The following is a 57671-nucleotide window of genomic DNA, read 5'->3' as shown; positions in this document are numbered from 1 at the left end:
ATATTCCGGCCGGTCAGCGGGTAAGTACCAATCGCGCATTCTACACTTTTGTGGCTGTTGATCAGAACGGCCGCCCTATCGAAGTGCCGCCTCTGGATCCTGAAACGGCCGAGGAAAAAGAACTGTATCTGAGCGCCCTTCGTCGTCGTCAGCTGCGGCTTGTGCTGGCCGGGCGTTTGAATGCGGCCGAAGCGACGGAACTGAAAGCGCTTTTTAACGTCGGATAAGTCGGTAGGCACGGCATTATTTGGTAATTTTGCGGCATTAACTCTTGTCACTTATGCCCAAACAAATCATATTTTCGGATAAAGCACCGGCCCCCATTGGCCCTTACAGCCAGGCTGTTAAAATAAATGGTACTGTTTATGTTTCGGGTCAGATCGCCGCAGAACTGGCGAAGTCCGGGGATATTAAGGCCGAGGCGGGAATGGTTATGCAAAATATCGGGCATATTCTGGGAGCGGCCGGACTGGGTTTCCAGCACGTGGTAAAAGCCAGCATTTTCCTCCGCGATATGAACGACTTCACGGCGGTGAATGAAATCTATGGCAGCTTTTTTACGAAAGAACCTCCCGCCCGCGAGACCGTACAGGTGGCGCGCCTGCCGAAAGATGTGAACGTCGAAATTTCCGTGATTGCGGTTGAGTGACGGCGGTTATGGTCATGTGTAGTCAGGTATGGTCATGTGTAGTCAGCAGGTCAAGTGCTGAATGGAGAGAGAATTTGATGAGAATACCAAACAACAAGTGACAATCCATGACAACACCTGACAATCCATGACAACACCTGACAATGCATGACCGCGATGACAGTACCGAACCATTGAACTTAATTTTTTGAATAATGAATAATAGACCTGTCAGGGTACGATTTGCGCCTAGTCCCACCGGTCCGCTCCATGCGGGCGGTGTGCGTACGGCCCTGTATAATTACCTGTTTGCACGCCAGCAAGGTGGCCAGATGCTGCTGCGCATTGAGGATACCGACCAGAACCGCTACGTTCCGGGCGCGGAAGCATATATTCTGGAAGCACTCGAATGGCTGGGCATCGGTATCGACGAAGGCCCGCACCAAGGCGGCCCGCATGCCCCTTACCGGCAATCGGAGAGGAAAGAAATGTACCGCGAATATGCGGAAAGGCTCGTTCAGGAAGGGAAGGCGTATTACGCTTTTGATACCCCCGAGCAGTTGGACGATATGCGTAAGCGCCTGGAAGCGGCAAAAGTTGCGGCTGTTCAGTATAATGCGATTACCCGTATGGAAATGACCAACTCGTTGACATTGTCGGCAGAAGAAACAAAGTCGCGGCTAAAAAGCGGAGATCCTTATGTGATCCGGATGAAGATTCAGCCCAAAGAAGACATTCGTTTCAATGACCTGATACGCGGGTGGGTAGTAGTACATTCGTCGCAGATCGACGATAAGGTGCTTTTGAAATCCGATGGAATGCCTACTTACCATTTGGCGAATATCGTAGACGACCACCTGATGGGCATTACCCACGTGATCCGCGGGGAGGAGTGGCTGCCCTCGGCGCCATTGCATGTGCTGCTGTACCGCTATTTCGGCTGGGAAAGCACTATGCCGCAGTTCGCACATTTGCCGCTGCTGCTCAAACCCGACGGCAACGGCAAGCTCTCGAAACGCGACGCCGACCTGGGCGGCTTCCCGATCTTTCCGTTGGAATGGACCGACCCGAACACCGGCGAGAAGGCCCGCGGCTTCCGCGAAGAAGGCTATTTGCCCGGAGCCACCGCCAACTTCCTGGCATTGCTCGGCTGGAATGCAGGCACCGAGCAGGAGATTTTCAGTATGGACGAACTCATCGCCGCATTCAGCTTCGACCGCGTGCACAAGGCGGGTGCGAGGTTCGATATCCAGAAAGCGAACTGGTTCAACCAGCAATATCTGAAACAGCTGGACGACGCGGCGATGATTGGGGAACTGAAACCGCTGTATGCGGCGAAGGGTATCGATGTAAATCATGATCAGCTCGTGCAAATCGTACATTTGCTGAAAGACCGTGTACATTTTATCAAGGAAATCGTATCCGAGTCGCTGTTTTTATTCGAATCGCCGGAGGTTTACGACCCGGAAGTCGTATTAAAGAAATGGAGCGAGGAAGCGGTGAATGCGATCGGTGCCTTTAAAGATGCATTGACCGGCTTCGAGGGTAATTTCGTGGCACACGACATCAAGGAAGTGCTTTCGGCGTCGATGGATGCTGCCGGGATCAAGATGGGTAAAATCATGCAGGCGTTGCGCCTGGCGGTGACCGGTGCGGGCGCTGGTCCGGATTTAATGGTCATCATGGAAATACTCGGAAAAGACGAGGTTGTGAGGAGGCTTGAAACTGCGCTGAGCCGTTTGTCAGCGCAAATAAGGCTGGCTTAGACCGGGCCGACCGCAGGATCAAAAACAATTGGCACCCCGGGGATCATTGCATATTTTCGTAATAAGTGAATAACGGGCCGCGTAGCGGACCATTGGCATCAAACACATGGCTAAGAAAAAACAGTCGGAAACATCCAGGCCGGCCCCTGAAAAACCACGCGTGCACAAGGACCTGGAAGGATTTGATATCCAGATCAACTCGTTCGGTGAAATCACAACGAGCTTCGATATGGACCGTATCAATGAATTTTTGAATAAAAATGTGGATGATAAAAAGCTCCGCGACCGGGAAGATATCCCCGGCCGTAAAACCCGGAAATCGAAAAGGAAGGCTTCCGAGGAGGAAGAAGAAGAGGAGGAATAGCGGGGCCGACCACGCAGTTTGTTTTTGATCAACCTTTAAAACCTTTTACGAAAAAATGATCTCACACGAAATCGATTACAAAATCATCGGCGACGATATCCAGGTGGTGGAAATCGAGCTGGACCCGAACGAAACCGTGATTGCGGAGGCTGGGGCCATGCTTTTCATGGAAGACGGCATTCAGTTCGAAACCAAGATGGGCGACGGCTCGGAAGCGAACCAGAGCATTATGGGCAAGATTTTCCAGGCAGGAAGCCGCTTGCTTACCGGCGAGTCGCTGTTTATGACGCATTTTACCAATCGTGGCGTTGGAAAAAAGAAAGTGGCATTCTCGGCACCTTACCCCGGCACGATCATGCCGATCGACCTTTCCAAAATTTACAGCAACGAGCTGATCGTACAGAAAGATGGTTTCCTTTGCGCGGCAATGGGTACCAGCATGAAAATCCATTTCAACCAGCGCTTCGGGTCCGGCTTGTTTGGCGGAGAAGGCTTCATCCTCCAAAAGCTGAAAGGCGACGGGATGGCATTCGTGCACGCGGGCGGCGTGGTAATGGAGAGGCAGCTGAACAACGAAACCCTAAGGATCGATACCGGCTGCGTGGTGGCATTCGAGCAATCGCTGAGTTTCGATATCCAACGCTCGGGCGGCCTGAAATCGATGGTATTCGGTGGGGAAGGAATGTTCCTGGCTACTTTGCGCGGAACAGGCCGTTGCTGGATCCAGTCGATGCCGATTTCCAAACTGATCCAGCGGCTTTCGGTTTACGGGCCCAATGCCCGCAAAGAAAGCGGTTCGGTAATCGGAGGGTTGGGTAGTTTGTTTGAAGATTAATCTCAACCGGCATATCAATGGAAAGGCGAGCTTTAACCGGCCCGCCTTTCGTTTTTTATTTCAAAATATAAATGCCCTTGCCCGTTCCCAGCCATATTTCCCCGGCAGGACTTTGCCCGAAGGCGAATATGCCGTCGCTTTCGTCGAGGTCTTTGAGTTCCCATTTCCCGTTTTGGAACACACCGTATTCCCTGTCATTTGAAAATGATGCCCAAATGCGGTTGTCGCGGTCAACGAAAATGCGGCGGGTCATATATATTACCTTGTCTTCCTCGGGGAGGTTAATTACACTGGCCGATTGTCCGTTGAACCGGAACATTTGCGGCCGCCCGGTGACCATCGTGCTCGAAAGGCCGTAATTGATCGAGGCCAGCAATTGGTTTTGTTTGTCGGTAACGATATTTCCAAAATAATAGGGCGTAAAACCGAATTCCTTTGCCCCGAAAATATCCCATTTGCCATTCCTGATCCGGGCTATCGACGTGGTGGAGACGCCGTCGTTAAATGCGGCCCAAACCGTATTTTCCCGATCGATCGCGATACCGGCGATGAGGTTGCCCGGCAACGCCGAGTTTTCGGGCGTAAACGTGCTGAAATGCTGCCCATCGTATTTCACGAGCCCGCCTTGGCGGAATGCCCCGGCCGAAAACCAGATATAACCGGCCCCGTCGATAGCTACCGACTGGACTGGATTTCGCGGCAGGTTGTATTGCCCCGAGCCGTACCGGGTAAATCTCGAACCGTCATATTTTACAAGATCGTCGGTGCCGAGCCAGATATTTCCTTTTTGATCGACTTCGATATCCCAGATCGCCGCCTTATTTAAAATGGAGTTGGTGGAATCAAAAACGGTGATACTTGTACCGCTGTATCGGATCAATCCTTGACCGAGGGTTCCCAGCCAGGCTGTGCCGGAAGCGTCAAAAGCGATGGAGATAATATGATAATCTTGCAACCGGGCATCCGAAACTTCGAGTGGAACGGGGCTATCGGTGTCTTTTTTGCATGCATTCAGCAATGTCAGGAAGAACAGAAAGAGTAGCAATCTTTTCATAGGACCGGGGTTTGCGGTTTGGAACGGAGTATCGACCTGATGACACATTCGTTGTGGCAATAGTTGGAACGGGTTGATTATTAAGAAAGTAGATTTATTTTCAATGAAATATGACGCTTTGCGCACGGCTCCGCCCGGCGGTAATCACCCGGACAACATACTTTCCTGCGGGTAATGCGTAACGCGGGCGCACGGATAAAAGGCCTACCGCATCATGGGTTGAAATGTAGATGGGATGTTCCCGGCCGGCGGCGTCGAAAAGCCGGCAGATAACGGTCGTTTGGGAAGTTGCCGGGCTACCGGGCGCGTCGGCTGGCATAATGAAAAACTGCTGCTGTGTTACCGGGTTCGGAAAGACGGTCAACGGCGCCGGGGCACCGTTACGGAACAGGGCTATGATGGTTGAATAACCGACGGAGCCATTGGTATACACCATCCTGATCCTGTAAAAAATTGTCCCGCTGCCCGCGTTGCTGTCGGTATATCCAAATACCCCCGACTCATTGGACGCCGGAGCCGGGAAACTTTCGAGGTCATTGTAATGGATTCCGTCGGTCGTTTTCTGGACGATCATCGAGGCCAGGCCCGGTACGGGCGCGATGACCCACGTTATCCTGACGTCGTCGTTCAAGGCGCGGGCGCCGATGGTATTCACATATTCGATCGTGCGGGATGTACTTTCGACAGAAAATGGTTGCGAAACGCTTCCGGGGATGATGGGGCTAAGGCCGGTGAGCCGGATACGGTAAATGCCGTCGGTGAGATCGGCGGGTAGATGAATGCGCAACGGGCTGCCGTCACCTGCGCCGACAAAGGTTATAAACTGGCCGGCGCCATCGAGCAACTCCGCATTTATTTGGAATGGCGAAGGCGCATTGCCCGTGATTGCGAATGGAAGGTCAAAAGTCGCATTCGGATACGCGCGGGCGGGCGTTACGCCTGTATGTAGCGCATATGCCGGCTGTAAAGGAATGGTCCTGGCGATGGTGGTGTCGGCCAGGCTCCGGTTCCAGGCCGTGGCTGTCAATGTAAGCCCCTGAATGCCGCCGGGGACATTTTCAAAATGCGCCGAAGCCGGACGGGGAATTTGGATGGTGTCGAGGTCGGGGCCGGGAAAGGCATTGAAACCGGACAGGGCTATCAACCGGTTTTGCGCGTTTAGCACCGGCGGGTAACCGTCCTGCAATTGGTTGCTGGCCGAATTGCGGGCAATGTACCAGGCCACGTTATAACCGGTGTCCCTGCGGCTGTTCTGAATCAGTGTCCTGATCCCTTCGAAATATAGGTCTTCCCTGACACCCTGCTGTGCGTCATTCTCCCCGTGCGACCATAGCACCGCTCTCACGCCCGTGAGCGAGGTCATGTAATGCATTGTATTGACGATATTACTGTAAGGCTGCCGGTTAGGCCAGAATTTGCCTACATATAAATTGTAAGCATCCTTGCCCGAAGCGGCGTCGCGGTAGTTTTCGGCATTGGCGGCTGCCCAGGCTGTATTGAAAAACAGCACCGGCGTTTTCCACCTTTGGAACAACATCTCCCCTAATTCGCCCCAATACCAGGAAGTTTCGCCATTTGGAAAGATATTGTTGCTGCTTTTCAATATTTCGAACGACGGCGCGGGCATAGGGCCATCCGGTGCGACGGTGATATTTTCGGTGTTGAGCGATTTATTCAGTGCATTAAAGGAAATTACATTGGCCGAAGCGTCTTTGGCTCCGAGGTCGGGCAGACCCATCGCGTTGGAATTGCCGGCTACGAGGAATACTTCGCCTACACCCACGCGGTCGACAATCGCGGAGTCGGATATGCCGTTGGCCGCAGTGGCGGTCAGTTTGAGGCGGTACCAGCCGGTAGGAGCGGTGAACGAGGTGTGTAAAAATCCCTGGGTCAGCCGGGTTTGATCAAACTCCTGCTCGTACATGCCGTTGGGATTGCCCCCGACCGGTTGCAATGTGGCGACGATGCGGGAATAGGGATAATGTGCGTAGGCGGTGATGTAAATGGAAGCAGTGCCCGAAGGATCGCGCTGCATAACCTGGTTTGTGACAGGACTTGTAATAACCAGTTGCGCATACACTCGCACCGGCCCCGCCACCAGGCAAAGCAGGGCTAACTTACAAACGACAAGCCGGCTGACCGGAACGTAAATCCTTTCCAACATCGCAGTTGATTGTTAAAGCTCGGACCGTGAATATAAAAGAAAATGACTTTCGGGGCTGGGCTTTGGCATAAGAACGAAAAAAGCCAGCCTCCAAGTGAAGGCCGGCTTTTATAAAGCAGATAAGAAAATACTAGTTATACCCTGGATTCTGAGGTTTCAGGTTCGGGTTGTTCTTCATTTCCTGGATACCCAGCGGGAACAGCAGGTGTTTTTCCTGCAATGCCGCACCGCCGCTCACGTTCATGTTTTTGTGTCCAACGAAGTTGTCGAAACCTTTGGTTTGCTCGTTGAACACTTTACGCAGCCGTACCATATCGAACCAGGTAATGCCTTCATAGGCGAATTCGTACCAGCGTTCGCGCCATACCGCCTCTTTGAAAGTAGCAGGAGTAAATGTACCGATTGCAGGTGTTTTCAGCTTCGCACGATCGCGGATAGCCTTGTAAGCTTCGTAAGCCTCCGTATTAACCGTACCTAATTCGGCCTGCGCTTCTGCATACATCAACAGCACGTCCGCATAGCGCATCTGGTTTACGTTCAGGTTATTCAGGCGGGTAGGGGTAATACCTGGGCCACCCAATGCAGCGATGTTGAAGTATTTGAACACGTATGGAGCGCCCAGGTCAAATTTCTCGCCGGTACCATTGGTATAATAGGTGGTGTAGAACCAGCCTTCCTGGTCTTTCGTACGAAGGTCACCCGTTTCATACGATTCGTAGAACGACCGTGTAGGCACTGTGCTACCGGTTCCGCTGGGCCCTGCATAAGTTACCGCCTTGAAGTTCGGGAAGAAGTCGTTCAACGGGAAACCGGCTACCACGGTGTTGTACTGGATCTGGAACAGGTGTTCCAGGCGGTTTTTCAGTTTTTCGTCGTGTAACTCCTTGTAAGTCGGGAACAGCCCCAGCGTAGAAGGGTTAGCTTTGGCATAATTGATCACTTCGAGGGCTTTGTCTGCCGCTAGTTTGTAATGCGACTGTCCTTTTTGCAACGGGTAGCCGGCCATTGTCAGGTACACTTTCGCCAGATAAGCTTTCACCGCCATTTTAGATACACGTCCGTTGGTAGTAAAATCGGCGAAACCGGCAGCCTCCGCAGCCAGGAGGTCTTCTACGATCAGCTTGTACACTTCCTCCTGTGGTGCTCTCGAAGGGAAGAAATCCTCGGACTCCACAGTCTGCGGCTTGGTGATCAGCGGCACATCGCCCCACAATCTAACCGCGTAGAAATAGGCCCAGGCGCGAAGAAAACGTGCTTCGCCGAGCAGCTTCACTTTCTGCGACTCATTGGCGGCAGGGAATTGGATGCCGGGGATTTTTTCGATCGCCAGGTTGGCGTTCGCGATTACGCGGTACAAGCCGTTCCACCAGTTGCTGATGTGGCCTGTGTTGCCGTCGTAGATGAGGGCGTACAGGTTGTTCAGGTCGGAGTTTTGGCCTGTTTCGGTAGTAGCGGTGCCGGTAGGGGCTTCCAGCATCTGCCAGTTGGCCGAAAAGATACCCGCGCCATCGCCAAAGAAACGCATTTCCGCATAAGTCGCAGCGATAGCGGCTTCGGCGTGGTCAGGAATGGTGTAGAATACGTCCGGTTGAAGGTTAGACGGGTCCTGCTCGTCGAGGAAGTCGGAGCAGGCTGTCGGCCCCAGCAGGATCGCCCCGCAGAGCATTAGCTTATAAAGGTTCTTATTATTTAGTTTCATGCTGAAATTCATTTTTGATGGTACAACGGTTCCGGTTGTTAGAATGCGATCTGCAGACCTCCCAGGTAAGTGGTTGGTTTAGGATAGCTGTGCCAGATCATCCCCTGTGAGAATACGTTGTCGGCGTCGCCACCGCGGATAGGGGTTTGCTCCGGATCTCCGAACGGATATTTGCTGATAATGAAGAAGTTCTGAGCCGATACGTAAAGTCTCAGCTTGCTCAGTTTCAGCTTGCTGGCGATTTCGGACGGGAAGTTGTAGCCGAGCAACAGGTTGCGTCCACGAATGAATGAGCCGTCGAAAATCCAGCGGGTATCCACGTTGGTAACATAGCCAGCCTTCGTATCACGGATCTGTGCGATCATTGTGTTCTGGTGGTCAGGTCTCCATGCATCCAGCACGGTCGTGTAGCTGTTGGCCAATGCCTGGCGGTCTTCGCTGGCGTGCAGGTTCATGTCCATCAGGTCGTTTCCGTAGGAGAATTGCAGGTCGAGTGTCAGGTCGAAGTTCCCGAAACGCAGGTTGTTCGAAAGTGACCCCCATCCTTTGGGTGAACCGTTACCGATAATGCCCCGGTCCGCGTCGGTGATCGCGTTGTCGCCATTCACGTCTTTGTACTTGATGTCGCCCGGCAGCATTTTCAGGTTACCACGGTAGCTGGTGAATTTAGCAGCCTCATCCCTTTCCGCTTCGCTCCATGTTCCAAGGCGTGTGAGTCCCCAGAATGCGCCCACGGGTTCGCCGATGCGGATCACGCTGGTCTGGTTGGTGATCGAAGGCCCGCCCACGCCGAAGATATCCGCAGGCGTTGCCAGTGTCAATACCTTGTTCCTGTTGAACGAGATGTTGAAGCTGGTATTCCACGAGAAGTTTTCCTTTTCGATATTGACGGTGTTCAAGCCAAACTCGAAACCTTTGTTTTCCATCGAACCAATGTTCTTTCTGATCGTCGCATAGCCGCTGGTGCGTGGTACGGGGGCATCGAGAAGCATGTCGGTAGTTTTACGATAGTAGTAGTCCGCTTCGAGGGAGATCCTTCCTTTGAAGAAGCTGATCTCCAGACCGCCGTCTGTCTGAGCGGTTTTTTCCCAGCGCAAATCGTTGTTGGCAAGCCTGTTGATGCCGGTTCCTCCGACACGCGTATCGCCGTAAACCGCCGCGTAGTTGGATCTCAGCAAGCCGAGTGACGAATACGGAGGAATCTCCGAGTTACCGGTCAAACCGTAGCTTGTACGAAGTTTCAGGCTTGAAATGACAGGATTACCTTTGAGAAACTCTTCGTCAGATACTTTCCACGCAAGGGCGGCCGATGGAAAGAATGCAAACCTGTTGTCCTTTCCGAATTTGGAAGATCCATCCGCGCGACCGGTTACTGTCAAAAGGTATTTGTCGAGTAACGTATAGTTCAAACGACCGAAGTACGAGTTAAATGCGAAACGCGACGCACCTGACACGTAAGGGTTGGACGACGGCGCTACCGATCCGGCAGCGAGGTTATCGAATCCGTAATAGTCGGTAGAGAAGTTCTGGGCACCTACGCCGGTTGTGGTGACATTGGTTTCCTGCCATGAAATACCGGCGAGGGCATTGATCGAGTGGATACCAAATGTTTTGTTGTAGGTCAACAAGTTTTCCCACGACCAGAATGTCTCTTTTCTCGTTTCTTTTCTGGCGGTGCCGAGCTCGTTAGGCGTCAATGTACGGGTCTGCGACTGGTTAACCTCCTGGTTGATCACGTTAACACCCAATACCGAACGGAATTCAAGTCCTTTTGCAAGGGTAATGTTTCCGTAAAGGCTACCCAGGGTAGTTTGCGTATTCAGGTTGTATTTACGTCCCATTAAGCGGTGTACCGAGCTGAACGAACCTTCCGCACCCGGATAATCGCGGTTGTTGGCGTAGGAGCCATCCGGCCATTTAACAGGCAGGAAAGGGAAGTCTTCCACCATCTGGCGAGGTACCGCGTCGTTGATGTCGACCAGGTTTTCGGCCTGGTTGTTGTAGCTCAAAGTACCCCCTAAGCGCAACCATTTTTTCACCTGGTCGTCGATGCTGAAACGGGTAGCATAACGTTTCAGGTAGGACGTTTTGATCAGACCCTGGTCGTCGCGGTAGTTTAGCGACAACGAATAGGTCGTTCTCTCATTACCGCCGCTGAAACCCAACTGGTGGTTTTGGGAAACACGGTTCTGAGTCGACTCGCGGAACCAGTCGGTGTCGTAGTTAGGCGAGAATGTACCGTCGGCATTCTTGGTGAATACGTCCGGATGAGCCGCTGCCAGTTGGGCGCGACGCACAAGCGGATCGTGGCTCTTGTATTTGCCTGCGTTCCAACCTTCCGGATCGAATTTCTCCATGTTCTTGTAGGCGAGATCTTCCACCTCCATATATTGCTTGGCGTTCAGCACTTTCGCTCTTTTGGGGCCTGCGGTAGGTACGCTCAGGTCAAGACCGTAAGTGATCTGGCTTTCGCCGGATTTACCTCTTTTGGTGGTAATCATGATCACACCGTTGGCACCACGGGCACCATAAATCGCGGTCGACGACGCATCTTTCAACACCTCCACCGACACGATGTCGTTCGGGTTAATGAAGTCGATCGCCTGGCTCTGCTGGTTCTGGTTACCTTGCGGAAGCATTACACCGTCCACCACGTACAACGGGTTGTTTGACGAGTTGATGGAGCTGAAACCACGGATACGCACGTTGGCGCGACCACCCGGGCGGCCCGAGTTCACGTTCACCTGCACACCGGAGATTTTACCCTGCAAAGCCTGGTTCAACGAAGGCGCCGGGCGTTCCCTCAGTTGTTCTTCTTTCACGGAACCTACCGATCCGGTAAGATCGGATTTCTTCGCGGTACCGTACCCGATCACGACCACTTCGCTAAGCGCCTTGGAATCGGAAGCCAGCGAAACGTCGAGTGTTGTGCGGTTACCGACGGGAAGTTCCTGGCTGATATAACCTACAAAGCTGAAAACCAGCGTCGCATTGTCGGGGACAGAAAGCGTATAGTTACCTTCTCCGTCGGTGGTGGTACCACTGCTGGTGCCTTTTACAACAACGTTTACCCCCGGAAGACCGTCGCCGGTTTCTTTGTCGGTTACTTTTCCTTTGAGGGTTTTATCGATACGGGCAGTAACAGTGATTCCGGAGTTGGCGAGGGCTGCGTTCACAATCACAGGGCTTGCGAGCGCGGGCAGGAGCAATAGAGAGTTACGGATGCCCCTCATTCGGAGCAACCATTGATTGGTATCGGTATTTTTCATGTAGTAAGGCTTGTTAAACGTTTCTCATGCAGTCTTGGAAAACACGAATTTTAGTCATAGATCTCTGTTCGTTAGGTGTTTGCTTTCTTTGTTTAATCATAGTTTGCGGTTTACAGTTAACAATGGTTTCGGTGAATAGTGAAATAATTATAGCTGGTATTTAATAAATTACATTTCGTCAGAGCCGCATTAATCCCTGCCGAGTTTTGAAATCAAATCATGATCACAGACCCTGACAGCACTATGTCAAAAAAGGCATTGATACGGTACGTTTTCTCTGACGGAGGATGGATTGGATGGCGGATGCTCGGGACTGCAACCGATTATCTGCCGGATAAATGCTTCAAATAGTGGCGTCAGTTGGCATTAATAAAAGTCTTTAAGAAAACGCGTTGCAATATTATAATATTTAACAATAGATTTCGAATAACCGGGCAGGAAAATACATAATAATTTGTGCAAACGTTTGCATTAATCCTGTAAAAAATTACCCCGAAAAGCCACTGGATCAACCCGTTATATGCTAATTTTTAATAAAAAAGCCGCCTCCGGCTGTACGCTTCGGAGGACGGCTTTGTGCAAAAATGCTACAACTATCAGGCAATATCAGCTTGATTTATGCTAAAATCCTACATTCTGAACAAGCGCCTTGTTGTTGTCCGTTTCGCGCTGCGGGATGGGTAGGAGCAGGTTCTTTTCGGTGAAGGTCTTGCTGTAAACAGTTTTATGGCCCACGAAATTGTCCCATTGTCGGGTGAGATCGTTCCGAACCTTGCGCGTGCGAAGTATGTCGAACCACATCTTGCCTTCATAACAAAGCTCGAAGTACCGCTCGGCCCAAACGGCTTTCTCGAATTCGTCCACATTGGTCGTCGTCACGGCCGGTGCCGCCCCAGCCACCGCCGCCGTTGTTGAACGTCACGATCTGCGAATAGGCCCCGTCTACGAATGCGCGGGCGATTTCGGGACTCGAAACCGACGAAGAGGTCGTAAGCTGGCCGGTCGGGTTGTCGGTCAGGAAGTCGTTGCAGGAAGCGATGCCCAGCGCCAGGCAAGTATATAGAATATGCTTTTTCATTGTGAGAGTCAGTTTAGGATCACTTTAAAAAACAATGTTCAAACCAAGGTTGTAGGTGCGCGGACGCGGATATTGAAAGAACTCCATATTCGCATTCAACTGCCCGCCGAAGCCGGTCAACGCTTCCGGGTCATAGCCCGAATAGTCGTCGATGAGGAAGAAGTTCTGCGCGCTCGCGTAGATGCGCAGGCGCTGGAAATTGACCTTCCCGAACCTGGTCGGCAGCGAGTAGCCCAGCACGATATTCTGGCCGCGGATAAACGAGCCGTCTTCCACCCACCAGTCGTCCATATGGGTATCGTAACCGGCATTGTAATGGCGGATCTGCGCGATATGCGTATTCTGGTTCTCGGGCGTCCAGGCATTCAGCACGGTGCGCGAGCTGCTGGCGATTGCCTGGCGGTCTTCTACGGAGTGCTTGGTGGCATTTACGGTATTCACGCCCATCACAATGCGGATATCGAACGAGAGGTCGAACTTGCCGAGCTGGAATGTGTTGGCAATATTCATGTTCCATTTGGGATAGGAGCGACCGATAATGGTTTCGTCTTTACCATCGATTTTGCCGTCCTTGTTGATATCCTCCCATTTCAGATCGCCGGGCAGGCGGTTATACTTGGCAGCTTCGTCGGCTTCGGCGGTTCCCCACGTTCCGAGGCGGCGGTAACCCCACAGCGTACCGATCGGCTGACCTATCCGGAGAATATTGGTATTGCCCAAAAAGTTGGGTCCGGGGAAAATGTCGTCGCCGTTCCTGCCGAGGCTTAAGCACTTTGTTCTTGTTGGCCCCGAACTTCGAAGCTCCGTCGTAACGGCTTGTGAAGGTAATGAGGTAGCGGTCAGCAATGCCGAGACGTTGTGGTCTGCCCAATGGTTTTGTTGTAATTGAAATAATTCTCGAATTGCCAGTAAAACTCGTTATTGGCCGAAATACTGGCTGAACCTTTCTGGTCGGCCGACAATGCATTCAGGTCGCGGCCGGAATAGAAATTGTTCTTATCGAACCGAAGCTCATAGCTGTAATTGGTGCGGAGGCTGAGGCCCGGCGTGAATTTGATATGGGAATACAGTTGCCCCAGGATTTAATCTGCCCTGATCGGTGTAACCCACCGAAATGCTGTAAGCGCTTTTTTCGCCGCCACCGCGTACCGCCAGCTCGTGGTTCCGGGCCCAGGTCGGCTTGTAAATTTCCTTTTCCCAATCGGTATTGTATTTGGGTTTGCCGTTGGCGTCGAAGAGATTAGGGAAATTGGCGGGCAAATTGCGCACATACTTGCCATCTTTGAAGCCTTGCTCGTCGAACTTCTCGGCGTTGTCGTATGCCGTGTTGTAGACCTTCATGAACTCGTCGGCTGTAAGCGTTCCGAGCCGGCTTGCAGGTGTAATGTAGGAGCCCCAGATGTCGTAAGAAATCTGCGTCGTGCCCGATTTGCCACGTTTGGTCGTGATAATGATCACCCCGTTGGCACCGCGGGTGCTTGTAGAAGTATGGCTAAATAAAAAGCCCTGTTACGGATATACCGCAACAGGGCTTGAATATGAAACTCCTTATACTCAGGCGAGATCCACCGTCCGTCCGGTTTTCACCGACTCGTCACAAGCGAATGCGATCTGCAAGCTGGTAACGGCGTCCGACAGGTGGTCGGTCAGGTCGAGGTCTTCCTTGATCGCGCGCAGGAAGTAGCGCTGCTCGCGGTTGCAAAGTTCCTGGTGGTCGGGCTCGTCTTCGAGGTTAATCCACGTGTCTTCCTTCGCAAATTCGTCGGAACCGTTCAGGTCGGCGTGGTGTACACGGATCGATTCGGTTTTCGTATGTGCCTCTACGGAAGATGATTTTCCGGTACCGCCCGCGTCTTTCGCGACAATCGACGCCGAGCCTTTCGGTCCGATCACGTCTTTCACGAAGAATGCCGTTTCGCTGATCATCGGCCCCCAGCCGGCTTCGTACCAGCCCACCGAACCATCTTCGAACCAGATTTGCAACTGGCCGTAGTTGTAGTTTCCTGCCGGAATATCGTCGGTCAGGCGTGCGCCGATCGCATTCACACGGAGCGGCTTCGAGCGGGTCATCTGGCACATCACGTCGATGTAATGCACGCCGCAATCCACGATCGGGCTGAGGCTCTTCATGAGGTTGCGGTGAACGCCCCACATGTAGCCGTGGCTTTGCTGGTTGAGGTTCATCCGCATGACCAGCGGCTTGCCCAGGCCCTGCGCTTCGGTCACGAAACGCTCCCACGATGGGTGTACGCGCAGGATGTAGCCAACTACCACTTTTTTATTCGCCTTTTTGGCAGCTTCCACTACCCGCTTTGCGCCTTCGACGGTATCGGCAAGCGGCTTTTCGATGAACACGTGCGCACCGGCTTCGAGCGCCTTGATCGCGAAATCCTCGTGCGTATCGGGATAAGTTGAAATACAGACGGCATCGGGTTTGGTTTCTTTCAATGCCGTTTCATAATCATTGAAAAGGGCATAACCGCCGCCGAGTTTTTCGTTGAGGACCTCCTTGCTTTTTCCGGTCGAAACGATTCCGCAGATCTCGAAACCATCCAGGAGCTGGTAGGCAAAAGCGTGGGAAGCACCCATGTTCCCGCAACCGACTACCAGTACGCGGATGGGGCTTTCGTTTTCAAAAGATGACATAGTTTAAAGATAAATGTTAAGATTATGGGTTAGCAGGAACAAGCGGCATGCAATAGCGCAGCCTTGTTTGTGTGTCAAAATTAGACATTAAAATCCGTATTCGGCCAGTTTTGGTTCAAGTGAAAAAAAATCCGGTTTCGGTGATAAAATTCCCTTTGAAAATCGAAATAACTGTGCGATAATGCATGAATTTTTGTTACTCCTCATCTACTTGTTCATGACTAACTTTTTACTTTCCATCAGGCCGTCCGGTCTGTTCCGCAGGAATGTTTTGTCCATCCAATTCCTGTTGTTTTGCCTCTCTTTCCATGCTTTCGCACAGGATGATTTCAAACCCAAGCTGGGACTGATCGACCGCGCTTCGCTCGAAATGACCGCCTATCCGGGCGACAGTACCGCCGATGCCGTTTACCTGTACGATTATGGCAAAGTCACATTCTCCTACGACAACCTCAAAGGCCTCCTCATGACGTCTAATATCTGGGTTCGGGTCAAGATATTGAAAGAGTCGGCGCTCGACAGGGCCTCGGTTGCCATTCCGCATTATATGGGTTCCAGCTATAAGGAACAGGAATGGATCGAGGACCTGAAAGGCTACACCTACAATCTCGACAATAACCAGATCGTCCGCACAGAGCTGGAAAAGAAAGCCATACGTCGTGAGAAGACTTCCGACACCCGGACTACTGTTAAGTTTAACCTTCCCAATGCTAAAAAAGGTTCGATCATAGAATACTCGTATTCGCTCGTTTCGCCGATGAGCGTAAGACATGAGCCGGATATGTGGGCTTTTCAGGGGTCGATACCACGCAAATGGAGTGAATACAACATTACTATACCGGGTTTCCTGGATTACAAAATGACAATGGGCGGCTACCTGACGCTCGATATTCACGAGCAGGAGCCGGAAAACGTGTCCGTCGGCCACTCGACTTATGACGGGCCCGGATTATCCTACCGGTTTGTTATCAAGGACGTTCCTGCGTTTGTGAATGAGCCTTACATTACGACGGCTTCGGACTACATATCCAAAATCAACTTCGAGCTGGCGAGCATCACGATACCCGGTGAGATGAAAAAGAACTTTTCGCAAACCTGGGACAATGTGGAGCGGACGCTCGACGAAGCCGCCTGGTTCGGAGGCGAGCTGCGGAAAAGTGGTTTCCTGAAAGAAATCCGTGATGAAATCGCCGCGAAAACGACCGATCCGACTGAACGTATGAATCTGGCTTACAAGCACATTCAGAACCATATGAAATGGGACGGCTACTCGGGCTTGTTTTCCGATACGGGTATCAGAAAGGCCTACGACAACCGAAAAGGTAATGCGTGCGATATCAACCTGATGCTCACCGTGCTCCTCCGCGAGCTGGATCTGGAATGTAACCCTTTTCTGTTAAGCACGCGCTCGCATGGGTACCTGCACCAGGAGATCCCGATGCTCGAAAGCTTCAATTATGTGGTGGCGCATGTTAAGATAGGCGAGAAAACGTATTTCCTGGACGCGTCCGAATCCTATTCCAAGCCGGGTATGCTTCCTGAAAGAGCATTAAATGGTTTTGGAAGGCTGATTCCGAAAAAGGGAGCCGGCAGGTTTCTGGAAATCATTCCAGCCGATTCACAAAGCAAACTGGAAATGATCACCGCTACCGTCTCGCCGGAAGACGGGACGATGAAGGGTACTTATAGCATTTCTTACGGCGGTTACGAGGCACTCGACTGGCGTTCCGAATATGCAGCCGGGGCCGATAATGTAGTGCACGAGGCATTGAAAAAAGAAGTTCCGGAATGGAAAATCCAGAATGTGAGTATCAAAAATAAAACGGAAGACCTGAAGGGTACCGTCAACGTCAGCTGCGATTTTGAGGCGGAGGATGAAAACGCATCGCCCGGCGTGTTGTACTTTAACCCTATCATGGCCGGCCGGTGGACGAAGAACCCATTCAAATCCAAGGAGCGCATTTACCCGATCGATCTCGGAACCGGTATCTCAGCCTCATTCATCGGTAATTTCACACTGCCTGAGGGGTATGCTTTGGAAGAAATGCCCAAGGCGGAGATCGTGGTGCTGCCCGATAAAGGAGGTAAATTCTCTTACCAGGTACGGCAGGTGGGCAATGTGATTCAGGTCAATACCATGATCCAGGTCAGCCGGACCCGTTTCCTGCCCGAAGAATATCCGGATTTGAAGGAGTTTTTCGAGCGCGTTGTGCAGAAGCACGCGCAGCAATTGGTGATCAAGAAAAAGAACATTTAATATCCTCCTGTTTTCATGCAAAAATTAAAAATATCAGTCAGAAATATAATATCCGTGTGCCTGCTGTTCCCCCTAAGTGTTTCCGGACAGTCGGATTTCAATGTGGATAAAATCAATCCTGCATTAATAAAGGATGCGAATGCTGTCGTGCGGGTCGATGAACTGGTTTGGGAAATCAAATCCCAGGGCGAGGCCATTCAGAAAAACAGGACGGTGGTCACCATCCTCAACGAAAGCGGGGAGGAGGAGCACGGGGTGCTGTATGTGCGGTACGACAAGTTCACGAAGATCTCCGATATCAGCGGGACCCTGTACGATGCCAGCGGTAAGCAGGTCAAGAAACTGCGTAATTCGGATATCGAGGATTTTGGCTACGGTTCGGGCGGAGACGACATCAGCGATGCACGCATGAAACTGGCCAGTTTTGGGAAAAAGAGCTATGCTTACCCTTATACGATCGAGTACGTGTATGAGGCGCGCAAGCGCAACATGATGATGTACCCATGGTGGACGCCTGTGTCGGACGAGAAATCGGCCGTGGAGCTTTCAACGTACAAAATCAAAGCTCCTGCCGGTTTTAAGTTCAGATATAAAGAATACAACGCGGCCCCGGCTGTCGTAAAATCTGCCGACGCCGATGGCAGCGACTTGTATCAATGGACCCTAAAAGACTATGCAGCAAAAAAATCCGACGATTTCTATCCGCTTCCCGAAGAAGACCGGGTTCCGCATGTCATAGTAGCCCCTTCGGAGTTCGAGGTTCAGGATTACAAGGGAAACTTCAATACCTGGGCGGATTTCGGGAAGTTTTATCATACGCTGAATGCCGGCAGGGACGTGCTGCCGGCTAATACGCTCGCCGAGATAAAAAACGTGATCAAACCGGCGAAATCTGATCGCGAAAAAGCGGAGCTAATCTACAAATGGATGCAGTCGCGTTCCCGCTACGTGAGCATTCAGCTCGGTATCGGCGGCTGGCAGACCATCGACGCCACAACGGTGGCCAATACCGGCTACGGCGACTGCAAGGCGCTTACCAATTTCACCCTTGCGGCATTGCGGTCGGTTGGTATCCAATGCTATCCCGCATTGATCGCCGCCGGAAAAGAACAACGGATGAAGCCCGATTTCCCTAGCAACCAGTTCAATCATGCCATCGCATGCGCATTGGTGGACAAGGACACACTCTGGCTCGAGTGTACCAGCCAGACTACGCGTCCCAATTACATGGGTTCCTCCACAGGCAGCAGGTACGCGCTGCTTGTGACGCCCGACGGCGGCAAGCTCGTGTCTACATTAAATTACAAACCAGACCAGAATGTGCGGAACAGTCGTGTGCTGGTGAAACTGGGCGAGACCGGAGATGGCGAAGTGGATGTGAAGGTTTTGTACACGGGCTTGCAGCATGAGAGCCGTGCGGGTGTGATCAACAGCGGATCGAAGGAAGAACAAAAGAAGTGGCTTTTAAACCATATTAACCTTCCCAGCCTCGACTTACAGCGCTTCGAACTGACGCAAGGGCAGGAAAAGGACCCGTCGGTTACGGAAAAGCTGACGCTGAACGTTCGCAACTGTGCTACCAAAACAGGTACCCGGCTATTCGTTAAACCGAGCCTGCTGAGCCGGCCGTTCGAACTTCCCGCGACGGGCGAGCGCACAACGGATTTCTACCTTCCCATTTCCGACTACAACTTTACCGATCTTGATACAGTGTTATACGAAGTTCCGGCCAGCTATAAATTGGAAACGACCTTGCCCGCCTTTCTGATCGCTTCCGCATTCGGCAGTTATGAACTGAAAACAACGTACGAGAACAACAAGCTCATTTGCGCGAGGAAAGTGGTAATGAACGGCGGGCGCTACGGATCGAAGGATTTTGCGGCCTGGGTCGATTTCCTGAAAAAGATCCGGAAGGCCGACAGGTCGCAGGTGGTGTTCGTCGAAAACAAGCTTTGAGAGGATTTTGGGGAGTATGTTAAAATATGTAAGGAATTGATTAAAACATGTGAATATCCGCATGGGAGCATGGATTAATTTTGGACTAAAATTTTAACATAAGCAGGATATGAACAAAGAAGCATGGTCTGGCATTTTCCCAGCGTTGGTGACGCCATTCAAATCAGATGATACAATTGATTTTGAGCTGTTCGGCAAGAACCTCGAAGCGCAGGTTGAGGCAGGTATAACAGGGGCGATCGTAGGCGGTTCGCTCGGGGAGGCCAGTACACTCACCCGCGCCGAGAAAATGGAACTGGTGAAATATGCTAAGAAGGTACTTCCTGCCGGCCTGCCCGTGGTGCTTGGTATCGCCGAACAATCGACAGCCGAGGCGGTAAGCATCGCGAAAGAAGCTGAAAGCGTAGGCGCCGACGGCCTGATGATTCTTCCGCCGATGCGCTACAAAGCCGACGACGATGAGACTGTGACCTGGTTCAAGACCATCGCCGGAAGCGTATCGCTTTCGATCATGATCTACAACAACCCTTACGATTACAAAATCGAAGTGACCCTGCCGATGTTCGAAGAGCTGGCGAAAGTTCCGAACATCCACGCCATCAAAGAATCGACCCGTGACGTGAGCAATGTAACGCGCCTGTTCAATAAGTTCGGCGACCGTTTCCGTGTGTTCTGTGGCGTCGATACATTAATTATGGAGGAAGTAATGCTGGGTGCCGATGGTGTCATCGGTGGTTTGGTGGACGCATTCCCGAAAGAAACCGTAGCGATTTTTAATCTTGTGAAAGCGGGTCAATACAAAGAAGCGCTGGCGATTTACCGCTGGTACCTGCCATTGCTCGAACTGGACATTCATCCCAAACTGGTACAAAATATCAAACTCGCCGCTGCCAAAATGGGTATCGGTTCGGAATACGTACGCGCACCGCGCCTGCCGCTTCACGGCGCAGAGCGCGAAAAAGTACTCGCGATCATCGACCAGGCCATCGCTACACAGCCCGAATTGCCGGATTATCTGAATTTGACGGTCGACGTGGCATAATACAGGACAGGAAGCTCCTCCGGAGTCGTGATGTTCTTCCGGTGCGCTGCACCTGACGAATAATGACGGTAATCCATATTCACGCACATCGGGCTACAAATCTTGCGGCGCTCTGCGCCTTGGCATACGCAGGAGGTGCAGCGCATCGCAAGATTTGTAGAATGTGTTGTGCATCAAAGGAGCCCAGGTGCAGCGCACCGTAAGATTTGTAGAAACGGTGTCACGAAACAACGAAACGCCAAGGTGCAGCGCACCGCAAGAATTGTAGAACAGCGTTGTGAAACAACAATTGCCAAGGTGCAGCGCACCGCAATATTTGTAGAAGGTGTCGATGTTCGAATGCGGTTTTGACATACCGGAATATTGCCGATTGCGGAGCAATCTCCTATTTGTAGCAAACCCGATCATAACAAATATTTCGGACCCCAGAAGGGGTTTCCTGCGTGGCGCAATGGTCGCAACCCGGCTAAATGCTGTAATATTGACAAAAAAGCCTCCGGTGATCGTTAGATTTCGAAGGCGGGATTGTTACCATTTTGTCAAAAACATTAAATTATGAAATTGTCCGATTTAGACCTTATTCTCGAAAAAGCCCGGCAGGCATTTGTTGCAATGAATGCTTATTCGCTGCGCCGCAGGGTTGCGTTGATGACCGCTATCGCCGATGAGATCGAAGCGCTCGGCCCCGAACTGATCCAGACGGCTATGGCGGAGTCCAACCTGCCCGAAGCCCGTTTAACCGGCGAAAAAGCCCGGACGGTATTCCAATGGAGAAGCTATGCCGAAGCGGTGGAGAAAGGATATTCGCTCGATGCGAGCATCGATACCGCCAACCCGCAACGTGCCGTGCCCAAGCCTGACATCCGAAAAACGAATGTGGGATTAGGACCCGTAGCGGTTTTCGGGGCCAGTAACTTTCCGTTCGCATTTTCGACTGCAGGCGGAGATACGGCCAGCGCTATCGCGGCGGGTTGCCCGGTGGTGGTGAAAGCGCATCCCGGCCATCCGAAGACTTCGCAGATCATGGCCGATGCCATTAGCCGCGGGGTTGCCAAAAGCGGTTTTCCGGAAGGGACATTTGCGCACATTTTCACGGATACCATCGAGGAAGCGCAGGCATTGGTGGCTCATCCGGTGATCAAGGCCGTCGGTTTTACCGGTTCAAATCGTGCGGGACTGGCATTGGTGGAAGTAGCCAATAAGCGTAAGGAGCCTATTCCGGTTTTTGCGGAAATGGGAAGCATTAATCCGGTGTTCCTGCTACCCGGGAAGCTGGCTACGGCGGGAATAGAATTAGCCAAACAATATGCGGGCTCGCTGACGTTGGGTGTGGGACAATTTTGTACGAACCCAGGCCTGTTGATCACGGAAGATAACCCTGCATTAGACAGCTTCATCGAAGCCTTGAACCAGGAAATTGTGAATATCCTTCCCGCACCGATGCTGAATGCGGGCATTGCGATCGCATACCGCGGGAATCGCGAGAAAGTAATAGGCCAAACCGGCGTGGAACTGGTGGCCGTAGCTGCTACCGAGGCGGCCGACGGACAGGGAGCTGCTACCGTGGCAACCGTTCGCGGGGTCGACTTTTTGATTAACGATGAGTTGCAAACCGAAGTTTTCGGTCCCTTTGCGTTGATCGTGAAATGCCGGAACGCGGAGGAGGTGCTGGCGGTGACCCAAAAGCTGCACGGCCAACTGACGGCTACATTGCTGGCGACAAGCGAAGACCTGGCATCGCACCGGGAGTTGGTGGCGGCTATTCAGAACAAATGTGGCCGCATTATTTTCAACAATTTTCCGACAGGCGTCGAGGTGTGTAAATCCATGCACCACGGCGGACCATTCCCGTCGTCGAGCAATAGCCAGTTTACCTCGGTAGGCCCGGATGCGATCAAGCGGTTCACCCGCCCATTGAGCTTCCAGAACTGGCCCGACGAATTTTTACCCGACGAATTGAAAAACGCCAATCCACTGGGAATATGGCGGATGGTGGATAATGAGGTGACGCGGGAAGCTGTGAGGACTTAGGCCTCGGGCTTTAAGCTTTAAGCTATAAGTTACAGTTGGATGAAGAAAATAAATTAATTAATAAGCTTAAGGCTTAAAGCTTATAGCCTAAAGCTCCAATCAAAACCTGGCCTAAAGCAGACAGCTTAAAGCCTTAAGCCCCTTTATGCGCAAAACTTTTTTCTGTATCGATGCCCACACCTGCGGGAACCCTGTACGTGTAGTCGCAGGGGGCGGGCCGCTCCTTGAGGGCAACAGTATGATGGAGCGCAGGCTCCATTTTTTGAGAGAATTCGACTGGATCCGCAAAGGCCTGATGTTCGAGCCACGCGGCCACGACATGATGAGCGGTAGCATTCTTTATCCGCCCATCGATCCGGCGAACGACATCGGCGTACTCTATATCGAAACCAGCGGCTGCCTGCCGATGTGCGGGCACGGAACGATCGGTACTGTTACCATCGCCATTGAAGAAGGGCTGGTAACGCCGAAAGTACCGGGAAAGCTACGGCTCGAAACACCCGCCGGTTTGGTACTGGTAGAATATGTACAGGAAGGCCGAAAGGTGAAATCTGTCAAACTGGTCAATATCAAATCATTCCTAGCGGCGGAGAAACTGACGGTCGAATGCCCCGATCTGGGCACACTGACAGTGGATGTTTCTTACGGCGGTAACTTCTACGCCATTGTGGATCCGCAGGAGAATTTCAAAGGCATTGAGAACTACACCGCCGACCAGCTCATCAGTTGGAGCCGGGTGTGCCGCCAGCGGATGAACGAACAATATACATTCGTTCATCCCGAAAACGAGCATATCAACGGTCTCAGCCATTTCCTCTGGACCGGTGCCCCGCTGGACCCCACTTCCACGGCACGTAATGCGGTATTCTACGGCGACAAGGCTATCGACCGCTCCCCGTGCGGTACAGGCACGTCCGCGCGTATGGCGCAATGGCACGCGAAGGGTAAGCTTAAAAAGGGCGACCGTTTCGTGCACGAAAGCATTATCGGTTCCAAATTCATCGGTACCGTGGAAGAAGAAACAGCCATCGGCGACAAGCCGGCCATTATTCCCGGCATCGAAGGCTGGGCCGTCATCACCGGGCACAACACCATCTTCATCGACGACGAAGAGGACCCTTATGCGTTTGGGTTTCAGGTGTTGTGAGGCTGTAAGCGTTAGGCTATAAGCTGTAAGCTTCAAGCGGGAACATTGATTTGAGGTGCTTGTAATTAGATAAATGTCAATAAAATAGCTGTAAACTTTCGGCCTAAGGCTTATAGCTTACAGCTTATAGCATACAATGAACACCAAAAAAGGCAGCTCCCTCATCATCGGTGGCGGGATTTCGGGTTTGGCTTCGGCCTATTATTTGCTGAAAAGCGGGTGGAAAGTGACTTTGCTCGATAAGGGCGATTTGTTCGATAATTGTTCTATCGGCAATGCGGGCATGATTGTGCCGAGCCATTTTATTCCGCTCGCCGCCCCGGGGATGGTTTCTAAGGGAATAAAATGGATGTTCAATAGCCGCAGCCCTTTTTATGTGAAGCCTTCGCTCGACTTTTCACTGATTTCATGGGGCTTGAAATTCATGAAAGCCGCCACAGAAGCCAATGTGGAGCGCGCCGCGCCGCATTTGAGGGATTATCATTTATTAAGTAAAAAACTCTACGAAGACCTTGTTCGCGACGAAAACCTGGATTTCGGGCTGGAAGAAAAGGGCATACTGATGCTCTATAAATCCGACAAAACCGGAGAAGAGGAAATCCACGTCGGTAAACAGGGGCAGCAGCTCGGCCTGGACATCGATATGCTCAGCCGCGAGGAAGTTCAGGCATTGGAGCCGGGCATCAAGCTCGATGTGGCCGGGGCCGTGCATTACCGTTGCGATGCGCATTTGTATCCGACGGCATTGGTGAACGGGCTTATCCATAGCATTACCGCGCTCGGCGCAGAAATTGTGAAGAACACCGAAGTGACCGGTTTCGACATTCAGAATGGCGGGATAAAGAGGGTCAAAACGGCTGCCAGAACTTATGAGGGCGACCTGGTAGTGATGACCGGCGGCTCGTGGCTTCCGCAGCTCGCCAAACAGGCTGGCCTTTCCATTCCGGTTATGCCGGGCAAAGGTTATTCCTTTATGGAGTCCAATTCCGAACATCCCATTGTTCATCCCGCGTTGCTCCTCGAAGCCCGTGTAGCTGTAACGCCTATGAACGGACAGGTGCGTTTTGGCGGCACTATGGAACTGGCCCCATTGAACAATCAGATCAACATGAACCGGGTGGAGGGCATTGTCCATTCGATTCCCCGCTATTACCCTGAGCTGAACGTGGCCGTGCCTCAAAAGGACCGCATCTGGTATGGTTTCCGGCCTTGCTCCCCCGACGGCTTGCCTTATCTGGGTTATTCCAAAAAACTGAACAACCTGATCGTCGCCGGAGGGCATGGCATGATGGGGGTCAGTCTGGGACCAGGCACGGGTAAGATTGTAGCTGAATTGGCCGATCGGGTGAAATCGTCGGTGGATGTGACGCCCTACGATCCGGAGCGGTATCAATAAATGCAGGCGGAGCGGTATTGCAACGCTATTTTGGCAAGAGGCAGGATGGGATATTGTGAGTAGTTCAAATACTTCGTAGTTTACACAGTTTAAAACCTGACTTGATAACCTATTACCCTTTATGCCACAAGAAAACACCTCTTTCAAGCCCTCGTTAGGTCTTGTTGACGCCACTATGCTCGTTGCCGGCAGTATGATCGGGTCGGGCATTTTTATTGTAAGCGCCGACATCGTGCGGAATACCGGAAGCGTGGGTTGGCTGATGTTCGTGTGGCTTATCACCGGTTTTATGACGCTTACGGCCGCATTGAGTTACGGCGAACTCAGCGCCATGTTCCCCAAGGCGGGTGGTCAGTATATTTATCTCAAAGAAGCTTATAACCCGTTGATCGGCTTTCTGTACGGTTGGAGCTTTTTCACTGTCATCCAAACGGCCACTATCGCCGCGGTAGCTGTGGCATTTGCGAAATTCACCGCCTATCTCGTTCCACAATTCAGTGAAGATCTGGTCGCGTTGGACCTTGGATTTCTTAAGATAAGTCCGGCGCAGCTACTGTCTATTGTGGTCATCGTGTTGCTGACGTTTACGAATACACGCGGCGTCAATAGCGGCAAAATCATCCAGACCACATTTACATTAACGAAGCTTCTGAGCTTGCTCGGTCTCATTGTTTTCGGGTTATTTTTCATGAAACCGGAAGTGTGGGCCGCCAACTGGGGCGAGGGTATGTGGGATTTGCATAAGCTCGACCCTGACGGAAGTGTTGCCTCCTATACTACCATCGCCGCGTTCGGGGCTATTGCCGCTTCGATGGTAGGGTCTATTTTTAGTTCTGACTCGTGGAATAATGTAACATTCATTGCCGGTGAAATCAAAAATCCGCAGCGCAATATCGGCCTTAGTCTCGCATTAGGGACCATCATTGTGACGGTCATTTACGTGCTCACCAACGTGATGTACACCGGCGTGCTCTCTTTGCAGGAGATCGCCTCCTCCGACAAGGACCGCGTGGCCGTAACTGCTTCCCACGTCATTTTTGGCAATGCCGGAACGATTGTGATCGCCGTAATGATCATGATTTCGACTTTTGGTTGTGACAACGGACTGATCATGTCCGGCGCACGGGTGTACTATTCAATGGCGAAAGATGGGCTGTTTTTCAAAAAAGTGGGACAACTGAATAAGAACGCGGTACCGGAAATCGGTCTTTGGCTGCAATGCGTGATCGCGTCGTTATGGGCGCTGAGTGGAAAATATGGCAACTTGCTGGATATGATTTCCTTTGTAGTGGTGGTATTCTATATGCTTACGATTATTGGCATATTCATTCTCCGCAAAAAACGTCCCGACGCACCGCGGCCTTATAAGGCATTCGGCTACCCGTTTTTGCCGATCATTTACATTATTATGGGCGTTGCATTCTGCCTGCTGCTGATCATCTACAAGCCTGAATACACCTGGCCAGGGCTGATCATCGTGCTCCTTGGAATACCGGTTTATTATATGGTGGCACGTGATAAGGGCTTGGCGTGATTAGTTGGACCTAGTGATCAAATTGAACGTAGTCAGAGACGACGCGACCGATCACTAGGTTCAATCCAGCGTATTTGTTTGTTGATGAAATGCGTTGCCTACTTTTCCAGCAACTCGTCCAAATTGCCAAGCGCCATCGTAAACCCTTCCTGGAAGCCCATCTGCATCATCTGCTCGATGTCTTCATATTTGTCATACTGAATCGCCACGGAAACGGTAGTAGTACCATTGGCTTCGGTGAAATTGTTGGTCCAAAGTGCTTGTGCGAACTCCGTGTTGATCGTTCCGTTCTCGTCACAAAACGCGTCGTTGGCCGAGAAGCTTTTCTGTGGGTCGATCGTTTTGTATTCGACTTTCGCCCAATGCTCTTCGCCTTCGGGGCCCACCATGGCATAAAGCCAGCTTCCGCCTACACGGAAATCCATGGATTTGGTGCGTGCTTTCCACGGCCGCGGCGCCCACCATTGGTCGAGCAGCTCGCTTTGCGTCCATGCGGCCCAGACTTTCGCCACCGAGGCAGCAAATTCACGCGTTACATTGACGCGGTTATTCTCTTTGTCTACCGAAAAATTCATTAACAGGTTACTTTTCATTGGAATCTGAATTTAGGTTGGTTAATAGTTGATCTAATAGATTGAAACGGTCTTCCCAGTGTTTTTTGAACTGCGTCAACCAGTGGTCGAACTCTTTCATTTTGACTGGATTGAAATAATAATGGATCTCCCTCCCGACCTTGTTCTGCTTCAACAGCTCGCAATCGGCGAGTACCTTGATGTGCTTCGAAACCGCCTGCCTGGAAGTCTCGAAATGTTCCGCCAGCGCATTCGGCGTCATGGATTGCGTCGCAATCAGTACGAGAATGGCCCTTCTCGTTGGATCCGCAATAGCCTGAAAAATATCTCCTTTCATACAAGATCGAAATATGCAACTTGATGGTTGTAAATATATATGCAACTTTTTAGTTGCGCAAATTTTTTTTGTAATTTATTTCAAACCGGTTGTGCGGAGGACTTTACGCATCCAGGAGCGTCCGTTGCGCAAATCGCAACGCCATGCCGCCAGGCGTCGTACCTGCGGCATAATTGATTGGGAAGACGGCGGGAGGTTGGATGTGAATGCGGCTTGAATAGGTAGCTTTTTAATGTTCGGAGAAGGGGGGGAAAACGGCGCCGGGCTGTTTTAAATACTTTGGAGGAGCTTCCTGATGATTGTTAGCTATTCGCCACCACCACCGTCACCATCCCCCGCGCCGGAATTTTCAATCCTTTCTTTAAGTTCTTAACTTTCGTATGCTTCATATCAACCCCTTTGTCCCCGGTAGTCAAATAAACCTCCGCATTCTTCACCTTCAATCCTGCGATCTCCGGCCGCAAAACGCGCTCTTCATTGCCATAGTTAATAGCCACCAACACCACTTGCTTCTCGTTCGCAAAGGCCGAAACCATCAGATCCTGGGCAATTTGCTCCTTGCTGAGTTTATCGCCGCGCTCCACACTCAGTCGGTGCATTCCCGGCCGGACGAAGCGGCTGTAATGGCCCAGCGCCCAGAGGTTTTTGGTGGCGGTGATGCTGCCATCTACATACCCGGGTGAAGAAGGTTTGAGGGCGATGAGGTAGTAGCGGGTGTCGAAATCGGGGTTGCCGGGTTCCCAGCTGTTCCAGAGCTTGCCAGGCGGCGGCGTTGCCGTATACGAGGTCGTCGTGGATGACTTTGGAGAGGAACAATGCGCAGTCGATGGCGGGGATGCGGCCGGTTTTGCCTTCGCGGTAGCCGTCGGCGAGCATAGAGTATTCGGTTTGCCAGAAGGTGACGCCGTATTTGGCAGTAGTGTCGGCCACGTGGCGGCGGACGGCGATTCGGGCGCTGTCGCCTTTGTCGGTGAAGTAACTGTGGCCGCCGATGATGCGTGGGAGGTGTTTCAGGTCGGTTAATGCAAGCCTGCTTTTTGGGTTGAAAAATGCCTGCGTTTGTTGGTTAGCGTTACCGGTTTTGGCATAGAGGTAATCGAGCTGGGCGGCTTCGGTAAGGAGAATTCGGGCGGTCGAGCCGGTGGTGGTCAATGCGCTGTCGAGGGCCCGGGCCACGTACGCGATCTCGTCGTTGTGCCATGGGCTGCCTTCCTGCTTGGCACCCTGGCCCGGCGGGTGCGACCAGTCCCATTGCGGCTCGTTCACGGGACTAATGTATTTGAAATGCAAACCTTCGTCATCGAAATGCTTCAAAACCGTCGCCAGAAAGCGGGCATAGTCGCCATAATGCTCCGGTTTGAGATTCGAGATGTAGTCTTTCGTGGTTTTATAACCCCGACCATTCTTTGTAAACTGCACTGGTGGTGTGTTGGAGAACGCAATCATGTTTTCGACGCCGTATTCCCTCGCTTTTTTGGTAAACCATACATAACCAGCCTGTTTCGACCAATCGTAAGTACCATCAGGACGCAGGAAGCATTCCACGCGTTTGCGGAAATCGGTAATGCCGCTGCTGTCGCCCTGCTCGGCTGTGCCGCCGCCAATGTTGAAGCGCCAGGCCGAGAGTCCGATGCCTTTGGGGTTGCCATTTGCATCGAAATCCTTGCTGAACAGCCATTCGGCCATTTGTTCTCGGTTTTGTGCGGGCCAGTTTTTGGCAATGCCCTCGGTGAACCAGGCTCCGGCGGCACCGAAGTTATCCATTTGCTGGGCTTTGTTTCGGGTATCGATTTTAACGACCAGCTCTTTCGGCTTTTGCGCATGTGCAAGCACTGTGGTAAGTATAGAAAGGATGGTAAGGAGCAGTTTTTTCACGATGATTAATTTAAAATACATTAAAAGCCATAGCAAGAAGGATCAGTACCACTGCCCAGCCAGCAAGTTGGAGCAACACCGGGTGTTTGTAGCTGCCCATCAACCGGCTTTTCCGGCTTGCTACGAGCAGAATGGCGAGGGCAATGGGGAGTACAAAGCCATTCAATGTGCCCACAAAGACCAGCACTTTCACCGGTCGGCCGACGAGCAGGAAAATGAGGGTGGAAATAAGGATAAAGACAATAATAATGCGCGACTGATGCTTTTCTATCAGCGGGTGGAACGACCTCAGAAAGGAAATGGAAGTGTAAGCCGCGCCAACCACCGATGTAATGGCGGCCGCCCAGATCATGAGTCCAAACAACTGCTTTCCAAAGCCGCCAACGGCGTTTTCAAAAACCGAAGCTGCGGGATTGTCGGGGTTGATACTCGCGCCGCCGAGGACAATCCCGAGCGTGGCCAGGAAGAGCAGATAGCGGATCAAAGCGGTGATAAGTATGCCGGTGGATGCGCCGCGGTTGACTTCTTTCAATGCATTTCGGCCTCGTACGCCCGAGTCGAGCAGGCGGTGCGCGCCCGCGAAGGAGATGTACCCGCCCACGGTCCCGCCTACGAGTGTGAGGGTGGCGATAGGGTCGAATTTTTCGGGCAGGAAAGTGTGACGAACGGCACTGCCGAGTGGCGGGTGCGAGGTGAATGCGACGTAGAGAATGAGGGCAATCATGACGAAGCCAAGGATTTTGGCGAAACTGTCCATGGCCTTGCCGGCTTCTTTGAACAGGAAAATACCGATGGCAATGGCCGCGCTGACGATCGCGCCGGTTTGAACACCGATGCCCGTCATGGCTTCGATGCCCAGGCCGGCGCCCGCTACATTACCGATGTTAAAAGCCAGCCCGCCGGCCACGATTAGGAATGCGAGCAGATAGCCCAGGCCGGGGAAAAGGTCGTTGGCCAGATCCTGGGCGCGTTTGCCGGAGACGGTGACGATTTGCCAGATGTTAAACTGGACCGCGAGGTCGATCACGATGGATATCAAAATGACAAAGCCGAAGCTGGTCGCCAGCTTTTCGGTGAAGACGGTCGTTTGGGTCAGAAAGCCGGGACCTACCGCGGAGGTGGCCATAAGGAATGCGGCGCCTAGCAGTGCATTTTTGTTTTTTGACATTTTTTTGTTATCACGAAGGCGCGAATTCTACACGAATGTCTTCGTGCACATTCGTGTCTTCGTGGCATTATTAAATTGAAGTTCCAAAACCCCCGCCCCCCGGAGTCTCAATTGCCAAAACATCCCGCGCATTCACTTCAAGACTACAAATTCCGGGTAACTCATTCGCCGAGCCGTTTGAAAAAAGCACATGCCGCCCGCGAAGCCCATCGCCACCACCAGCCATGCCATAAGGTGCATACCGCCGGTGCTGACCAAGCAAAGTAACCTGCAATGGCATCAGGAATTCCAGTTTCCGCACAATGCCGTCCCCGCCGCGCCAGCGCCCCGCACCGCCTGAACCGCGACGAATGCCGAATTCGAGCAACCGAACGGGATATTTCCGTTCCAACTGTTCCGGATCGGTGATGCGCGTGTTGGTCATATGCTGATGCACCGCCGAGCGGCCATCGAATCCATTCCCCGCGCCCACACCGCCACCGATCGTTTCATAATAGCCGAACCGCTCGTTTCCGAAAAGGAAGTTGTTCATCGTCCCCTGGCTGCAAGCGGCGAGGCCGAATGCTTTTAATAAAGTATCCACCAGCCGCTGACTCACCTCCGTGTTTCCGCCAACCACCGCCGGGCATTGCCACGGATCGTCGGAAAATTGCGGATGCAGAAAGCTGTTTTCGGGCAGTCTGATCTCTACATTCCGCATCAGGCCATCATTCAAGGGAATCTCTTTGTCTACCAAAAGCCTTAGCACATACAATATCGCACTGTACAGAATGGAAATATTTGCATTCAGGTTATTGGGATGGACGCCGGACGTGCCTGTGAAGTCGAAGATTTGCTTATCATCGGATATGGTAATTTTGACGTTTATCCGATTGTCATCGTCCAAAAGCTCAGAAGCCTCAAAAACCCGCCCTCGCAGCGGAAGCAATGCATTCCTGAGCTGCGAAACAGCCGTTTGTTTTAGCATACCCATATATTTTCGCACGGTTTCCAGACCATGGTTTTCCACCAGTTTCAGCAATTGCGCGCTGCCTTTTTTCAATGCCGACAGGGCTGCTACAATGTCGGCTTCGTTGGACAGGAACGAACGGGTCGGGTAGGGGCCGCTTGTGAACAGTTCCTGCAATGCCTCCCATTGAAATTCATCTCCCTTTACCAAATATTGCGGCACGATTACCACGCCTTCCTCGGCCAGGCAAGCCGCGTCGGGCGGCATTGACCCGGGTGTTTTGCCGCCCACTTCAGCATGGTGCGCGCGGTTGATGACATAACCTACACAAATCCCGTCGTCTGTAAACACGCCGGCGATCAGGGTAATGTCCGGCAAATGCGACCCGCCGTATTGTGGGTGGTTGGTAATCACCACATCGCCCGGACCGATCGCGATGGCTTCGCGCACGAGGCGCCCGCATATGCCCATGCTCCCCAGATGCACCGGAATGTGTTGCGCGTTCACGAGAAGTTCGCCGTCGGCGTCGAGCAACGCGCACGAAAAATCGAGGCGCTCCTTGACGTTCACCGAAAAGGCCGTCCGCTGCAATTGCACGCCCATTTCGTCGGCGATAGCTTTGAAGCGGTTCGTGAAAAGCTGCAATGCAACTTCCTCACTTTGGTGCCCGGTATGGGTCCCTGCGCTCGCTGTTCGCCAGGCAATGGCGTCCTGCCCATGCTGGATCACCAGTTTCCAGCCTTTCGGCAGGTAGGTCGTGGAAGTGTTGTTAAGCAAAATGGAAGGCCCTTCCAGCTGATCGCCGGGTTGGAGGTTGTCCCATTCGAAAACCGCCGTTTCGGGGAGGCGCGGGTCACTTAAAAACGGTTTGCTGCGGCCGGAATGCAATGCGTCCGGCCCATTTTTAATAACCGGTAACGGCTCGATGCCTGCGCTTCGCTGTTGGACTTTCAGTTTGACGCTTTCGAGTTCCACTACGACATTAGTCGGGAAATACCCGAACTGCGCGCGGTAAGTTTCTTCGAATTTGGCGAGCGTCGTGTCGCCCGAATAGGGTATTTCGACGGTATTTTCCTGCCCCGCAAACCGTAGGTAAACATGGCAGAATACGATTTCAAAAGCATTAACTCCCTGTTTTCTTAAAATTTCGGTGGCCTGCTTTTCCAGATTTTCCCACCACTCAGGGATATTGTCCGCCGCCTCTGTCCAGGGCAGCAGGATCTGTTTCGAAACGATGGTGCTGATCAACGCCTCGCCGATGCCCGCCGCGCTGAAAAGCCCGCCGTCGTAAGGGAGCAGCACAGTATCCATATCCAGCAGCTCGGCCAGCTGGCAGGCATGTAGGCCGCCAGCACCGCCGAAAGTGACCAGTGCAAACGCTTTGGGATCGATCCCTTTTTCCACTGAAATCTTTCGGATCGCGTCGGCCATTTTTTCGTTGGCAATGCGTTCGAGGCCCGTCAGGATTTCGTAATGGCTTAAAAGATTGCCGGTTTGCGACCGGATGGCGGTCCGGAGCTCTTCCAACTTCGAAATAGCTGCCGCGGGGTTAATGGGAATACTGAATTTCGATGTTTCCAGCTGGCCCAGCAGCAGATTGATGTCCGTAACCGTCAACGGCCCGTTCGCCCCGTAGCAGGCCGGGCCCGGCGATGCACCGGCGCTTTCGGGACCTACCTGCAAGGAGAAACCATCAAACCAGCACACCGAACCACCGCCGGCGGCAACGGTTTCAATGGCCAGGGTAGGGTTATGGAATTCAATGCCGTCGATTTCGGTAACATATTTTAGTTCCGGCTGGCCGTCGATCAGCGCCGTGTCAGTGCTCGTGCCGCCCATGTCGAAGGTAATGGCTTTTGGAAAACCCAGTTTGCGGGCGAAGTTGGTGGCCGCGACCATTCCCCCGGCCGGGCCGCTGAGCAAGCTGTCTTTTGCGTGAAAACCACTCACTTCGGAAAGGCTGCCGGTGCTGGTCATGACTTGCAGGCTACCGCCATCCGGCGCGGCGCCATTCAGTGCTTTTCCGATATTGGTTAAATACTGGTCAAGGATCGGATCGAGGTAGGCATTGACTACCGCCGTTTGCGTCCTGAGCAGGTAATGCGAGAACGGAAACAGGTCCGACGATGCGGAAATGTATTTTGCGCCATTATCCCGGAACCACGTCGCCAGCTGCGATTCATGCTCCGGATTTTGGTAGGAATGCAAAAGAGAAACGGCTACTGACTCATAATCAGCAGGTGTTGTTTTAGATCTGAAACCGCTTAAATCCAATGCATAGAGCACAGTCCCTGCCGCATCCAACCGCTCATCCGCTTCCAGCACATCGCTGTAAAGCAATTTAGGTTCGGGGATATTAAGCTGAAAAAGTGACGGGCGCTGCTGGTTACCAATGTAGAGCAGATCTTTGAAACCCTTTGTGACAACCAGCAACGTCTTGGCGCCCTTTCTTTCGAGCAATGCATTGGTGCCTTTCGTTGTGCCCAATCGCATGGCAATCGGCGGAAGCGGCTGGTCGAGCGGCGTTTGGGTAAGCAGCCGCGCGGCCAGAATGGGCGCTTCCTCGCCCGTGGTTATTTCAAAATCGGTGGGCTGGGTAAATGCCAGATCATCCTTCAATGTGATCGTGTGTTGCCGCCTGTCTATCGTTTCGATGCGGCTCGGCATTTCGTTTCCGTGCAGTTTGAATGTATAGTTTTTGAAAAGGGCGCCATCGTACGACCAGGAGGCTTTGAAACGGTAGGTATTGTTGCCTAATTTCTCTGTAATGCGGCCCCGGAGGCAGCTGGAACTAAGTACTTTGATGCGCGTTTTGTTCCCGGTCGGGTCAATAGCCAGGCAATCGGTAAATGTCCCGCCGGTATCGATCCAGATTTGCCAGGCGGTTGAAGGGGTATTTTTCAAAACAACGGGTTTTGTTTCAATAAAGCAGCAGAAACCCTAATTTACCCAATTCAGCGCATTGAAGCCTGTCTTTACCTTAAATTTAAATATCCCTGAAACCTTTCTGGTATTCGCCGGGCGACATGCCGGTCGTCTTTTTAAACACCCGGTTGAAATTCGTCACGTGGTCAAAGCCGGTCTGGTAGCAGATGTCCGAAAAGCTGTCGAACTTCCCGGAAAGGATAATCTTGCAGGCCTCGTTGATCCGCACTTCATTCAGAAAACTTACAAAGGTCTTGTCGGTGTGCTTCTTGAAATACCGGCAGAATGCCTGTGGCGTGAGGTTGGCGACTTCGGAGATTTCGGCGAGGGAAATGTGGCGTTTGTAGTTCGTGACGAGGTATTGAAAAATACGGTCCATCCGGATCCCCTCGACCTCGGAAATGACTTGTTCGCTGTTGCTGGTAGCGAGCGGTTTCAGGTCGCGGGTGGTCGAAAACTGGTAGAGCAGTTTGATAAACGCCGCCACGCGCTGGCTTTCCTTGTAGTGGATAATTTCCGAAATGATTTTCTGCACACTTTCCCGCGCTTCTTCAGGGATTTGAAAGCCGTTGTGAACGCCGTTGACGAACTTCCGGATACTGGCCATTTCCGGCAGGCTCAGGATGTTCTGGGATAAATAATTGGGATCGAAGAAAATGGAAACGGAATGGATCTGCCTGGGCTCGTCGGGATTGAAATAGGACTCGTCGTTCTTGAAAATGTGCGACTGATTAGCCCCGATAATGTAAATGTCGCCCGACTCGAACCGCTGCATATAGTTCCCCGCGACCAGGATTCCCGAGCCTTCCACCACCCACTCGATTTGCACCTCGCGGTGGCGGTGCAAATGCGGGTAGTAATGCGGCAGTTTTTCCTCCTGCACGACAATTGTACTTTCGCGGGAAACGGGGATGGTGAATTGTACGACTTTCATAATATTAAATATACGCAGGAAGGTTGGTTAATGCTTCATGCCGGAATTGTTTCGTTTGATGTATTGCATTTTTTGTTGTTACATGCCTACGGCATTAGAAGAAGCGTTGCGTCCGTTAGGCTACCAATGTTTCATGCCTAACGGCATTAGTTGAGCTTAATCGCGTAGCGGTGTAATATTGGTAGCAAGATATCCGTCATCTGGTTATGCAGAAGCGGTTTACGTACCGCGCTATCAGTATTTCATGTCTAACCGCATTAATCAAGGCCAATCGCGTAGCGATGTAATATCGGCAGCCAAGAACCCGCTTCCGCTAATAAAATCCCGTCAGGGATGTAACATCGTTAATGCGAATGCAACACCGGCCAACCATCATTCCAGTCCAACGACTCCACCCGCAGCTTGGAGCGCCCTTTGTCTTTTGCATCATAACCATGAAATACGAGGTAATCTGTCCCGTCGAATGTGCAAACCGCATTGTGCCCGACGCCATGCCAGTCGGCATTGCCTTCCAGTAATAATGTCCCGCCACCTTGTGTCATCGGAATACCGTCCATGTCGAGGTAGGGGCCGGTGAGCGTTTTGGAGCGTCCGACACGCATTTTGTAAGTACTCTTTTCGCCCCGGCAACAGTAGTCATAGGAGGCAAACAGATAGAAATAATCAGATTTTCTGAAAATAAACGGCGCCTCGATGGCCCCGTTACCGGTGGAGTCGCTGCCCGCTCTCTTGCGCGGGACGCTCGCGAGGGTGAACCAGGTTTGCGGCTGAGCAATATGGCGGGCGTCGGCATCGAGTTTTACCAGCTTGACGCCATTCCAGAACGAGCCGAACGCGAGCCAGGGTTGCTGTTGCTCATCGAGGATTAGATTGGGATCGATGGCATTCCATTCGTCGCGGCCGGGGACAGATTCGATCACCTGTCCATGATCGGTCCAGCGATAGTCGGCGCTGCTCGGGTCGAGGGTCTTGTTGGTGGCCAGGCCTATGCACGAGCGGTTTTTGCCAAATGTGGAAATGGAATAATAGAGGTAATACAGGCCATTGTAATACGAAATATCCGGCGCCCAGATGTGTCCTTTAAAACCCGGCACGGCCTTCACGGCCCATTCGGGCGGCGCATTGAATACCGGCCTTTCTTTTTTCCAGTGACGCATATCCTTCGAAGACCATATGCCGATGCCACGGCCAGTCGCGAAAACGTAGTAAACCCCGTCCTGCCGGATCATCACCGGGTCATGGACCGGGATATTCGTTTGCAAAGAATCCTGGGCGCGGCAGAGTTGCGCGCCCAGGATGAGTAGTAAGAAAATAAATGGCCTCATTACTTCAACATAATCTTCTGCGGCATGCCGAAAAGCATTTCACCCACACCCGAAGTTTTCACGCCTATGCGCGCATAGACGTACTCGCGCGACGCTTGTGCGGCCGGAATGTTGACGGTCAGCGTAACGGGCTTCGACAGGTCGGTCAGGTTGGCAGCCACTTCCTGCGCATTAGCGACGCTGTTATTCGGATCGACAATCGTAGTTGTGCCAATGTAAAGGTTAACCCTTTCAAGCGTGCGGCCCTTTGCGACCTGCTGCACGTTGAAGGTAGCTGAAACTTTACCTTCGCCTTTAGAGTACACATCGTTTTTAAGCACGAAATAGGGGTTTACAGGCACATCGATTTCTTTTGAGGCACGCAATTCCACATCGATGGAATCGGTATTGTCGGTCCACGGCCCATTGCCACGGAGGAGCACGAGTTTATAATTACCATCGAATAGCGAAGCCGAGAATGTACCGTCCTGGCTCACATGCACGGGTATTTTGGTAAAAAGCTGATAGCCGTGCTGCCAGAGTTCGAGCTGGACGCCGTTCGAGCGCACACCCACGGGCTGGCCTTCATATACCACCCGCCCCTTCAAAACCGATTTGGGTTCGGTGCGGTTATCTTTTTCGCAAGCCGACAGGCCGAGCATGAGTGCCAGCAGCAATGCCGGAATGCCATATATGATTTTTGATTTCATTGCGATTAATGGAATGGGTTACGGATGATTTTCGGGTTGTTGTCAATCACGTTCTGCTGAATGGCCGAGTAATAGTTGCCCATCTGGAAGAATCTCGGCGTCCGGAAACGTGGCGCTACCAGTTTATCAAAAACGTATTTGCCGTGCGTGGCGTGGCCGGGGCGTACCACGCGATAAGGATATAATGCGTAGATAACCGCATCCGGATTGGCTGAATTGCCGTTCCACACTTCGTGCGCGATGCGCCATCTTTTCAAATCCCACACACGATGGTCTTCGAAAGCCAGTTCTACACGGCGCTCATTCTGCAATTTTTCCAGCGTGAGCGTTTTCAGGCTGTTGGCAGGAAATCCGGCGCGTTCACGAAGGGTATTAACGTACTTTAGTGCATCCGCATTCCGGCCGAGCTCGAATGCTGCCTCGGCGGCATTCAGGTATATTTCACCCAAACGGAACCTTACCCACCACATATCGCTGCGGATACCCCGCGTGCTCGACATGGCCGTCTGGTCCACATATTTACGGAGATAGAAGCCCGTATTGGAAACTTCGGTCTGTGAACGTTGGGGGCCGGAGGCGCCGGTAAGCAATCCGCCGTCGTCGTAGGTCGAGCCCAGGACGTTAGATTCTACTGTTTTGAAGGCATTGGTCGCATTGTCCCACACTTTTACCCCGGCCTGTATCTGAACTTCCATGCCGCGGAACGTTGTACCGGGGTAAATTACCGTTCCGTAAAGGCGGGCATCCTTATTCGCGAAAATGTCCTGCAACTTGTCATAATAAATGTAATCGGTATTGCCGGCGTTGCGGTTTTTCAGTTCGCCCGAGGTACCGTCGAGGTATTCATAATCCTCGACCAGGTTCAGCGACGGGGTAATGGACGATGACGACAGGTTGTCCTCCCGTACGTTGCGCGCGATGTTGTCGTAAGTGAATCCGTGACGTTTGTCTTTACTTACCAAAAAATCCTGCGCCCAGATTACCTCCCGGTTGGCGCTCTTTTTTGTCACGGCCTCATAGAAGTTCATCCCTTTATCCGGATTGGTTTTATAGAGCTCATAGGCGCCGCTATTGATGATTTCCTCGGAGGCTTGCAATGATTTCGTATAATAATCATTGGCACGGGACGCCGGGATTCCCACCTCGCCACCAGGTGTGGTAATGGGAGAGGCCATCTTATTGTTGTACCTGGCGATCGACGCGGCGTACAGCATGGCGCGGCTTTTCACGGCAAGTGCCGTAAACTTGTTCGCCCGTGTGTTGCTCGTTCCGTTGCCCAACTGATCTTTCACCGCATCCAGTTCACTGGCGATGAAATCGTACACTTCCTCTTCTTTGTTGCGGGGTTGCTGCAGCGCCGACGGGTTACCGTCGAAGTTATAGATCAGTTGTTTGGTCACCAACGGGACGCCGCCCATGCGTTTCACATGTTCGAAATACACAAAGGCGCGTAAGAATCGTAATTCAGCTGAAAACTGCGCCTTTTGGGCGTCCGAAATCCTGACCCCGTAAGTCTGGAGGTTTTCCAACGCAAGGTTAATGTCGCGTATCAGACCGTAATCCCAAAGCCGCCACCGGTCTACCGGATAGGAAAGGATATTGTTCCGCGCATCGTCGTTGTTGGACCACATTGCTTCGTCATAAGCGGCAAAATCTTGCCAGCCTTCTTTGATCACCGCATTGTTGTCGGTGCTTGAACCGTGGTTGAGGTCGGTATGATAAGGCAGGCGGTCGTAATAGTTGGCCAAAAGGCCGGTGATCATCTTCGGGTCGTTCCAGACCTGTTCTTCGAGGATGATGTTCTGTGGCTTGCGTTCCAGCCAGTCGTCGCAGCCCGCGAAAACGAGCATGGAAACAGAAACGAATATTTTGAGTGATAATTTTTTCATAACCAGTTTTTAGAAAGTGAGGTTAAAACCTGCATTGAACAGTCGCTGCTGAGGATAAACCAGCGCGTTACCCGATGAAATCTCCGGATCGATCTCGTACTTCTTCACATTGTCGATCGAGAAGAGGTTGGAGGCATTCACGTAAATGCGCAATGCGGAAAGCCCCAGTTTTTTCGTGATTTTCTGGTCGAAAGAATAGCCGAGCTCGATGTTGCGGAGACGGATGTAACGCACGTTCGTGATCCAGAAATCGCTCTTGCGGAAGTTGACGTGGCTGGTATTGTCCTTGCGGATGGCCGGGTAAGTACCAGGAATCCATTTGCTGTTCGGGTCGAATGGATCTTCGCGGTGCCAGCGGTCTTCGAGCATGAAATGTGGCGAGGTACCGTTGTTCTGATAGGGGATTTTCAACTCCCAGTTGCGCTGAAAGCTTTGCAGCGAAGCACCGGCGAAATCGAAGAAAAGCGAAAACCCCTTGTAGGCCACACTTCCGTTCAATGCAAAGCTGAGATAAGGATTCGCGCCTTCGGCATAACCGATCGGACGCTCGTCGAGCGCATTGATGATACCATCGCCATTCACATCCTTGTAAATGAAGTCGCCGGGAAGCTGGCTGCGGTTGCCCTGGCCGTCGTTATCGACGGTATGGCTTTCGATCTGCTCCATGGATTGGAACTGGCCTACCACCTGATAACCCCAGTTGATATCACCCCATCGGTCTACATAGCTATCGCGGTACTCGTTGTAAGAGTTGCCAAAGCGCGGTTTGTAAAAATCGAGGTCGCGGCGGCGGGAGAGGGTCGCATTGGCACTCACCGTGTAGTCGACCTGGCCTGCGGAGCTTTTATAGGTCAATACCCCTTCCAGACCGCGGTTGGTATCGGAGTTCAGGTTCTCGTTAGGCAGCGAGTAGCCCACTTCGGATGGGAGTAGCACGTCGTAACGTGCAGCGGGCAAGCCTTCGCGTTTTCTTTCAAAAATATCGAACTGTCCGGAAAGCTTTCCTCCAAGCAATCCGAAATCGATACCGATGTTAGTTGTAATGTTGGTGATCCAGGAGAGGGTGGTAATCGGCAAACCTCTTGGGCGGACACCAATGGTGTAATTCCCGTCAAAAATCGCACTGCCTTGCAGGAAATTATAGCCCGGCAGGTAGCTGAATGGCGCAACTACGAAGTCATTGTTAGCATTATTGAGGCGGTCGGCGCCGGTACGGCCATATGAAGCGCGGAGTTTCAGGCTGCTGAATACGTTTTCCAGCTTGCCTTTGAAGAAATCCTCCTCCGAAATGCGCCAGCCTGCCGATATGCCGGGGAAGAAACCGTAGCGTTTACCGGGAGCGTACAGGAACGACCCGTCATAACGGCCCACGAGTTCGAGCAGGTATTTTTGTTTGAAATCATAATTGATCCTGCCCACATAACCGGCCCGTGCCTCGGTACTCCACTCGTCGATGAGCAAATCCTGGTTCGCGAAGGACATTAACGGAATGTAATTGTTCGGCGGAACGGTATGGACGACGAGGTAGGTATTCACATTGTCGGAACGCTCGTAGGCGGCAACGGCCGAAATGTCGTGGTTACCGAATGCCTTGGCATAGCTCAGCTGGAACTGTGCGAAGCGGTCGACGATATTGCGTTTCCGGCGTTCGCGCCAGGGGTTCTGGTTACCGCCGCCGGGCACTACGTTGTAGGTGTCCGTCTTTTCGTCGTACGTGTAGGCATCATAGGTATATTCAAAACCGTCGAAATCGAAGTTGGTGAATGCGTAAGAGTAAGTTCCTTTCGCTTTCAGACCAAATTTGAAATCGTATTCGGCGTAAAAATTGCCTTTCACATTCCGCCAGACTTCGTCGATATAGCCGGTCACATCCTTTTTGTACGTAGCCGGGTTGACGTTCACGTTGTGCGTCTGGTTGATGTATTTCGGATTGTCGTTCGCATAAGGGCGCTCGGTAGGCCACATGGTGAAAATGCTCAGGAACGGGTTGAAGTAGTCGTCCAAACCTGGTACACCGACCTGGAACCGGTTCTCAATGCGGCCACTGATCTGCGTGCCTACTTTCAATCCTTTGGTCAGACTGGCTTCGACGTTCGCCTGGATGTTTGTCCGGTTGAAGTTGAAGTCGCGGATCAATGCGTCCTGGTTGAGATGACTGATCGAGAGGAAGTAGTTCATCTTCTCGCTGCCGCCCTGCACGCTCGCATTGCCAAAGTACTGGGGCACGTTCGGGCGCATGACCATGTCGTAATAATCGAAACTCTGGTAACCTTTTTCCGTGCCAATGCGCCATTTTTCCAATTCCGCCGGCGTAATGGAAGGCACGCGGCCCTGGTTCACGTCCGACTCCACGAGCCCGCGCATGTGCTGGTACGCATTAGCCGGACGCGGGTAGCGCGTGAAGTTTTGCAAACCATAGTAGCCGGAAAGGCTGATCCTCGTTCCGTCACCTGCTTTTCCTCTTTTTGTAGTAACCAAAACCACCCCGTTCGCCGCCCGCAGACCATACACCGCCGCGGAAGCATCTTTCAGGATCGAAACACTTTCGATATCGTTCTGGCCAAGGTTGTTGAAGCTGCCTACGTCGGAAGGGACGCCGTCTATGACAAATAGCGGCGTGCCCATATTCCGGATCTGGATGGTGGTAGCGGCGCCGGGGCGGGCATCGGCTTTACGGGCCGTGATACCTTGTACGCGGCCCACCAACGCATCGGCCGTTCCGATGGACGGCGTGCGGATCAGGTCTTTGGCCTGGATATTGCTTACAGCGCCGGTTACCGCCGCGGAAGATTGGGTACCATAACCCACCACAACTACTTCCGTAAGCTCTTCGCTGCTGGGAAGCAACGTCACCTGGATACTGGACTGGCTACCGATCACAATTTCCTGCGACGTGTAACCAATGAATGAAAATGAGAGCGTGGTGGCTGTTTCCGGCACATTCAGCGAGTAAGTACCGTCGGTGCCGGTAATGCTGCCGGTGGTGGTGCCTTTCACGACCACACTGACACCGGGCAGCGGGTTGTTTTTTTCGTCGACTACCTTTCCGGTGATCGTCTTGTCCACCGGTTTTCGGTAGGTGATGGCCGGTTCGAAGCGCAGTTTTTCCGACCAAACCTCCTGGGGCGACAGGCATCCTGCCGCCAAAAGGGCAAAAAGAGGCCTGCGAAGCCCCAGCAAGGGGTTCCGTCTGTTTGGGTTGTTCATTGTTAACCTGGGTTAGATGTGAGTAGTTATTAAAGCATTCTAAGAATTTGTTGGTATTTCTAATTTATTTTTAATAAAAAATATTGAATAAATACTATTTAAAAATGAGAAAAAAATATTTCCCCGGCGGATAGCTCGTACCCGTCGTCAATTTGACTTGAAAAATCAGCCATCCAGATTCGCAGAATGCACTTTCGTGCCCTGCGAATCTGAACGCTAATCGATATACGCTAAACCTGAATTGTTTTTAAAACCATAGGCTTGTGCAGTTAAGAATTATAACCCTTTGTCCTTTACAACTTTCATGACCCCGGTCATCAGACGCCAGTGGCCAGGGAACGTACATACATACGGATAGTCGCCGACCTGATCCGGTACTACAAACTTCAAGCGGTAAGTCTGGCCGGGGTTTACGAGCGGTGTCGCGGCCAAAACCTGAGGGATATTAGGTACATAATTCTTCTCTGCGCCATCTTTGGCGGTGATCATTTTGTCGGCAGCGGCGCCGATGATCTCGGTAGACTTGGGACGTCCTACCACAATGTTATGCTGCATCGCATCCGGGTTTTCGAACACGATTTCAACGGTTTTGCCAGCCACCGCCGTGAATTCGGTGACGGTGAATTTCATTTCTTCACGAATCGCTTTGATCGTCACGACCTGCACATTCGGGTCGGCGGCCACTTCTTCCTTGATGCCGTAAGATTCGAGCAGGGTAGTGTACCGGCTGCTCAGATCGTCAGGGATGGTGCTTTTAACGCTTGCGAGGAGCTTTTTACCTTCGTCGTTGGCCGTTTCCTTACGTTTCGGGTTCCATGCGCCGAGAATGCCTTTGATCATCGCGTTGCGGCCCTGCGGGTCGAGCGATTGCGAGGTCTGGATGAGTTTCAGCACGTCGTCACCGCTTGCATAGGAAGTATAACCACGTACGGTACGTTCCAGAGCGAAGTCGGAGAGGCGGTCGAGGCGACGTACTTCAAAGGACTTGCTCATCGTGTTATTCTTGTTCTCATCCTTTTCGGGAACTACATTGTCGACGTCTACGGTCGCTGTCACGGTCACTTTGCCGGCTTCGTCGGAGGTGAAGCCAAAAGCAGTTTTCCACGGGCCGTTGTTGCCTTCTACGAGTTTCACCGTTTCGCCGGGTGCAATGCCGTTGGTAAGCTGGCGGCTGATGTAGTTCGTGTTCAAAGAACGGCTGCGGATACCCACATTCACAACAGGCACCTGCTCTTTGGTTACGGGCACCGATCCGATGTTGGTAATTTCGATGGTCACCCGTGCGTACTCGCGTACATAAGGTGTTTTCGGCTCGATGGTGATGTTGGTAATCGCCAGATCGGCTGATCCCTGAACTGTCACTTTACTTGCACCGTGGCCCTCGTGGTTCATGGCCGAGTGATCCGCATGACTAGCAGCGGCACTTTGCTGCGCCGCACCTGCTGAACCGGCTTTCGCAACACGTTGAGCAAGGTATTTCTGGCGCAACGCGCCGTCGTGCGAGTTCAGGATCGCGGCGAATGCGTCGGGCATCCAGCGGTCTTCCGCATTGGAATAGGTATCCAGCAAAGTAAGTACCGCCGTTTCGATCTGCGGGGTCAAAGGAATTTCGGAGAAGGCGAGCAATGTGTTCAGCACTACCAGTGGTTCCTTATCATGCAGGGCGTCGGCTGCCAGCAATGCTTCGCCGCTGGCTGCGGTGCGGGGCAGTACTTTTACGGCTGTTTTGCGAACATCATTGGATGGGTGCTTCAATGCTTCAATCACTACCGGTAGTACTTGCGGGTCGGAGATAGCATTCAGACCTTCCAATGTCCACAATGCGTGGATCGCAGCGGTATTCAAGCCGATTTCGTCAACCGATTTATCTTTTACAAGTTCAACCAGTTTACCTACCACATCTTTATTTCCACGCTCCACAAGCAGGCGTTGCGCATGCTGGCGCCAGAACATGTTGTTGTTTTTCAAAGTAGCAACCAGCTCGTCCGGGCGCGATTTGCTTAGGGAAATCGGTGTGTATTTCGGCGCATTCTTCCAGGCAATGCGGTACAGGCGGCCGTGGGTAAAATCACGCAACGGGGTTTCGTAGGCGTTACCTTTTCCGTTCTCGGAGCCTTTGGGAGTAGGGTTGTGCTGGATGATGTAGCTATACCAGTCGGCTACCCACACGGCACCGTCGGGTCCTACCTCCGCGAATACGGGTGCAACCCATTCGTCGGCGCCTGCGAGGAGGTTAAAGCCCAGTTGATCTTCATAGTCGGTGCCTTTTTTCACCATCACGTTGCGGTGCAGAATGTGGCCGGTAGGCTCGGAAACGAATGCGACTTTGTTCCAGTATTCCTTCGGATACGCGCGGGCGGTGTAGAAGTTATGGCCGGCTGCCGCGGTAAACCCACCGAAAACGTCGACCTGACGCACTTTGGGTGTAATCGGCTGCATATCCTTGTGAGTGTCGGTGCTGCGGCTGCCGTTATCGACCTTGCTTGCACCGAAATAACGGTTAGGAATGGCACTGTACCAGCCGTGCGAGTTGTTGGCGGTTGAACCGAACAGGTCACCAGCTTCGTTGAAGCCCAATCCCCAGGTGTTGTTGGAGGTTTTGGCTACTATTTCCATATCCGAGCCATCGGGCTTGAAACGGAACAATGCCTGGCCGAAATCGAGGTCGCCACTCTTTCCTACCTTGCCTTTGAAGCCCGAGTAACCCACAGAACCGTAAACCCAGTTGTCGAAGCCGTAATGCAGGTTGGACGGACCAGCATGGGTATCGCCGGTGCCGAAGCCCGAGAAGAGGATTTTCTTCACGTCGGCCTTGTCGTCGCCGTTGGTATCTTGTAAAAACAGCATGTGCGGTGCCTGCGAAACGACCAGACCGCCGTTGGCGAATGTCATACCTGTCGGGATGCTCAGATCGTCGGCGAACTTGGTGAACTTGTCGGCCTTGCCGTCGTTGTTGGTGTCCTCGCAGATGAGGATATAGTCACTACCGCCGGTGTCCTTGCGTTCGTTAGGGTAATCTTTGGTAATGAGTACATACAGTCTGCCGCGTTCATCCCAGGTCATCGCGATGGGGTGCATGACGTCAGGCTCGTGCGCGAAAACTTCCAGTGTAAAATCGACAGGAACCTGAATGTGTTTCACGGACTCTTCAGGCGAAAGCGGCAATTGTTGCATTTGCGGGCCGGGGCGTTGCTCGTAGTTGGGCAGGTTGGCCTCACGGTACTCGAATGGTTTCGGGTTCAGCGCGGCCAAAGCTTTGCGTGCGTCGTCGTTTACGGCCCAGAGAATACCTTTTTCGATCAGGTCAGCAAAGCCCTGTGTGGCCCAGGTACGTTCGTCGTGGCCGTATGCGGTGTAGAAAATGCGGCCTTTACCGTGGGTCCTTACCCAGGTGTATGGCTCTTTCTGCTGTCCGGGACGGTCTTTTTCCTGGTCTTTCTGGATCAGGCGCTCGGTAAGCACGATGTTATCGGGTTGCAGCAGCGTGTGCAGGTACGTCTCATCCACGGTTTTGAATGGTTTCACGCCTGCGATTGCGGGATGATCGGGCTTTGTCCATACCGGCTGGATGGTGTCCCAGGTATGGCACCAGAACTGCCCGCCGATCAGCTTCACTACCTCCGGATTATTGCGGAAGCAGTAAGACGCGCAATGAACGGGGATAAAACCTTTTCCGCTGGCCACGTAGTCGAGCAGTGACTTGGCCTGCTGCGGCGCGATCGAGTCCCAGTTGGCGTACAACATCAATGCGTCGTACTTATTGAGCGTCTCGGGGTTCAGGTCGTTGAGGTTATCCGTGTAGGTAAAGTTGAAACCCTTGGGACCCAATGCAGCCATGATCTGCGGAACGCGTTCGGCGGGCTTGTGATGGCCCTTGTCGCCCAGAAACAGGATTTCCAGTCGGCGGGCTTTCGCTTCGCCTTTGGAGGAAGCAGTTTTAACCGATGCGTTCTGGGAGGTTTGCTGAGAGGCACATCCCAGCAGGACAATACCTAAGATAAAGGATAACGCTTTGGTTTTCATTGAGATTGGTTGTTTCAATTATTATGGGAAATTTCATTCGGTATCTGCTAACTCCACTCAAAAATTTCCTGGAAATCAAACAGATATTCATTTTTGTACTCCACTTCAAAATCTCGCAACATTTGAAGGTATTCTTCACGGAACGTTGTTTTCCTGTGATGCTCTTCCTGGTTGGCGATGTATCGAATCACGTTGTCGATGCTACTCCGACTGTATGAGAACGCTCCATAACCTTTTTGCCAATGGAAGTCCGGGAGATTAAAACGCTCCTTGATCCATTTGTTCGAAGAGGTTTTGATTTCTTCAACCAGTGCCGACAACGATGTCGATGGATTGTAGCCAATCAACATGTGGATGTGATCGGGCATTCCATTCATCGCCAAAGGCTTCGACCGGTGGTTGAGGATAATTCCTCCGATGTACGCATACAAATCGTTTTTCCACTCTTTTTTGATCAGGTTTTCACGGCCCTTCACCGAAAAGACAACATGTATGTATAGTTGTGTATAGGTATTTGCCATTTTGATAATGTGTGTTTTATACAATTTACGACTCTTACGGTGCGCTGCACCTTGGCAATTTGTTGTTTCGCAACGCTGTTCTACAAATCTTTGGTGCGCTGCACCTTGGCAATTTGTTGTTTAGCGACGCTGTTTCGACAAATCTTTTGGTGCGCTGCGCCTTGGCATTTTGTTGTTTAGCGACGCTGTTTCTACAACTCTTACGGTGCGCTGCACCTAGGCATTCTGTTGTTTCGCGACGCTGTTCTACAAATCTTACGGTGCGCTGCACCTTGGCATTCTGTTGTTTCGCGACGCTGTTTCTACGACTCTTACGGTGCGCTGCACCTAGGCATTCTGTTGTTTCGCGACGCTGTTCTACAAATCTTACGGTGCGTTGCACCTTGGCATTCTGTTGTTTCGCGACGCTGTTTCTACAACTCTTACGGTGCGCTGCACCTAGGCATTTTGTTGTTTAGCGACGCGGTGATGTTATGTCACCACGTAATGGTGCAGAGCACCAAAATATTTGTAGAAAATCCAACGTCACCGTCCTATTTATAAGGTGCAGCGCACCGAAACATTGTGTTGATGACGGCTACGACGCCAATGCTTCATCTACACATTTTTAAAGTCCGGCAGCTTGATGATCGCGCCGCCCTGCAATGCCGACTCGTGCGCGAGGATACCCACGCTCGTCCAGTTGGCCGATTGCCATGCATTCGGGAACGGATCGCGGTCTTCGATCAATGCGCTGATGAATTCGTGCGCCAAATGCGGGTGCGAACCGCCATGGCCGCCGCCTTGTACGAACGACAAGTGTGCGTTGTCGTCCAGGTTGTAAACGCCGTGACCGGTGAACTGCCGGATTTCCTCAGGCAGGTAATGCGCGTAGTCCGGCGTTTTCACGCGCTCCGGAATTTCGTGCTCAGGCTTTTTCGCGGTGTGGATCACCGGATCTTCGCCTTCGATCAACGGCCATTCGAACGATTTTTTGCTTCCGTAAACCTCGAAGCTCTCGCGGTACTGACGCGCCACGTCGAACAATGAACGGTATACATAGGCCGACAAGTCGCTGTCCTTGAACTTGATATGTGCCGATTCTACGGCGAACGGCGAGTTGTGGATCTTGATCAGATCTTCCGCGATCGTTCCCGAACCGAAGCAGGAAACATATTCGGCTTCCAGTTTCAGCAAGCCGGCTACGGGGCCAACGCAGTGCGTCGCGTAATGCATCGGAGGTAGTCCCGGCCAATAATCAGGCCAGCCTTCCATGTCCTGCTGGTGGCTTGCTTTGAGGAACTGAATCTTGCCCAGCTCGCCTTTTTCATACAACTCTTTAACAAACAGGAATTCCCGGGCGTATACCACGGTTTCCATCATCATGTATTTCTTGCCTGTTTCGCGGGTCGTTCTCACGATTTCGATGCAATCCTCTACGCTGGTCGCCATAGGGACGGTGCATGCCACGTGCTTGCCGGCGCGGAGGGCTTTCAGCGTCTGCTCTGCGTGGTTGGGGATGGGAGAGTTAATGTGAACCGCGTCGATGTTAGGGTCTTTCAATAGCTCGTCATAGTCGGTATAGCGTACTTCAATGCCGTACTGGTCACCTATTTCATTCAGTTTCGATTCGGTACGCTGGCAAATCGCGTACATATTGGCATTGGGATGTTGCTGGTAAATGGGGATAAACTCGGCTCCGAAGCCTAATCCGATAATGGCAACATTAATTTTCTTGGACATATTGATTAACAGGTTAATGATTCAGTAGATCAGTGGCTTAGCGAAAAAACGGATTATTTCGGCCAAAACTGCCCGTCGAACGAAAACGCGGGCAAGGGTCAGGTTGGTGTGGATAGTAATCGACAATACAATTTTAAAGCAAAATAGTGCTAAAAACTTTTCAGGTTTTGATTAGTACTGTGCGTATTTTGATCTGTTTTCGGATTAATGTGATTTTTATTGCAAAAAATAGCTAGAAAAACGATTCGAAAATGCCGATTTTGTTACAATTAGGCCATTTTCTTTACCAAAATTCCCATATTATGATCCGTCCTGCCCGCCCCGAAGATGCCGATGCAGCAGCTCCTCTCCTGATTCTCGGCATGGGCCATATTGCCGGCATTTTCGCCCGCTCCGAGCATCATGCCGACGCGATACCGTTCTTCCGCGAGTTCTTCCTGCATCCGGCCAACCAATACAGCTATACCAATACGCTCGTTTTCGAAACCGAAGCCGGCATTATCGGCTCCATTAATGGCTATGATGGAGCATTGCTACATGTTTTGCGGCAACCCGTCCTGGATAAACTGCGGGAAGCCGATCCGCTATTCGACCCATCCGACGAAACAGAGCCCGGCGAATTTTATCTGGATTGCATTAATGTGCACGCCGCCCATCAGGGGAAAGGTATTGGTAGCCAGCTGATTGAGGCATTGTGCATACAGGCTCGCATCCAGGGGCATATGCGGGCTGGTTTGATCGTGGACAAAGTCAATCCGGCCGCACGGCGGCTCTACGAGCGTTTGCAATTCCGGGTGATCGGAGAAAAGGATTTTATGGGGCACCAATATTTCCATATGGTCCGCGATCTCCGCTAATGGCAAAAGGGAAACGGCCGGCGTTTGCGATTGGAATTTTGGCTAAATTGCTTTTTCAAAAATTTTAAAAAATCAATCTTAACCGAAACGCATGTTGCAAAGAAGAGATTTTATGAAAACCGGGGCGCTGGCCGTGGCCGGAATGGCTATGCCTAAATGGTCGTTTTCAAAAAGCACGGCTGATTTTCCGGTAGTACGCATCCCGGCTGATAAACGCAGTTTCACAAGCCCCGCGGTGGAAGCGACCATTGCCCGCATGAAAAAAACCATCAAGGACCCCGAACTGGCGTGGCTTTTCGAAAACTGCTTCCCTAATACGCTTGATACAACAGTACATTATAACCCCGTCGACGGCAAACCCGATACTTTTGTGATCACCGGAGATATCGACGCCATGTGGCTCCGCGACAGCACGGCACAGGTGTGGCCCTATCTGCCGTTACTGAAAGAGGATGCCAAGCTGAAAGACATGGTGGCGGGGCTTATTAACCGTCAGACCAAATGCATCCTCATCGATCCCTATGCGAACGCATTTTACGATCGCCCGAAAGAGAGCGAATGGACCAAAGACCAAACCGCGATGAAGCCCATGTTGCATGAGCGTAAATGGGAGCTCGATTCGCTTTGCTACACCATTCGGTTGGCATACAACTATTGGAAAACTACGGGCGACACCAAGCCATTCGATGCCGATTGGGCGAAAGCAATGGAACTGGTGCTGCAAACCTGCCGCGAACAGCAACGCAAGGACGGGCCGGGGCCCTACAAATTTGGGCGCGTTACCTCCTGGTCGACGGACACGGTGCCCGGTAACGGCTACGGTAATCCGATCAAACCCGTTGGATTGATCGCCAGCACCTTCCGGCCTTCCGACGATGCTTCGGTGTTCCCGTTCTTTATTCCGTCCAATTTCTTCGCGGTGGTTTCGTTCCGAGAGGTCGCCGAGCTGTTGGAAAAAGCCGCCGCTACAAAAAATGCCCGGTTAGCGGCTGATTTCAAGGCCCTGGCAACGGAAGTTGAAGCTTCATTGAAGAAATATGCCGTTTACCCACACCCGCAGTTTGGCAAAATCTACGCATTTGAAGTGGATGGTTTCGGCAACCATTTACTGATGGACGATGCGGGCATTCCCGGCCTGATCAGTCTGCCTTACCTGAATGCCGTTTCAGTGAAAGACCCCATTTATATCAATACCCGCAAATATGTGCTGAGCGATTCCAATCCGTATTTCTTCAAAGGAAAGGCGGGAGAGGGGCTGGGTAGCCCGCATACGCTGATCAACCAGATCTGGCCGATGGGCATTATCGCCCGCGCCATTACTTCTACGGACGACAAGGAAATCGAAGCACAGCTGAAACTCCTCAAAACGACGCACAACCACACCGGTTTCATGCACGAATCGTTCGATAAGGATGACGATTCGAAATTTACCCGCAAATGGTTCGCGTGGGTAAATACGCTATTCGGCGAGCTGCTCCTCAAACTCGAAAAGGAGCGTCCGCATTTGCTGGCGAAAGTATATTAATTGTTGCATTCGCGCGATTCCCGAATGCCTTCCGGACTACAAACCGGGAGGCATTTTTGCGTTCCGGACTACAATATTTCTTCCAAACCGGACGCAATCCTGCTCCGGTCGGGCGGCTACATTTGGTTCGAAAAAGATGTTGCTATGCAAACCGAAACCATCCGTACCGACTGGACGCTCGACGAAATCGAAGCTATCTACAATCGCCCCTTACTGCAACTGATCTACGACGCAGCGACCGTCCACCGGCAATGGCACGACCCGGAGCGCATTCAGATGTGTACATTGTTGTCCATCAAAACGGGAGGTTGCCCTGAGGACTGTGCCTACTGCGGGCAAGCTGCCCGGTACCAGACCGGCATTAATGTAAAAGCATTGATGAAAAAGGACGACGTCGTGGCTATCGCCCGCCGTGCCCGTGAGGGCGGATCGAGCCGCTTCTGCATGGCCGCGGCCTGGCGGGAAGTGAAGGACAACCGCGATTTCGACCGCGTCCTCGACATGGTGACCGAAGTGGCCGCATTGGGCCTCGAAGTATGCTGCACGCTGGGCATGCTCACCGGGGCCCAGGCCGAAAAGCTCAAAGCCGCCGGCCTGTATGCCTACAACCACAACCTCGACTCGTCGGCTGAATATTATGAGCAAATCATTACCACCCGCACTTATACCGACCGCCTGAATACCGTCGACCATGTGCGTAAAGCGGGTGTATCCGTATGCTGCGGAGGCATCATCGGTCTGGGTGAAACCCGTGAAAACCGCATTCAAATGCTTCACACACTGGCAACCATGCCCGAGCACCCGGAATCCGTACCTGTAAACGCCCTCGCGCGCGTGCAGGGAACGCCGCTGGGCAATAGGAAAAAGATCGACACCTGGGAAATGGTACGCATGATCGCCACCGCCCGCATTCTCATGCCCAAAGCCATGGTCCGCCTCAGCGCCGGGCGCATGGAAATGAGCGAATATGAGCAGGCGTTCTGCTTTATGGCGGGAGCCAATTCCATTTTTACGAATGAGAACGGGGAGTTGCTGGTAACACCAAACCCGGGGATAAACCAGGATCGGGAGATGATGGAAATTTTGGGGCTGAAGGCTTTGGTTAAAGAGGAGGTGCATGCCTAGCGATGTCGCTGTTGCTGGCGTCCAGCTTCGCGATCAATGTCGCCACACGAAGTTGGTTAACGATATGTTCGCGCATTGCGGGTGTTACACGGTTGAGGTTTTCCGTGAACAGGTAGGTTTCGATCAAGGTGTTGTGGGTTTTGGAGTGTGTCCATAGTTATTAAAATTTGAATGATGGTTTTTGTGCAATTTTCCAACAAAGTCAACTTAAAAAAATTACTTCGGAGAATATTTGACCAAAGTTTGCACTTCTATTTCTCCATACTCTGAAAGGATTTCTTTCATTCGCGCTTGCGAAATTCAATAGCCTTTAACGCCGTCAGACGTGATCAAGAATGAAATCGGCAGGAATATTAAATTTGCTCCTAATCACTTTCCAGGTACCGGGGGCGAGCTATTCGCGGAAACCGGTTAACTAATGGCTTCTTCGGTTCGATTAGCAACTGTGTGTGACGTAGAACTTTTTCTGACCACCTTCTTCTCCTTCTTAAACCTCCTTCCAACCCAAATAATCACCCCCGTAACCGGCAACGTTGCAGTAATCAACGCTACAATCAACGCGAGCACCTTGGTAGGCCAGCCCCAAATGCTTCCGGTATGAATCGGAAATACCAGCCTGCGGACTTTCATACCTGTGCTTTCGTCGTCGTAAAGCCGCTTGCCGATCAAATGGCCATCGTGCCGGTCGAAGTAAAGGAAGTCGACGACATTGGCGACGGAAGCGTTTTCATTGACTTTGGAAACGGTAATGGAAAGGCTGTCGGACTCAGGAAGCGTGAATTGAATGCGGCCGGGGTGGGGAAGGAGGCGGTTGGTTTCAGCGGTGACTTGGGCTAACGTGCCGGTTGAGGAGGCGTTAATAAGACCAATATTCGAGGGCGCTTCGCGCTTTTGCTGCGGCCGGCCGTCGAAAGTGAGGTAAATCATATCGTTGACCCATTTGTAGCTCCAGACGAGGCCCGTCGATGCGATGAGGAATGTGAATGGCAGCACAAAAAAGCCAAAAACGGCGTGCAGATCCCAGTTGAGGCGCTTGAATTTTGCGTCCCATTTGATGGTAAGCCGCTGTCTGGCCTGCCTGCGTTTTGGCCACCAGAGCACAAGGCCCGTGATCATGATAACGATGAACATGATGGTGGCGATGCCGGTAATGGCTTTTCCTGTATCTTCCAGGCAGAGGTAACGGTGCAGTTGCAGCACTATATGGAAAAACGACTCATTTTCACGACGCGCATCGGTGATTTGGGCGGTGTAAGGGTTTACGGCTACCGAAAAGATATCTTTTTCTTTCTTGCCTTCTACCAAACCAAATATAACTGTCCGATCGGCAAGGGGTTCGATAGCAATGCGGGCAATGCGCAGGTCGGGATAGGCACTCGCAACGACGGCGCGAAGACTCTCCAAGGGAAGTCCTGGCTGATCCTTTGGAGCTTCCACGACATGGAATTTTGGAAAAATCACGGGTTCCAGCTCGTCTTCAAAAACCAGGATACTCCCGGTGAGCGCCACGATAAAAACCACAAGGCCGGAGGAGACCCCCAGCCATAAATGTAGTTGCGATGCGATCTTCTTGAATGTCTTTTTCACAGATTTTATGAAATAGCACGCATTTTAAAAGGTATAGGAAATGGTCGCCATGAAGTTGCGCGGCGCGCCGGGGAACAGGCGCAGGTAATCGTAACCACCCACCCAGTAGGTCTTGTTGGCCAGGTTGTTCAGATTCACCTGGAACTGGAACTTGTCGATTTTGTAGTAAACGGCCCCGTTCAGCAAAGTGTAGCCTGGCAATGTCTGGTTGTTGTTGAGAGAAAGGTTGCGCTCGGTCACGAAATTGCTACCAAGCCCGACGCCAAAGCCGTTCAGGAAGTTGTCCACGAAGGTATATTTCGTCCAGACACTCCCCTGGTTTTTCGGCGCATTGGGTTTTTGTAAATTCACCAGCACCTGGTCGGTCGCCTTTGAGCCCGCATCGGTAACCTTGGCATCGTTATAGCTGTAAGTCATGATCACGTTCCAGTTGGGCAGGATATTGCCTGTCACGTCGAATTCCACCCCTTTTGCGGTTTCTTTGCCTATTTGCAGCATCAGATCGGGCCTGTCGGCTGCGTTGGCCGAGTATAAAGTGTTGGTTTGAGTGATCTGATAAACCGAAACATTCGCGGTCAACCGGCCGTCGAGCCACTCTGTTTTCAAACCGGCTTCCGACAGGCTGCTACGGATCGGATCGAATGGCCCGCCCGACAACGGGTTGCTCTGTACGACCGGGTCCTGTGGATTATAACCCTGGGTATAGGTACCGTACACATTAACATGGTCCGTCAGCGAGTACACGGCCCCGATGCGTGGCAGCAATGCGTGTTGCGTTACGTTTTGTTCGTTGTTGGTGGTATAGCCTTTCTTATCGATGTAGGTGTCGTAGCGCAAGCCGAGCAGAATCTGTAACTTTTTGATTTTGAGTTGCTCCTGTAAATACAAGCCATGCAATTTGTAAAGCACGGGTGTGGTGGCCGCATTGGCCGTCACGTTGTAAATGTATTTGGAAGGATCCTCCATGTTGTTGTTCTGCAACGTCAGGTCGTAATGTGCGATGTTCGGCTTTGGAATGCTGTAAGTGACGCCGTTTTCGGTATAGTTGTAGAAGATAAACTTTTCAGGCGTCTTCGGGTTATAAGCTGCCGCGCCGCCCGCTTTAAGCAGGTATCCATTGGCGGTTTGCTGGCCCGAGCCCTTGGGTGTAGCGGATTGGATGAAATCGTAGCCCGCCACCAGCTTGTGTTCCGCGATGCCCGTGTTGAAGTTGTGGTTGAAGAACAGCGATACATTGTCCATGAACGACTTGGTCTTGCGCACAAACACTTGCCGGGCCACCAGGTTTTCGATCGGTTTTCCTGCCGAATCCACCGCATTGGCGTTGCTGCTGCGGTGCTCGAGCAGGTCTTCCGAGTAACCGGTACGGAGGTAAGCGACGTTGAACGAGGTATTCCGGGTAAACTGGTGGTTCAATGAAGTGGTAATCAGGTAAGTTTCTTCATTGAGATAATCGTTGACGGCATTCAGCGACGTACGGATGGAGCTTGAATAGAGGTCATTGCCTTTCACCGATTGCCCACGGTCCAGACGGCTGTTCGACCGGTTGAAAACAAGGTCGAAGTTGATGCGGGTTTTGTCGGTAGGCAGGAACGATACCGACGGCGCGACGATGATGTTTTTGTCGAACTGCATATTCCGGAAACTTTGCGCATTCACATAGCCGAGATTGAGGCGGTAAAGCAATGTCTTGCTCTCATTCATCGGGCCGGTGAAATCGGCCAGGGTACGAAGGGTATTGAAGCTGCCGGTTGTAAAGCTCAGTGATTTTCGGGGCGTATCGAGGGGCTTTTTCGTCACGCGGTTAATAGTTCCGCCTGGCGAAGTATTGCCGTACAACGCGGAAGCCGCACCTTTAATCACTTCCACGCGTTCGAGGTAGTTTACAGGCGGTTGTTTCCAGAAACCGGAAAATGTGCGTAGCCCGTTGACTAACTGTGTGGTACTGCCGCCGTTCATCCGGAAGCCGCGGATCGTCAAATCGTCATAGAAAGTAAACTGGTTGACGCCGCTCATGTTTTTCACAGCATCGCCCATCAGGAACGTGCCTTGGTCGCGCATTACCTCCTTGGTAACATAGGAAATGGCCTGCGGCACTTCTTTGATCGGCGTCGCGGTTTTGCTGGCGATAAACGACAAATCGTTCTTGTAGCTCGTGCCGCGGTTACCGACGATTTCTACGGTTTGCAGTTCCTGTGTGTTCTCTTCGGCGATAATTTCGAGCGTCGCCGTCTCGCCAGCCTTCACATGAACGTTCCGATCGATACGCTTAATGCCCACGCCTGTGCCTGTGAGCTGGTAATGGCCGGGAACCAATGCTCCAAACTCGAAATTACCACCGGCGTCACTAAGTGTTCCTTTACCGGTCCCTTTGAGGATCAGGTTGACGGATTCGGCAGGTTGTCCCGCGGCGTTTTTGATATGGCCTTTGATGTGGCCGGTTTGAGCCAGGGTGATGGAGCAGCAAAGAGAAAGGATGAGTAAACAAAATATCCTCATGATACAGGGATTAGATAAATTGACTATTGCCAAAACGGTGGCAAATGTAGTCTTATTTAGACCAATCCCAAATAATGAATTCTGTTATTCGACGCTCACTTTTTAATTCGTTTTAATAATTCAATTTTTTCTGCTAAAACTTTTATAACCAGCCCAATGTGGCTAAAAGTTACATTGGGTTGGCTATAAACAGGTGGAGGTTGCCCGATGAGGCTATCCTAGATTGGATTTGACGAATGCGAGGCCGTCGCGCATCAGCTTTTCTTCCGAATCGAACATTTTGCGCCAGATGTTGGCTACCGACAGCTTTTGACTGAACGCCTCGATGCTGATCCAGCCGTCGTACCGGATATCGCGGATCGCCTGGAAAACGCCTTCCCAATCGACATTGCCCTTGCCCGGGGTCGAACGGTCATTTTCAGAAAGCTGGATAAATGAAATGCGGTCGCCGGCTTTGCGGATCGTATCGCCTATATTTTTCTCTTCGATATTCGCGTGGAATGTGTCGAACATGATTTTGCAGTTCGGACGGTTCACCTCGTCGACGAAGCGAATAACCTCGTCGCCGCAACTGGTCAGATACAGTTCGAAGCGGTTCAGATACTCCAGTCCCAGGGTAATATCGAGCGATTCGGCATAATCGGCCACTTCGCGGATACCTTCAATGCCCCATTGCCATTCCTCTTCGGTGGCCGGCTTACCTGTAAAAACGCCCAATGCGGAATGGTAGGGACCCATCAGCCGGGTGGCGCCGAGTACCAGCGAGCAATCCAGCGCACGTTTCAGATGGTCGATCGTATGGCGGCGCATGGCGGGGTCCGGGCTGATCAAATGCTCGGACGGCCCGCAAATGGTGTCGGTCTCGCAAGCGAGGCCCAGGCTGTCGAGCTTCTGCCGGAATTTGAACCAATGCTCGGGGTTTGTATTGAAAATCGGCACTTCCACACCGTCAAAACCGATCTCTTTAATCAGTTCGAGGGTAGGAAACAGGCTTTCGTCAATCTGGTTCCCCCATAAAAGGAGGTTCATGCTGTACTTCATCAAAAATCGAATTTATCTCGCTCGGGAATGGATAA

General features: G+C 52.0%; 41 protein-coding genes (1 of these 41 running past the window's edge). 15 read left to right on the top strand and 26 right to left on the bottom strand.

Annotated elements, in window-relative coordinates; all coding sequences use genetic code 11:
• The 5 genes from ABV298_RS11555 to ABV298_RS11535 all read left to right on the top strand — a co-directional run.
• Positions 1–227, top strand: partial view of an acyl-CoA thioesterase gene (locus ABV298_RS11555; RefSeq protein WP_353722257.1) — the end only. It extends 292 nt beyond the left edge of the window; 227 of the gene's 519 nt are visible here — the last part of the coding sequence; its start codon lies beyond the left edge, outside the window; the stop codon is at positions 225–227.
• A 53-nt stretch (positions 228–280) separates the two neighbouring features.
• Entirely contained in the window at positions 281–649 is a 369-nt protein-coding gene (locus tag ABV298_RS11550; protein WP_353722256.1) for a Rid family detoxifying hydrolase, read from the top strand.
• A gap of 194 nt (positions 650–843) precedes the next feature.
• Complete coding sequence (gltX, locus tag ABV298_RS11545) at positions 844–2394, top strand: glutamate--tRNA ligase (RefSeq protein WP_353722255.1); 1551 nt, start codon at positions 844–846, stop codon at positions 2392–2394.
• Positions 2395–2500: 106 nt separating this feature from the next.
• Positions 2501–2758, top strand: coding sequence for a hypothetical protein (locus ABV298_RS11540; protein WP_353722254.1), 258 nt, complete (start codon positions 2501–2503; stop codon positions 2756–2758).
• Between the two features lie 55 nt (positions 2759–2813).
• Complete coding sequence (locus ABV298_RS11535; protein ID WP_353722253.1) at positions 2814–3593, top strand: TIGR00266 family protein; 780 nt, start codon at positions 2814–2816, stop codon at positions 3591–3593.
• 55 nt (positions 3594–3648) lie between these two features.
• Here ABV298_RS11535 and ABV298_RS11530 read toward each other — a convergent pair whose 3' ends face one another.
• The 9 genes from ABV298_RS11530 to ABV298_RS11490 all read right to left on the bottom strand — a co-directional run bounded on the left by ABV298_RS11530 (position 3649) and on the right by ABV298_RS11490 (position 15503).
• Complete coding sequence (locus ABV298_RS11530; protein WP_353722252.1) at positions 3649–4647, bottom strand: two-component regulator propeller domain-containing protein; 999 nt, start codon at positions 4645–4647, stop codon at positions 3649–3651.
• 100 nt (positions 4648–4747) lie between these two features.
• Positions 4748–6811 (bottom strand): T9SS type A sorting domain-containing protein, encoded by a 2064-nt coding sequence (locus ABV298_RS11525; RefSeq protein WP_353722251.1) that lies wholly within the window; start codon positions 6809–6811, stop codon positions 4748–4750.
• A gap of 130 nt (positions 6812–6941) precedes the next feature.
• Complete coding sequence (locus ABV298_RS11520; protein ID WP_353722250.1) at positions 6942–8510, bottom strand: RagB/SusD family nutrient uptake outer membrane protein; 1569 nt, start codon at positions 8508–8510, stop codon at positions 6942–6944.
• Between the two features lie 38 nt (positions 8511–8548).
• Positions 8549–11779 (bottom strand): TonB-dependent receptor, encoded by a 3231-nt coding sequence (locus tag ABV298_RS11515; RefSeq protein WP_353722249.1) that lies wholly within the window; start codon positions 11777–11779, stop codon positions 8549–8551.
• Between the two features lie 621 nt (positions 11780–12400).
• On the bottom strand, positions 12401–12679 hold the full coding sequence (locus ABV298_RS11510) for a RagB/SusD family nutrient uptake outer membrane protein (RefSeq protein ID WP_353722248.1): 279 nt from the start codon (positions 12677–12679) through the stop codon (positions 12401–12403).
• Positions 12588–12857 (bottom strand): hypothetical protein, encoded by a 270-nt coding sequence (locus tag ABV298_RS11505; protein ID WP_353722247.1) that lies wholly within the window; start codon positions 12855–12857, stop codon positions 12588–12590. The genes ABV298_RS11510 and ABV298_RS11505 overlap by 92 nt, the downstream gene beginning before the upstream one ends.
• A 24-nt stretch (positions 12858–12881) precedes the next feature.
• Complete coding sequence (locus ABV298_RS11500; protein WP_353722246.1) at positions 12882–13577, bottom strand: hypothetical protein; 696 nt, start codon at positions 13575–13577, stop codon at positions 12882–12884.
• A gap of 291 nt (positions 13578–13868) precedes the next feature.
• Positions 13869–14315, bottom strand: a complete 447-nt coding sequence (locus tag ABV298_RS11495; protein WP_353722245.1) for a hypothetical protein — start codon at positions 14313–14315, stop codon at positions 13869–13871.
• Between the two features lie 96 nt (positions 14316–14411).
• On the bottom strand, positions 14412–15503 hold the full coding sequence (locus tag ABV298_RS11490) for a Gfo/Idh/MocA family oxidoreductase (protein ID WP_353722244.1): 1092 nt from the start codon (positions 15501–15503) through the stop codon (positions 14412–14414).
• 217 nt (positions 15504–15720) lie between these two features.
• Between ABV298_RS11490 and ABV298_RS11485 the strand changes: the two genes are divergently transcribed.
• The 7 genes from ABV298_RS11485 to ABV298_RS11455 all read left to right on the top strand — a co-directional run bounded on the left by ABV298_RS11485 (position 15721) and on the right by ABV298_RS11455 (position 26866).
• A complete protein-coding gene (locus ABV298_RS11485) occupies positions 15721–17760 on the top strand; it encodes a hypothetical protein (protein WP_353722243.1) in 2040 nt (679 codons plus the stop codon).
• Positions 17761–17775: 15 nt separating this feature from the next.
• Positions 17776–19716, top strand: coding sequence for a DUF3857 domain-containing protein (locus ABV298_RS11480; protein ID WP_353722242.1), 1941 nt, complete (start codon positions 17776–17778; stop codon positions 19714–19716).
• 109 nt (positions 19717–19825) lie between these two features.
• Positions 19826–20758, top strand: coding sequence for a dihydrodipicolinate synthase family protein (locus ABV298_RS11475; RefSeq protein ID WP_353722241.1), 933 nt, complete (start codon positions 19826–19828; stop codon positions 20756–20758).
• A gap of 555 nt (positions 20759–21313) precedes the next feature.
• Positions 21314–22789: an aldehyde dehydrogenase (NADP(+)) gene (locus ABV298_RS11470; RefSeq protein WP_353722240.1), complete on the top strand. Its 1476-nt coding sequence runs from the start codon at positions 21314–21316 to the stop codon at positions 22787–22789.
• A gap of 145 nt (positions 22790–22934) precedes the next feature.
• Positions 22935–23936 (top strand): 4-hydroxyproline epimerase, encoded by a 1002-nt coding sequence (locus ABV298_RS11465; protein WP_353722239.1) that lies wholly within the window; start codon positions 22935–22937, stop codon positions 23934–23936.
• Between the two features lie 136 nt (positions 23937–24072).
• Positions 24073–25332, top strand: coding sequence for an FAD-dependent oxidoreductase (locus tag ABV298_RS11460; protein WP_353722238.1), 1260 nt, complete (start codon positions 24073–24075; stop codon positions 25330–25332).
• Between the two features lie 121 nt (positions 25333–25453).
• Entirely contained in the window at positions 25454–26866 is a 1413-nt protein-coding gene (locus tag ABV298_RS11455; RefSeq protein ID WP_353722237.1) for an amino acid permease, read from the top strand.
• Between the two features lie 98 nt (positions 26867–26964).
• Here ABV298_RS11455 and ABV298_RS11450 read toward each other — a convergent pair whose 3' ends face one another.
• The 14 genes from ABV298_RS11450 to ABV298_RS11385 all read right to left on the bottom strand — a co-directional run bounded on the left by ABV298_RS11450 (position 26965) and on the right by ABV298_RS11385 (position 49002).
• Positions 26965–27459 (bottom strand): SRPBCC domain-containing protein, encoded by a 495-nt coding sequence (locus ABV298_RS11450; protein ID WP_353722236.1) that lies wholly within the window; start codon positions 27457–27459, stop codon positions 26965–26967.
• On the bottom strand, positions 27449–27775 hold the full coding sequence (locus ABV298_RS11445) for a metalloregulator ArsR/SmtB family transcription factor (RefSeq protein ID WP_353722235.1): 327 nt from the start codon (positions 27773–27775) through the stop codon (positions 27449–27451). The genes ABV298_RS11450 and ABV298_RS11445 overlap by 11 nt, the downstream gene beginning before the upstream one ends.
• Positions 27776–28077: 302 nt before the next feature.
• Positions 28078–28374 carry a hypothetical protein gene (locus tag ABV298_RS11440; protein ID WP_353722234.1) on the bottom strand — a complete coding sequence of 99 codons (297 nt, stop codon included), beginning with the start codon at positions 28372–28374 and terminating at the stop codon, positions 28078–28080.
• Positions 28343–29650 carry a glycoside hydrolase gene (locus ABV298_RS11435; protein WP_353722233.1) on the bottom strand — a complete coding sequence of 436 codons (1308 nt, stop codon included), beginning with the start codon at positions 29648–29650 and terminating at the stop codon, positions 28343–28345. The genes ABV298_RS11440 and ABV298_RS11435 overlap by 32 nt, the downstream gene beginning before the upstream one ends.
• A gap of 10 nt (positions 29651–29660) precedes the next feature.
• Positions 29661–30818: an NRAMP family divalent metal transporter gene (locus ABV298_RS11430; protein ID WP_353722232.1), complete on the bottom strand. Its 1158-nt coding sequence runs from the start codon at positions 30816–30818 to the stop codon at positions 29661–29663.
• Between the two features lie 70 nt (positions 30819–30888).
• Positions 30889–34671, bottom strand: a complete 3783-nt coding sequence (locus ABV298_RS11425) for a hydantoinase B/oxoprolinase family protein (RefSeq protein WP_353722231.1) — start codon at positions 34669–34671, stop codon at positions 30889–30891.
• An 82-nt stretch (positions 34672–34753) separates the two neighbouring features.
• Positions 34754–35626: an AraC family transcriptional regulator gene (locus tag ABV298_RS11420; protein ID WP_353722230.1), complete on the bottom strand. Its 873-nt coding sequence runs from the start codon at positions 35624–35626 to the stop codon at positions 34754–34756.
• Between the two features lie 344 nt (positions 35627–35970).
• Positions 35971–36951, bottom strand: a complete 981-nt coding sequence (locus ABV298_RS11415; RefSeq protein WP_353722229.1) for an arabinan endo-1,5-alpha-L-arabinosidase — start codon at positions 36949–36951, stop codon at positions 35971–35973.
• The gene (locus ABV298_RS11410) at positions 36951–37640 is read right to left on the bottom strand and encodes a DUF3823 domain-containing protein (protein ID WP_353722228.1); all 690 of its coding nucleotides are present in this window, start codon (positions 37638–37640) and stop codon (positions 36951–36953) included. The genes ABV298_RS11415 and ABV298_RS11410 overlap by 1 nt, the downstream gene beginning before the upstream one ends.
• Positions 37641–37645: 5 nt before the next feature.
• Positions 37646–39529, bottom strand: a complete 1884-nt coding sequence (locus ABV298_RS11405; protein ID WP_353722227.1) for a RagB/SusD family nutrient uptake outer membrane protein — start codon at positions 39527–39529, stop codon at positions 37646–37648.
• A gap of 9 nt (positions 39530–39538) precedes the next feature.
• Positions 39539–42736: a TonB-dependent receptor gene (locus ABV298_RS11400; RefSeq protein ID WP_353722226.1), complete on the bottom strand. Its 3198-nt coding sequence runs from the start codon at positions 42734–42736 to the stop codon at positions 39539–39541.
• 276 nt (positions 42737–43012) lie between these two features.
• On the bottom strand, positions 43013–46759 hold the full coding sequence (locus ABV298_RS11395; RefSeq protein WP_353722225.1) for a PVC-type heme-binding CxxCH protein: 3747 nt from the start codon (positions 46757–46759) through the stop codon (positions 43013–43015).
• A gap of 47 nt (positions 46760–46806) precedes the next feature.
• The gene (gene tnpA, locus ABV298_RS11390; protein ID WP_353722224.1) at positions 46807–47280 is read right to left on the bottom strand and encodes an IS200/IS605 family transposase; all 474 of its coding nucleotides are present in this window, start codon (positions 47278–47280) and stop codon (positions 46807–46809) included.
• A 597-nt stretch (positions 47281–47877) separates the two neighbouring features.
• On the bottom strand, positions 47878–49002 hold the full coding sequence (locus tag ABV298_RS11385; protein WP_353722223.1) for a Gfo/Idh/MocA family oxidoreductase: 1125 nt from the start codon (positions 49000–49002) through the stop codon (positions 47878–47880).
• A 302-nt stretch (positions 49003–49304) separates the two neighbouring features.
• Here ABV298_RS11385 and ABV298_RS11380 point away from each other — a divergent pair, with 302 nt between their 5' ends.
• The 3 genes from ABV298_RS11380 (at position 49305) to bioB (ending at position 52509) form a co-directional block, all read left to right on the top strand.
• A complete protein-coding gene (locus ABV298_RS11380) occupies positions 49305–49859 on the top strand; it encodes an N-acetyltransferase (protein ID WP_353722222.1) in 555 nt (184 codons plus the stop codon).
• A 91-nt stretch (positions 49860–49950) separates the two neighbouring features.
• The gene (locus tag ABV298_RS11375) at positions 49951–51384 is read left to right on the top strand and encodes a glycoside hydrolase family 125 protein (RefSeq protein ID WP_353722221.1); all 1434 of its coding nucleotides are present in this window, start codon (positions 49951–49953) and stop codon (positions 51382–51384) included.
• 144 nt (positions 51385–51528) lie between these two features.
• On the top strand, positions 51529–52509 hold the full coding sequence (gene bioB, locus ABV298_RS11370; RefSeq protein ID WP_353722220.1) for a biotin synthase BioB: 981 nt from the start codon (positions 51529–51531) through the stop codon (positions 52507–52509).
• Between the two features lie 411 nt (positions 52510–52920).
• On the opposite strand, the gene ABV298_RS11365 is transcribed toward bioB, so the two are convergent.
• The 3 genes from ABV298_RS11365 to ABV298_RS11355 form a co-directional block, all read right to left on the bottom strand.
• Positions 52921–54096, bottom strand: coding sequence for a PepSY-associated TM helix domain-containing protein (locus tag ABV298_RS11365; RefSeq protein ID WP_353722219.1), 1176 nt, complete (start codon positions 54094–54096; stop codon positions 52921–52923).
• A gap of 24 nt (positions 54097–54120) precedes the next feature.
• On the bottom strand, positions 54121–56595 hold the full coding sequence (locus ABV298_RS11360; protein WP_353722218.1) for a TonB-dependent siderophore receptor: 2475 nt from the start codon (positions 56593–56595) through the stop codon (positions 54121–54123).
• 213 nt (positions 56596–56808) lie between these two features.
• Positions 56809–57636: a sugar phosphate isomerase/epimerase gene (locus tag ABV298_RS11355; RefSeq protein WP_353722217.1), complete on the bottom strand. Its 828-nt coding sequence runs from the start codon at positions 57634–57636 to the stop codon at positions 56809–56811.
• Positions 57637–57671: the final 35 nt, after the last annotated feature.

This window comes from Dyadobacter sp. 676 (assembly GCF_040448675.1).
In the GTDB taxonomy this organism is placed as follows: domain Bacteria; phylum Bacteroidota; class Bacteroidia; order Cytophagales; family Spirosomataceae; genus Dyadobacter.
This window is presented reverse-complemented; position numbering and strand designations above follow the sequence as displayed.

Coding starts and splice junctions, on each gene's coding strand:
- ABV298_RS11530 (WP_353722252.1), bottom strand. CDS start 4,647: ATGAAAAGATTGCTACTCTTTCTGTTCTTCCTGACATTGCTGAATGCA.
- ABV298_RS11475 (WP_353722241.1), top strand. CDS start 19,826: ATGAACAAAGAAGCATGGTCTGGCATTTTCCCAGCGTTGGTGACGCCA.
- ABV298_RS11385 (WP_353722223.1), bottom strand. CDS start 49,002: ATGTCCAAGAAAATTAATGTTGCCATTATCGGATTAGGCTTCGGAGCC.
- ABV298_RS11470 (WP_353722240.1), top strand. CDS start 21,314: ATGAAATTGTCCGATTTAGACCTTATTCTCGAAAAAGCCCGGCAGGCA.
- ABV298_RS11540 (WP_353722254.1), top strand. CDS start 2,501: ATGGCTAAGAAAAAACAGTCGGAAACATCCAGGCCGGCCCCTGAAAAA.
- ABV298_RS11525 (WP_353722251.1), bottom strand. CDS start 6,811: ATGTTGGAAAGGATTTACGTTCCGGTCAGCCGGCTTGTCGTTTGTAAG.
- ABV298_RS11415 (WP_353722229.1), bottom strand. CDS start 36,951: ATGAGGCCATTTATTTTCTTACTACTCATCCTGGGCGCGCAACTCTGC.
- ABV298_RS11480 (WP_353722242.1), top strand. CDS start 17,776: ATGCAAAAATTAAAAATATCAGTCAGAAATATAATATCCGTGTGCCTG.
- ABV298_RS11515 (WP_353722249.1), bottom strand. CDS start 11,779: ATGAAAAATACCGATACCAATCAATGGTTGCTCCGAATGAGGGGCATC.
- ABV298_RS11505 (WP_353722247.1), bottom strand. CDS start 12,857: ATGAAAAAGCATATTCTATATACTTGCCTGGCGCTGGGCATCGCTTCC.
- ABV298_RS11520 (WP_353722250.1), bottom strand. CDS start 8,510: ATGAAACTAAATAATAAGAACCTTTATAAGCTAATGCTCTGCGGGGCG.
- ABV298_RS11485 (WP_353722243.1), top strand. CDS start 15,721: ATGACTAACTTTTTACTTTCCATCAGGCCGTCCGGTCTGTTCCGCAGG.
- ABV298_RS11375 (WP_353722221.1), top strand. CDS start 49,951: ATGTTGCAAAGAAGAGATTTTATGAAAACCGGGGCGCTGGCCGTGGCC.
- ABV298_RS11405 (WP_353722227.1), bottom strand. CDS start 39,529: ATGAAAAAATTATCACTCAAAATATTCGTTTCTGTTTCCATGCTCGTT.
- ABV298_RS11380 (WP_353722222.1), top strand. CDS start 49,305: ATGATCCGTCCTGCCCGCCCCGAAGATGCCGATGCAGCAGCTCCTCTC.
- ABV298_RS11445 (WP_353722235.1), bottom strand. CDS start 27,775: ATGAAAGGAGATATTTTTCAGGCTATTGCGGATCCAACGAGAAGGGCC.
- gltX (WP_353722255.1), top strand. CDS start 844: ATGAATAATAGACCTGTCAGGGTACGATTTGCGCCTAGTCCCACCGGT.
- bioB (WP_353722220.1), top strand. CDS start 51,529: ATGCAAACCGAAACCATCCGTACCGACTGGACGCTCGACGAAATCGAA.
- ABV298_RS11450 (WP_353722236.1), bottom strand. CDS start 27,459: ATGAAAAGTAACCTGTTAATGAATTTTTCGGTAGACAAAGAGAATAAC.
- ABV298_RS11460 (WP_353722238.1), top strand. CDS start 24,073: ATGAACACCAAAAAAGGCAGCTCCCTCATCATCGGTGGCGGGATTTCG.
- ABV298_RS11440 (WP_353722234.1), bottom strand. CDS start 28,374: ATGCACCGACTGAGTGTGGAGCGCGGCGATAAACTCAGCAAGGAGCAA.
- ABV298_RS11465 (WP_353722239.1), top strand. CDS start 22,935: ATGCGCAAAACTTTTTTCTGTATCGATGCCCACACCTGCGGGAACCCT.
- ABV298_RS11430 (WP_353722232.1), bottom strand. CDS start 30,818: ATGTCAAAAAACAAAAATGCACTGCTAGGCGCCGCATTCCTTATGGCC.
- ABV298_RS11420 (WP_353722230.1), bottom strand. CDS start 35,626: ATGAAAGTCGTACAATTCACCATCCCCGTTTCCCGCGAAAGTACAATT.
- ABV298_RS11400 (WP_353722226.1), bottom strand. CDS start 42,736: ATGAACAACCCAAACAGACGGAACCCCTTGCTGGGGCTTCGCAGGCCT.
- ABV298_RS11455 (WP_353722237.1), top strand. CDS start 25,454: ATGCCACAAGAAAACACCTCTTTCAAGCCCTCGTTAGGTCTTGTTGAC.
- ABV298_RS11490 (WP_353722244.1), bottom strand. CDS start 15,503: ATGTCATCTTTTGAAAACGAAAGCCCCATCCGCGTACTGGTAGTCGGT.
- ABV298_RS11360 (WP_353722218.1), bottom strand. CDS start 56,595: ATGAGGATATTTTGTTTACTCATCCTTTCTCTTTGCTGCTCCATCACC.
- ABV298_RS11355 (WP_353722217.1), bottom strand. CDS start 57,636: ATGAAGTACAGCATGAACCTCCTTTTATGGGGGAACCAGATTGACGAA.
- ABV298_RS11395 (WP_353722225.1), bottom strand. CDS start 46,759: ATGAAAACCAAAGCGTTATCCTTTATCTTAGGTATTGTCCTGCTGGGA.
- ABV298_RS11410 (WP_353722228.1), bottom strand. CDS start 37,640: ATGAAATCAAAAATCATATATGGCATTCCGGCATTGCTGCTGGCACTC.
- tnpA (WP_353722224.1), bottom strand. CDS start 47,280: ATGGCAAATACCTATACACAACTATACATACATGTTGTCTTTTCGGTG.
- ABV298_RS11535 (WP_353722253.1), top strand. CDS start 2,814: ATGATCTCACACGAAATCGATTACAAAATCATCGGCGACGATATCCAG.
- ABV298_RS11550 (WP_353722256.1), top strand. CDS start 281: ATGCCCAAACAAATCATATTTTCGGATAAAGCACCGGCCCCCATTGGC.